Source organism: Streptomyces sp. NPDC002853, from assembly GCF_053591915.1.
In genome coordinates, this window is sequence record NZ_JBSFUS010000006.1 from 1 (window position 1) to 57,671 (window position 57,671).

The window sequence follows — 57,671 nt, forward strand, 5'->3', positions numbered from 1 at the left end:
GTTACATTCCGAACCCGGAAGCTAAGCCTCACAGCGCCGATGGTACTGCAGGGGGGACCCTGTGGGAGAGTAGGACGCCGCCGAACTATTATTAATAGAGCTGGTCCCTGAACTTCGGTTCAGGGACCAGCTCTTTTTTGTTTTGTGTCACTTGCCGTTCACGTTCCGCCGCCAGCATCGGAGTCATGCAGACAGTTGGCATGTTGCGAGCCGCAGGTGTCGGTGCCGGTGACGAGGTCATCGTGCCGGCATACGGGAATGCCGAGATTGCCGAGGCCGTGGTCATGGCGGGCGCCGTGCCCGTGTTCGCGGACATAGATCGGGCGTCGTACTGCCTCGATGCTGACGCGGTGGCCGCCGCGGTGACTGCCCATACGGCCGCCGTCGCCGTCGTGCACCGCTTCGGGCACCCGGCTGACGTAAGGCGGCTTCGGGACGTCGGGATGCGGCACGGCATTCTCGTACTGGAGCAGGGCGAGTCGGACGCACCGTACGACGAGCGTGCGCGGCGGCGGGCTCACGCGGCCTACCTCAGCGGGCGGCTCGGCGGTGTGATCACCCCGGACGGTGTCGAGGGGCACAGCTATCAGCAGTACGTCGTGCGGGTGCCCGGCAACGGGCGGCCGGACCGGGACGCGTTCGCGCGTGCCGTGCGGGCCAAGGGAATTGACTGCCGGGTGCCCGTGAAGACGCCCGTTCACCGCACGCCCAAGTTCTGGCGGGACGTCTATCTGCCGGAGACCGAGCGTGCCGCGGACGACACTCTGGCGCTGCCGGTCGACGCGTCGATGTCTCGGCGTGAGCTGCAGCGTGTGGTGTCCGCCTGCAACGCGCTCGGCGGGCTTCTCCAGCCGGCATTCTGAGAGCCGCGTGCGCTAAGGCGCTTCCCTGGGGTGAGACTTGAAGAACTCCCACATCAGGTCCGTCGCGTTGATTCCCGCGGTGGGGTCCGACATGCTGCCGCCCGCGCCGCCCGGCCAGGGGTGGCCCATGTCGGGCAAGCGGTAGACGACCACGGTAGAGCCGTCGCGGCACTCGGCTGTTGTCCTCTTGATTTTCTTCTTGAGTTTCTCGGGTTGGCTCGTCTTGCAGGACAGGCGTTTCTGCCAGGCCGTGATGCCCTCGTCCATCCCTGCGTAGTGCTCGTCGAGGCCGCCGATGAAGGTGATGACGGAGACAGGGGTTTTCGGCATGTACGAGTCGTCCGCCGAGTCGGGGCCGAGATAGCCGCCGCTGACCGGGGCGATGGCCGCGAAGGTGTCGGGGAGTTCGACCGCCAGCTTGAAGGACATGTCACCGCCGTTGGAGATGCCGGTCGCGTAGACGCGGTCCGGGTCGGCGTTCCAGGTGCTGGTCAGCCTCTTCGTGATCGTACGGATGAAGCCCACGTCGTCCTCTGTGCCGCAGCAGATCAGCGCGTTGAAGGCTTGGTTGAGGCCGTCGGGATAGGCGACGAGGAATTTCTCCTTGTCCGCTTTGGCGCTGAGGCCGCTGATCGTGGCCGCGGCCGCGCCGTCGGCCGGATATGGGTGCATGGCGATGACCAGCGGGAGCTTTTCCGAGCGGGAGTAGCCGGGTGGGGCGTGCACCGTGTAGACACGCTTCTTGCCTTTCCAGGTGAGCGTGACCTTCTGATCGCCAGGGCGCGGGGTCTCCGCTGCCGGCGGCTTCTTGGTGGGCTTCTGGTCCGCGGTCTTGTCGTCGTCGGACCCACAGGCGGCGAGCGGCAGGAGCAGGGCGGCCAGCGCCACGGGTAAGGAGTTCCGCATGGATGTACCACGTCGGGTCGACATGGGCGCAGAGTGGCTGCGGCGGTGCGGGCGGTCCAGAGGAACGGTCGGTTCGAGGCACCTTCGATTTCAGGTATGATCTATTCCGTTGCCGAGCGGGAAACCGCGAAGCGCAACAGGCCCCTATAGCTCAGTCGGTAGAGCGTCTCCATGGTAAGGAGAAGGTCTGCGGTTCGATTCCGCATGGGGGCTCAGCGAGCAAGACGGGAAAGTCCCCGCCCAGTTGGGCGGGGGCTTTTTTGTGCCCGGGGGCCCAGGCCCCCGGCGCGAGATCGTCAGTCTTTGTGGATGTCCGGGACGCGCATCGCAAGAATCGCCATGTCGTCCGACGGGGCGTCCGACGCGAAGCGCTCGACCGCGCGCATGATGCGGGCCGCGACCGCGCCCGCGGTGAGGCCCGTGCACGTGGTGAGGACGTCCGCGAGGCCGTCGTCGCCGAGCATGCGGGTGCCTTCGCGGCGCTCGGTGACCCCGTCCGTCACGCAGAGCAGGACGTCGCCCGGGTCGAGCGTCATCGTCTGTTCGTAGAGCTCGAGGTCCTCCATGACGCCGAGGAGCGGTTGCGGCTCCGCGTACGGCTCGACCGTTCCGTCCTGGCGCAGGCGGAGCGGGAGCGGGTGGCCGGCGCAGACGATCTTCAGTACGGCGGAGCCGTCCTCCTGCGGCCACAACTCCCCGTAGAGGAGAGTGAGGAAGCGGCTGCGGGCGCCTTCGTCGAGAATCGCGGCGTTCAGGCGTTCCAGGACGGCGGGGCCGCCGAAGCCCTCGCGGGCGAGGAGGCGCAGGGCGTGGCGGGCCAGGCCGGTGACCGCGGCGGCCTCCGGGCCCGTGCCGCAGACGTCGCCGATCGCGAAGCCGTACGCGCCGTCGCGGATGGGGAAGAGGTCGTAGAAGTCGCCGCCGACTTCGTTCCCCTCGCCGGCCGCGCGGTAGATGACGTCGACTTCGACGCCCGGGATCTGCGGGAGCCCCGGCGGCAGCAGGCTGCGCTGGAGGGACTGGCTGATGGCCATGCGCTCCGAGTACAGGCGGGCGTTGTCCAGGGCGAGGGCCGCTCGGCGGGAGAGGTCTTCGGCCAGCTCCAGGATCTCTTGGCGGAAGTGCTCGTCGGACGGCTTGCCCAGCGTGAGCATGCCGATGACGCGGTTGCGGGCGACCAGAGGCAACACGACCGTCTCGCCGCCCACCGCCGACGCAGTGGAGAGCGTCGTGCCGATGCCCGAGCCCAGACTCAGGGGCTCGCCGAGGCCCAGGCTGCGCATGGAGGTGCGCAGGGCGGCCTGGTGGGCGGCCTCCGAGGGGGCGGCCCAGACGCGGGCTCCTGGGGTCGGCACGGGGTCGGGAGGGGCGATCTTGGAGAGGAGAGCCTTCAGGCCGTCGATGCGCTCCTCGTCCTCATGGAGGACGTACGAGAGGTAGGGCTCGGACGACTGGTCGGCGATCGTGTAGACGGCGCACCAGGTGGCGAGCGTCGGGACCGTCATCTGGGCCATGAGCGCCAGGGTCTGGTCGCGGTCCAGGGTGCCCGCGAGGAGGTCCGATGCCTCGACGAGGAAGGAGAGCGAGCCGCGGCGCAGGCGTTCCAGCTCGCCGAGGCGCGCGGACTCGACGGCGAGGGCGATGCGGTCGGCGGCGAACTGGAGGCGCAGGGCTTCTTCGTTGGAGTACCGGTCGGGGGCCTCGGCGGCGACGCCCAGGGAGCCCGTGAGGCGCCCTTCGACCTTCAAGGGGACCGTGACCACGGAGCGCATGCCCGTGCCGCTGAGGAGCGGAACGGCGCCGGGGACGACCGTGAGGTCCTCGTGGACGGCCGGCATGCGGGCGGAGCCGTAGCGACCGGGGCCGGCCTCCACGGGGACGCGGGCGAAGCGCTGGCGGGCGGAGGGCAGGCCCGTGGAGGCGCGGACCTCCAGTTCCGTCTCGTCGTCCGTGGCGAGGAGCAGGAAGGCGGCGTCGCCGTCGAGCATGTCGCGGGCGCGTTCGACCGTGCGCTGGAGCAGGCCGTCGAGGTCGTCCGGCGCCGGGGAGCCGATGAAGACCTCGAAGGGGTCGGCGGTGTGCGACTCGGTGAGCGCGCCGGGCTCGGGGGCGGGGCCGCGCAGCGGGGTCTGCAGGACGGCGCGCTCGTCGTCGCGGACGAGCAGGCAGACCGTGGAGGGTTCGCCGTCGGCATCGCGCACGCGCAGATGTGAGGCGTAGACGGGGGTCACGCGGCCGTCGGAGCCGCGGATGCCGTAACTGCCCTCCCAGCGGGAGAGTTGGAGCGCTTCCACGATGCCGGTGCTGGTGCCCGGAGTGTGCGGCCAGGCGGCGAAGTCGGTGAGCGGTTTGCCGGTGACCTGTTCGGCGGCGTACCCGAAGAGTTCTTCGGCGTCTTCGTTCCAGGCGGAGATCGCGCCCACGCGGTCGATCTGGACGACGGCCACGCGGACCCTGCCGTCGGTGAGGGGGAGCAGCTCGGCGGGGAGGGCGGGGCCGGCGGCTCGGGTGCCCACGGAGCGGTCGGGGAGGTCGAGTTGGAACCAGACCTGCTTCTGGGTGGGGGTGTAGTCGACGCCCCAGCGGGTGGCGAGCGCCGCGCACAGCTGGAGGCCGCGACCGCCCTCGCGGTCCGGGTTGCCCATGTTCACGGCGGCCTGCTGGAGCGGGATCTCGCGTTCCGGGTAGTGGTCGGAGACCTCGATGCGTACGGCGTCCTCGCTGCGCAGGCAGAGGACGTCGGCGGCGGTTCCGGCGTGCACCACGGCATTGGTGACGAGCTCGCTGGTGAGGACGACGGCGTCGTCGACGATGTCCGTGAACCCCCAGCCCTGGAGGGTGTCGCGGACAAAGGAGCGGGCCGTCGCGACGGAACGCCCGACGGGGTCGAAAGTCGCAGCCGCGCGCGCGGTGATCACAGAACTCCTCGTACGAGTATCGACGCCCAAGTCTCCCACCATGGTGCGGCCGCCCCTCCGATGCCCGCTTGTACGTGTGCCACCGCCCAGGCCGGGCAGGACCGGGGTGGTTGGACAGCCGGATGCCAGGTTACTTACCTTCGCCGTCCATGCTGATGCCGGTCGTCAGTGTTTCCGCCCGGAGGGTGTGCGGACGGTGTGCGAAGCTGCCGAACTGTTATGGCCTGGTTCAGCCATGGTGAAACACTGGGCAAGCTTCTTGGAGAGAGCCCAGGTAACCCGAGCAGTACGGTCGACCCTTGCGGGAGGGACACAGTGGAGTCTGGCGCAGCGACGCGGGGCACTAAAACGCGTGCGAAAGACGGACAGTCCCAGAGCAAACAGCGCAAACCGCGCCACGGGGCGACCACGTCGGTGGACACGGCGGCCCTGAACAGGCTGCTCGCGGCGCTCGCGGCCATGCGGGACGGAAACTTCCGCAAGCGGCTCACGGTGTCCGGTGACGACGTCATGTCCGAGATCGCCGCCGTCTTCAATGAGGTGGCCGACCGCAATCTGCACCTGACCGGTGAGATTTCCCGGGTCCGGCGGATGGTCGGACGTGAGGGCAAACTCACGGAGCGCCTGGAGACCGGCGCGAGCGAGGGCTCGTGGGCGGCGGCGATCGACGCGTCGAACGCGCTGGTCGATGACCTCGTGCGCCCCGTCTCCGAGGTCGGGCGGGTGCTCTCCGCGGTCGCCGAGGGCGACCTGGAGCAGCGGATGGAGCTGCGGGCGCAGGTCGACGAGGGGAGCGGTCACCCGCTGCGCGGGGAGTTCCTGAAGGTCGGGCGCACGGTCAACAACCTCGTCGACCAGCTCTCGACGTTCACCGACGAGGTCACGCGGGTGGCCAGCGAGGTGGGCACGGAGGGCAAGCTGGGCGGCCAGGCCCGGGTTCGCGGAATGTCCGGTTCGTGGAAAGATCTCACGGATTCGGTGAACACGATGGCGTACCGGCTGACCGCGCAGGTGCGTGACATTGCTCTCGTCACGACGGCGGTCGCCAAGGGTGACTTGTCGCGGAAGGTGACGGTTCACGTCGCCGGCGAGATGCTGGAGCTGAAGAACACCGTCAACACGATGGTGGACCAGCTCTCGTCGTTCTCCTCCGAGGTGACCCGCGTCGCGCGCGAGGTCGGCACGGAAGGCGAGCTCGGCGGCCAGGCACAGGTGCCGGGTGTGGCGGGTGTGTGGAAGGACCTCACCGATTCGGTGAATCTTATGGCCGGCAATCTCACCGCCCAGGTGCGTGGGATCGCCCAGGTCACGACGGCCGTGGCGAACGGCGATCTGTCCCAGAAGGTGACGGTCAGCGCACGCGGCGAGGTCGCGCAACTCGCCGAGACCATCAATCAGATGACCGAGACGCTGCGTACGTTCGCGGACGAGGTCACCCGCGTGGCGAACGAGGTCGGCGCGGAGGGGCAGCTGGGCGGTCAGGCGAATGTGCCGGGCGCCGCGGGGACGTGGAAGGACCTCACCGACTCGGTGAACACGGTCTTCAGGAACCTCACCACGCAGGTGCGGGACATCGCGACGGTGACGACGGCGGTCGCCAACGGCGATCTGTCGCAGAAGGTCACCGTCGATGTCGCGGGCGAGATGCTCGAACTGAAGAACACCGTCAACACGATGGTGGACCAGCTCTCCGCCTTTGGTGCCGAAGTGACGCGCGTGGCGCGGGAGATCGGTGTCGAGGGTGAGCTCGGCGGTCAGGCGCAGGTGCAGGGCGCGGCCGGCACGTGGAAGGACCTGACGGACTCGGTCAACACCGCCTTCCGCAACCTCACGGGGCAGGTCCGCAACATCGCGCAGGTCACGACGGCGGTCGCCAACGGCGATCTGTCGCAGAAGGTCACCGTCGACGTCTCCGGCGAGATGCTTCAGTTGAAGAACACCGTGAACACGATGGTGGATCAGCTGTCGTCCTTCGCCGATCAGGTCACGCGGATGGCGCGCGACGTGGGTACGGAGGGCCGCCTCGGCGGCCAGGCGCGCGTGGACGGCGTCAGCGGCACCTGGAAGGAACTCACCGACTCCGTCAACTTCATGGCGGGGAACCTGACGTCGCAGGTACGTCAGATCGCCCAGGTCACCACGGCGGTGGCCCGCGGTGACCTCTCCCAGAAGATCGACGTGGACGCGCGCGGCGAGATCCTGGAGCTGAAGAACACCATCAACACGATGGTCGACCAGCTCTCGGCCTTCGCCGACCAGGTGACCCGGGTGGCCCGCGAGGTGGGCACGGAGGGCCGCCTCGGCGGTCAGGCGCAGGTGCCCGGAGTGGCCGGAGTTTGGCGCGATCTGACCGACTCCGTGAACGGCATGGCCGGCAACCTCACCGCCCAGGTGCGCAACATCGCGCAGGTCGCCACCGCGGTGGCGCGAGGTGACCTGTCGCAGAAGATCGACGTGGACGCGCGCGGCGAGATCCTGGAGCTGAAGAACACCCTCAACACGATGGTGGACCAGCTCTCCGCCTTCGCCGAGCAGGTGACGCGGGTGGCCCGCGAGGTGGGCACCGACGGCATCCTGGGCGGCCAGGCCGAGGTGCAGGGTGTCTCCGGCACCTGGAAGGACCTCACGCAGTCCGTGAACGGCATGGCGAACAACCTGACCCTTCAGGTCCGCAACATCGCCGAGGTCACCACCGCCGTCGCCATGGGCGACCTCTCCAAGAAGATCACCGTCGACGCGAAGGGCGAGATCCTCGAGCTCGTCACCACCGTGAACACGATGGTGGATCAGCTCTCCAACTTCGCGGAGCAGGTCAACCGCGTGGCCCGCGAAGTGGGCACCGAGGGCAACCTGGGTGGTCAGGCGCGGGTTCCGGGCGTCACGGGCACCTGGAAGGACCTCAGCGACAACGTCAACCTGATGGCCAACAACCTGACCGGTCAGGTGCGCAACATCTCCCAGGTCGCGGCGGCGGTCGCCAACGGAGACCTGACCAAGAAGGTCACCGTCGAGGCGCGCGGCGAGGTCGCGCAGCTCGCCGACACCGTCAACACGATGGTGAAGACGCTGAGTTCGTTCGCGGACGAGGTGACCCGGGTGGCCCGTGAGGTGGGCACGGACGGCATCCTCGGCGGTCAGGCCCGGGTGCCCGGAGTGTCGGGCACGTGGAAGGACCTGACGGAGTCCGTGAACGGCATGGCCTCCAACCTCACCGGCCAGGTCCGCAACATCGCGATGGTCACCACCGCGATCGCCAAGGGCGACCTGACCAAGAAGATCGACATCGACGCCCGGGGCGAGATCCTGGAGCTGAAGACCACGATCAACACGATGGTCGACCAGCTGTCGTCCTTCGCCGAGCAGGTCACGCGCGTGGCCCGCGAGGTGGGCACGGAAGGGCAGTTGGGCGGTCAGGCGCGGGTTCGGGACGTCGACGGCACGTGGCGTGACCTCACCGAGTCCGTGAACGAGATGGCCGGAAACCTGACGCGCCAGGTACGCGCCATCGCAGAGGTCGCCACCGCGGTGACGCGCGGCGACCTGAACCTGAAGATCGACGTGGATGCCGCGGGCGAGATCCAGGTCCTTCAGGACAACATCAACTCGATGATCGCCAACCTCCGCGACACCACCCTCGCCAACAAGGAACAGGACTGGCTCAAGGGCAACCTCGCCCGCATCTCCGGCCTGATGCAGGGCCGCCGGGACCTCGCGGACGTGGCTTCGCTGATCATGAGCGAGCTGACGCCGGTGGTCTCCGCACAGCACGGCGCGTTCTTCCTGGCGCTGCCCACGGAGGACGCCCCGGAGCCCGGCGCCGAGCAGGGTGACGCGTACGAGCTGCGCATGATGGGCAGTTACGGCTACTCCATGGGCTCCATGCCGACGTCCTTCCGGCCCGGCGAGACGCTGATCGGCACGGCGGCGCAGGAGCGGCGCACGATCCTCGTGGAGAACGCGCCTTCCGGCTATCTGCGGATCGCGTCCGGACTCGGTGAGGCGCCGCCCGCGCAGGTGATCGTCCTTCCGGTGCTCTTCGAGGGGACCGTCCTCGGCGTGATCGAGCTGGCCGCTTTCCAGCCGTTCACGCAGATCCAGAAGGACTTCCTCAGCCAGATCGCCGAGATGATCGCGACGAGCGTCAACACCATCAGCGTCAACACGAAGACCGAGGTGCTGCTCAAGCAGTCGCAGGAGCTCACCGAGCAACTGCGCGAGCGCTCGGCGGAGTTGGAGAACCGGCAGAAGGCACTGCAGGACTCCAACGCCGAACTGGAGGAGAAGGCCGAGCTGCTGGCCCAGCAGAACCGCGACATCGAGGTCAAGAACACCGAGATCGAAGAGGCCAGGCAGGTCCTGGAGGAGCGTGCCGAACAGCTCGCGGTCTCCATGCGCTACAAGTCCGAGTTCCTGGCGAACATGTCGCACGAGCTGCGTACGCCGCTCAACTCCCTGCTGATCCTGGCCAAGTTGCTCGCCGACAACGCCGACGCCAACCTCACGCCCAAGCAGGTGGAGTTCGCCGAGACGATCCACGGCGCGGGTTCGGACCTGCTGCAGCTCATCAACGACATCCTCGACCTGTCGAAGGTCGAGGCGGGCAAGATGGACGTCTCCCCGACGCGCATCGCCCTGGTGCAACTCGTGGACTACGTAGAGGCCACTTTCCGGCCGCTGACCGCAGAGAAGGGGCTCGACTTCTCCGTACGGGTGTCTCCGGAGCTGCCGGCCACGCTGCACACGGACGAGCAGCGGCTCCTCCAGGTGCTTCGCAACCTCCTGTCCAACGCGGTGAAGTTCACCGACTCCGGAGCGGTCGAGCTGGTGATCAGGCACGCGAACGCCGACGTGCCCAACGCCATCCGCGAACAGCTCCTGGAGGCGGGTTCGCTGCGTGACGCGGACGCGGATCTGATCGCGTTCTCGGTGAGCGACACCGGCATCGGTATCGCGGGCAGCAAGATGCGGGTCATCTTCGAGGCGTTCAAGCAGGCCGACGGAACGACGAGCAGGAAGTACGGCGGCACGGGCCTCGGGCTGTCCATCAGCCGGGAGATCGCGCGTCTCCTGGGCGGTGAGATCCACGCGGCGAGCGAACCGGGCCGCGGATCGACGTTCACGCTCTATTTGCCGCTGCACCCGAGCGAACTGCCGCCGCAGGGTTACTCGCAACTGTCACCCCTGCCGGGCACGGTCGCGAGGCCCGCCCTGGAGGAGGGCGCGTCCACGGCCGAGCAGCCCGCGCAGAGCGAGGGAGTCACGCCGCCGCAGCTGGACGCGATGCCGGACTCCGGGACGCTCTTCAGGCGCCGGCGCCGTGCCGCGCACGCCTCTTCGGAGCAGCCGCCGGTGCTGCCGGGGCAGGGTGTCGCCGAGCCTCAGGAGCAGCGCTCGCAGGAGCAGTGGCCGACCCCGGGGCAGCAGGAGGCGGCCGAGGCGCGGCCGGGCCACAACTTCGGCGGCGAGAAGGTGCTCATCGTCGACGACGACATCCGCAACGTGTTCGCGCTCACCAGCGTCCTGGAGCAGCACGGGCTCTCGGTGCTGTACGCGGAGAACGGCCGTGAGGGCATCGAAGTCCTGGAACAGCACGACGACGTGACGGTCGTCCTGATGGACATCATGATGCCGGAGATGGACGGGTACGCGACGACGACGGCGATCCGCAGGATGCCGCAGTTCGCCGGGCTGCCGATCATCGCGCTCACCGCGAAGGCCATGAAGGGCGACCGGGAGAAGGCCATCGACTCCGGGGCGTCCGATTACGTTACGAAGCCGGTCGACCCGGATCATCTGCTCTCGGTGATGGAGCAGTGGATGCGCGGGGAGTGACCGAGAAGAGGCTTCATCACGCGGAGTTGCTGACAGAGTGTGGTTGAGGCCGTGTAGAGGCGCGGTATTCGGGGAACCTTCTGGTCTCCCACTGCGTTTCTGCTACGTGCACAGTGACATCGCGGTGACAGGGTGTGGCGACAGGCGGGGTGCGGCTACCATGACCGGCACAAGGACGGACGGCGTAAGGGAGTCGTCCCCTGGGGCGGCGCCCGGTGTACCGCCGGGGCGAGGAGGGCGGGCCATGGTGCAGAAGGCCAAGATCCTCCTGGTCGATGACCGGCCGGAGAATCTGCTGGCGCTGGAGGCCATCCTCTCTGCGCTCGATCAGACCCTGGTACGGGCATCGTCCGGGGAGGAAGCGCTCAAAGCACTACTCACGGACGACTTCGCGGTCATTCTGCTGGACGTCCAGATGCCAGGCATGGACGGTTTCGAAACCGCCGCGCACATCAAGCGGCGAGAACGGACCCGGGACATCCCGATCATCTTCCTCACCGCCATCAACCACGGCCCGCATCACACGTTCCGCGGGTACGCGGCCGGTGCGGTGGACTACATCTCCAAGCCGTTCGATCCGTGGGTGCTGCGCGCGAAGGTCTCGGTGTTCGTCGAGCTGTACATGAAGAACTGCCAACTGCGGGAGCAGGCAGCGCTGCTGCGGCTCCAGCTGGAAGGCGGCGGCAAGTCCGCGGCGGGTGACGCGAAGGAGCCCGCCGGGCTGCTCGCCGAGCTTTCCGCGCGCCTGGCAGCCGTCGAGGAACAGGCCGAGGCGCTCTCGAAGCAGTTGGACGACGACTCGGCGGACGCCGCCGCAGTTGCCACCGCTGCCCATCTCGAACGCAAACTCACCGGCCTCCGGCGGGCTCTTGACGCCCTGGAGCCGGGCACCGGAAGCGGTGCGCCTTCGGTGTCCTCGCAGAGTTGATCCGACGCGGCGACGGTGAACATCCGTCAGTTCACCGCCGCCGCAAGGGCGACACAAACGGGTGAAGCAGTAGGCACACGTGTCCGCAGTGGCCTGCACCGGTAACCTCAGACCCATGGCCTCACGTCCGTCCGCAGCCAAGAAGACGCCCGCGAAGAAGGCGGCCGCGCCCACAAAGGCTCCGGCGCGGAAGGCCGTCGCCAAGAAGCCGCCCGCCAAGAAGGCTCCGGCGAAGAAGGCGCCCGCCAAGAAAGTCGTGGCGAAGAAGCCCGTGCCCAAGCCGGCGCCCAGTCCCACGGGCGGCGTGTACCGCCTGGCGCGCGCCCTGTGGCTCGGTCTCGCGCACAGTGTGGGCGCGCTGTTCCGCGGCATAGGGCGCGGCGCGAAGGGACTGGATCCCGCGCACCGCAAGGACGGCCTCGCGCTGCTGCTGCTCGGCATCGCGCTGATCGTCGCCGCGGGCACGTGGTCGAATCTGCGCGGTCCCGTCGGGGAACTCGTCGAGATGCTGGTGACCGGCGCGTTCGGCCGCCTCGACCTGCTCCTTCCGATACTGCTCGCGGTCATCGGCGTACGCCTCATCCGGCACCCCGAGAAGCCCGAGGCGAACGGCCGCATCGTGATCGGCCTGTCCGCCCTCGTGATCGGCGTGCTCGGCCAGGTGCACATCGCCTGCGGTTCGCCCGCCCGCGCGGACGGCATGGCGGCCATAAGGGACGCGGGCGGACTCATCGGCTGGGCCATGTCGACCCCGCTGATCTTCACCATGGGCGAGGTCCTCGCCGTACCGCTGCTCGTCCTGCTCACCGTCTTCGGGCTGCTCGTGGTGACGGCGACGCCCGTCAACGCCATTCCGCAGCGACTGCGGCTGCTCGGCGTCAAGCTCGGCATCGTCCAGCCCGAACCCGAAGCGATGCCGGGTGACTACGCGGACGACGAGCGCTACGAGGAGCAGTGGCGCGAGGCGCTGCCCGCCCGCTCACGCAGGCGCGCGGAGGCCCCTGAGGCGTACGCCCCGGGCCAGGCGGAGGAAGAGGCGCTCACCCGGCGCCGCAGGCCCCGCAGGGCCGCACAGCCCTCTCTGGACCGCCCGATGGACGCCGTGGACGTGGCCGCCGCGGCGGCCGCCGCGCTGGACGGCGCCGTTCTGCACGGCATGCCGCCCTCGCCGCTGGTCGCCGACCTGACACAGGGCGTCTCCGGGGAGCGCAAGGAGAAGCCCGAGCCGCCCGAGACGCCCGCGGAGAGCTCCGCCCCGGTGCCGACCGCGCGCGCCACGGACAGCCCGCCGCCCGGCGTGCGAAGGAAGAAGCCCGGCGAGTCCGACGACTCCGGAGTGCCGGACCTGACCAAGTCCGCCCCGGAGAAGGCGCGGGACCTGCCACCGCGGGCCGAGCAACTGCAGTTGGCCGGCGACATCACGTACTCGCTGCCCGCGCTCGACCTGCTGGAGCGCGGCGGCCCCGGCAAGACCCGCAGCGCCGCGAACGACGCGGTCGTCGCCTCGCTCAGCAACGTCTTCAGCGAGTTCAAGGTTGACGCGGACGTCACCGGATTCACGCGCGGCCCGACCGTCACGCGGTACGAGATCGAGCTCGGCCCGGCCGTGAAGGTCGAGAAGATCACGGCTCTGGCCAAGAACATCGCGTACGCGGTCGCCAGCCCCGACGTCCGCATCATCAGTCCCATCCCCGGCAAGTCCGCGGTCGGCATCGAGATCCCCAACACCGACCGCGAGATGGTCAACGTGGGCGACGTGCTCCGTCTGGCGGACGCGGCCGAGGACGATCACCCCATGCTGGTGGCGCTCGGCAAGGACGTCGAGGGTGGCTACGTCATGGCCAACATGGCGAAGATGCCGCACATCCTGGTCGCCGGAGCCACCGGCTCCGGTAAGTCCTCGTGCATCAACTGTCTGATCACGTCGATCATGATGCGGGCGACCCCCGAGGACGTACGGATGGTCCTCGTCGACCCCAAGCGCGTCGAGCTCACCGCGTACGAGGGCATCCCGCACCTGATCACGCCCATCATCACCAACCCCAAGCGGGCCGCCGAAGCCCTCCAGTGGGTCGTGCGCGAGATGGATCTGCGCTACGACGACCTGGCGGCGTTCGGCTACCGGCACATCGACGACTTCAACCAGGCCGTCCGCGAGGGCAAGCTCAAGACGCCCGAGGGCAGTGAGCGTGAGCTCAGCCCCTACCCGTACCTCCTGGTGATCGTCGACGAGCTCGCCGACCTGATGATGGTCGCCCCGCGCGACGTCGAGGACTCGATCGTGCGCATCACGCAGCTCGCCCGTGCGGCGGGCATCCATCTGGTCCTCGCCACACAGCGGCCTTCCGTGGACGTCGTGACCGGTCTGATCAAGGCGAATGTGCCCTCGCGGCTCGCCTTCGCGACCTCGTCGCTCGCCGACAGCCGCGTCATCCTCGACCAGCCGGGTGCCGAGAAGCTGATCGGCAAGGGTGACGGGCTCTTCCTGCCGATGGGCGCGAACAAACCCACCCGTATGCAGGGCGCTTTCGTCACCGAGGACGAGATCCACGCGGTCGTCCAGCACTGCAAGGACCAGATGGCGCCCGTCTTCCGGGAGGACGTCACCGTCTCCACCAAGCAGAAGAAGGAGATCGACGAGGACATCGGCGACGATCTCGATTTGCTCTGCCAGGCCGCTGAGCTGGTCGTTTCCACCCAATTCGGCTCCACGTCGATGCTCCAGCGCAAGCTGCGCGTCGGTTTCGCGAAGGCCGGAAGGCTCATGGACCTCATGGAGTCGCGCGGCATCGTGGGTCCCAGCGAAGGCTCAAAGGCTCGTGACGTTCTTGTGAAACCCGATGAGCTGGATGGCGTGCTGGCCGTGATCCGCGGGGAGGCTCACCCATAAGGGAGCGGCAGGCAACCGTTTCTCTTCCGCATACGTCAAGTTGAGGGGAGGGAAGGCACCGTGCCCCACCATCAGGATGTCCCGCCATTCCGATGGCGTACAAAGTCCGTCGCCCAGTTGCCCCACCCTTCGGGAACCCCCCTAGACTGAACATCCGGCAGGTGGCTACACGCTCGAAAGGCGCCCCCGTGTCCATCGGCAACTCCCCTGAAGACGACCGCCCTTCAGACCACCGACCCACTGACGACCTGCCCGCGGACGACCGTCCGGCAGCCGAGAGTCCGGCTGACGACCGGCCCTCCATCGGGCGCACGCTGCAGCAGGCACGCATCGACGCGGGCCTGACCGTCGACGAGATCAGTACGTCCACTCGGGTGCGCATCCCGATCGTGCACGCGATCGAACAGGACGACTTCTCCCGATGTGGCGGAGATGTGTACGCCCGCGGCCACATCCGTACCCTCGCGCGTGCCGTGGGGCTCGATCCCGCCCTCCTGCTGGCCCAGTACGACGAGGCGCACGGCGGTCGTCCGCCCGCGCCCACCCCCGCGGCGCCGCTCTTCGAGGCCGAGCGGATCAGGTCCGACCGGAGCCGTCCGAACTGGACCGCGGCCATGGTCGCCGCGATCGTCGCGGTCGTTGGCTTCGTCGGCTTCACCGCGTTCAGCGGCGGCGGCGAGGAGGACGGATCGAAGTCGCAGGTTGCCGAGGGTGCCACGCCGGCCACCAGCAAGCCCGCCAGCAAGCCCGCGCCGAACAAGCCCGCCGACCCCAAGCCGGACCCGTCGGACAGCGCGATCGCCGGCGCCCCCCAGGACAAGGTCACCGTCAAGGTCAACGCCGCGGACGGCCGAAGCTGGATCTCGGCCAAGGACCACAACGGCCGGACGCTCTTCGACGGCGTCCTGGAGCAGGGCAAGTCGAAGACCTTCCAGGACAAGCAGAAGATCGACCTGGTCCTCGGCGACGCGGGCGCGATCCATCTGTTCGTGAACGGCAAGACGGTCGACAACGAATTCGAGCCCGGCCAGGTCGAGCGGCTCACGTACACCAAGGGCGACCCCCAGGTCGGCTGAGGCCTGTGACGGCGGCCCGGACCCTCGCGGCGGGGGCCCGGGCAGGGACGAAGTAGTCTTGAGAACATGCCCGAACGCCGTACCGTCGCCCTTGTCACTCTTGGCTGCGCCCGTAACGAGGTGGACTCGGAGGAGCTCGCAGGCCGCTTGGAGGCGGACGGCTGGCAGCTCGTCGAGGCCGCCGAAGACGCGGATGTCGCCGTGGTCAACACCTGTGGATTCGTCGAAGCCGCCAAGAAGGACTCCGTCGACGCCCTGCTGGAAGCCAATGATCTCAAGGGCCATGGCAAGACCCAGGCCGTCGTCGCGGTCGGCTGCATGGCCGAGCGGTACGGCAAGGAGCTTGCCGACGCCCTTCCCGAAGCCGATGGTGTCCTCGGTTTCGACGACTACTCCGACATCTCCACCCGCCTGAACACCATCCTGAGCGGTGGCAGTGTCGAGGCCCACACCCCGCGCGACCGGCGCAAGCTCCTTCCGATCAGCCCCGCGGAGCGGCAGGAGGCGGGCTCGGACGTCGCGCTGCCCGGCCACGCGCCCATGGACCTGCCCGAAGGCCTCGCGCCCGCCTCGGGGCCGCGTGCCCCGCTGCGGCGTCGCCTGGGCACCAACCCCGTCGCCTCGGTGAAGCTGGCCTCCGGCTGTGACCGGCGCTGCTCGTTCTGCGCCATCCCCTCCTTCCGCGGGTCCTTCATCTCGCGGCGCCCCTCGGACGTGCTCGGCGAGACGCGCTGGCTGGCCGAGCAGGGCGTCAAGGAGGTCATGCTCGTCTCCGAGAACAACACCTCGTACGGCAAGGACCTCGGTGACATTCGTCTCCTGGAGACGCTGCTGCCCGAGCTGGCCGCCGTCGACGGGATCGAGCGGGTGCGCGTCAGCTACCTCCAGCCCGCCGAGATGCGCCCCGGGCTCATCGACGTCCTGACGTCCACGGAGAAGGTCGCCCCCTACTTCGACCTGTCCTTCCAGCACTCCGCCCCCGGTGTGCTGCGGGCGATGCGGCGCTTCGGGGACACCGACCGCTTCCTGGAGCTCTTGGACACCATCCGTACGAAGGCGCCGCAGGCCGGCGTGCGGTCCAACTTCATCGTGGGCTTCCCCGGCGAGACCGAGGCCGACGTGGACGAGCTCGAGCGGTTCCTCACGGGTGCGCGGCTGGACGCCATCGGCGTCTTCGGGTACTCCGACGAGGAGGGCACCGAAGCGGCGACGTACGAGCACAAGCTGGACCAGGACGTCGTCGACGAGCGGCTCGCGCGTATCTCGCGGCTCGCCGAGGAACTGACCTCACAGCGCGCCGACGACCGTCTCGGTGAGACCGTCGAGGTGCTCGTGGAGTCCGTGGACGAGGAGGACGGCGCGATCGGCCGGGCGGCTCACCAGGCGCCCGAGACGGACGGCCAGATCCGCTTCACGGGCGCCACGGGTGGGGAAGATCTGCAGGTCGGCCGTATGGTCGTGGCAAAGGTGGTCGGCACGGAAGGCGTGGACCTGGTGGCTGAGTACAGCGAAATCCTGGGCGACCCGCCCCGGATCCCGGCCGAGGAGGCACGCAGATGACCGGAGTCCCGGCATCCGCGGCGGGCGGCTCCGGCGCGCAGGGCGCCAAGCCGGTGCGCGGCGGAAAGTTGGGCGCTGCGGCCGTCAATCAGGCCAGCGTGTGGAACGTCGCCAACTTGTTGACGGTGATCCGGCTGCTGCTCGTGCCCGGCTTCGTGATGCTCCTGCTCGCCGACGGCGGGTACGACCCGGCCTGGCGTGCATGGGCCTGGGCGGCGTTCGCCGTCGCCATGATCACGGACCTGTTCGACGGGCACCTCGCACGTACGTACAACCTGGTCACGGACTTCGGGAAGATCGCCGACCCCATCGCCGACAAGGCGATCATGGGTGCCGCGCTGATCTGCCTCTCGTACCTCGGCGATCTGCCGTGGTGGGTGACGGGCGTCATTCTCGGACGTGAGCTCGCGATCACACTGCTGCGCTTCTGGGTGATCCGCTTCGGCGTCATTCCGGCCAGCCGCGGCGGCAAGATGAAGACGCTCTGGCAGGGCGTGGCCGCCGGGATGTACGTCCTGGCGCTGACCGGGCCGCTCGCCACGCTGAGGTTCTGGGTGATGACGGTCGCCGTCGTCCTGACCGTCCTGACCGGGCTCGACTACGTGCGCCAGGCGATCCTGCTGCGGCGCTCGGGCCTCGCCGAGGCGCAGGCGGCGTCGCTGGCCTCCGCCGCGGCCGCGGAGGCGGCAGCGGCAGCCGCCGAGGCATCGGCCTCCGCTTCCGGCGAAGGGACCCGGGAGTCGGCTCCGTGACGTCCCTCGGTCTGGCCGCGCAGGTGCTGCGGCTTCTTCAGGAGCGTGGCGAGACGCTGGCCGTCGCCGAATCGCTCACCGGGGGCCTGGTGGCCGCCGAGATGACGGCGGTACCGGGAGCCTCGCGAGTCCTCCGGGGGTCCGTGACGGCGTACGCGACCGACCTGAAGCACGAGGTGCTCGGGGTCGACGGCACTCTGCTGGCCGAGCGGGGTGCCGTGGACGCCGAGGTGGCGCTGCAGATGGCGGCGGGTGTGCGCAAGGTCATGGGCGCGGACTGGGGGATCGCCACCACGGGCGTCGCGGGGCCGGAGCCGCAGGACGGTCAGGCGGTCGGGACGGTCTTCGTGGCGGTCGCCGGGCCGAAACCCCCGGACGCGGCGCCTGGGGCCGCCGTCGGCGGCGCGGATTCCGTTCTTCGCTCTGAGGGGAAAGTCGCCGCTCTGCGGTTGAACGGTGAGCGTTCGGACATCCGTATGGAGAGTGTACGGAGCGTGCTCACGCTGCTGGTCGAGCGGCTGTCCGGCGAACGTGCCGGGAACGGGCGGGCACAGGATACGGAACAGAACGGGGGGACTTGATGTTTGCAGCCCTGAGTGAACACGACATCGCTCCCCGCACGGCCGCCGCGCGAGGCGGTACGGTGGGGCGTGAAGGATGCGGCTACGCGGTCCGAGGAGGGAGCCACCGATGATTCTGCTCCGTCGCCTGCTGGGTGACGTGCTGCGTCGGCAGCGCCAGCGCCAGGGCCGTACTCTGCGCGAAGTCTCCTCGTCCGCCCGAGTCTCGCTCGGCTATCTTTCCGAGGTGGAGCGGGGGCAGAAGGAGGCATCCTCCGAGCTGCTTTCCGCGATCTGCGACGCGCTTGACGTACGGATGTCCGAGCTCATGCGCGAGGTGAGCGACGAGCTCTCCCTCGCCGAACTGGCTGCGTCGGCAGCGGCTACGGAACCGGTGCGCGCACCGGTTCGCCCGATGCTCAATTCCGTCTCGGTGAGCGGTGTGCCGCCGGAACGGGTGACGATCAAGGCGCCTGCGGAGGCGGTGGATGTCGTCGCCGCGTGATGACGCGTTGACTGCGACTGCGCCCGCTGTTTGAGCGCTCATTTTGTGTACGAAGCCCTGGCCGGGTTACCGGTTGGGGCTTTTGTGCGTTTGGGGCTGGGGCTGGGGCTGGGGCTGGGGCTGGGGCTGGGCCGGGGCTCGGTTGGGATGGGGTGGGAGTTCGGGGTGACGGTGCGTGCACCCTGTGCGATGTCCATATTGGTGCATTTGTGCCATGGTTGGTGGGGGTTTTCGCTTACGCGTTCCCATGATCTTTGGAGGCTGGATGTACGTCGTGAAGAGCCCTCTGTCCGAGGCGGACCTGAAGACGGTTTCGGAGGCCCTGCAAGGGGCGCTCGTGGACCTCGTCGATCTCTCCCTGGTGGCCAAGCAGATCCACTGGAACGTGGTGGGCACGCGCTTCCGCTCCGTCCATCTACAGCTCGACGAGGTCGTGGACACGGCGCGGACGCACTCCGACACGGTGGCGGAGCGGGCTTCCACGCTCGGTGTCTCGCCCGACGGTCGCGCGTCGACCGTGGCGCGGAGCAGCGGCATCGGTGACGTGGCCGCCGGCTGGGTCAAGGACGCGGACGCGGTGGGAACGCTGGTGGACGCGCTCGGTGCGGTGATCACGCGGATGCGGGAGCGCGTGGAGTCGACCGGCGAGGCGGACCCGGTGAGTCAGGACATCTTCATCGGGATCACGGCCGACCTGGAGAAGCATCACTGGATGTTCCAGGCGGAGAACGGTTGATCGCGTGTGTAGAGCGACGGGATGAGGCGATGTGCCGGGCTGCGGGCGGGGCGGCTGGGCGGAGGGAGCGCGGGGTGGAGAGGCGCTGCGCGGAGGGATGCGGGGGATGGCTTTGCGGCTGATTGCTGAGACCGGCATCCGGTAGGGCTGGGCGGTGGCTCGCTCGTGCCCCGTGTGCCCTGTGGCTCGTGCCCCGTGTGCCCTGTGGTGCGCCCTCCCGTCGGGTGGGGTGGGCGTCTAGCGTCGGGCGCCAGGTTCGGGTGCCGGGTGCCGGACAGCGGGTCTTGAGTGGCGGACGTCGGGTGCTGGGTGCCGGACGTCGGGTCTTGGGTGGGGCGTCGGGTGTTGGGTGGCGGGCCGGGATCGGCGCGCCGGGCCTCGTGTGGAGGTGGTGGCCTTGGCATGGAGAGTCGTGCGGTGGGCGCCGGCTCTTGTGCTCGGTGCGCTCTGGTGGTGGGGCGTGCTGCGGCTGGCCCTCGTCCCTGAGGCGGGCGTCCTGGAGGGGGCCGTCGCCGCCGGTGGGTGGGGGCTGAGTCTGCTGCCGGTGCACTGTGTGCCGCAGTCCCGGGCTGTGGGGGCCTCGCGGGCCGCTGCTCGGGAGGCCGCCAGGGCTGCTCGGGCCGCCTCGCAAGCCTCCCCGGCCAGGGAGCCCGGCAGGGGGGCGGGTGGTGGTGTGGCGGGGTGGTTCGGGAAGCGTACGGCCGGGGGCGTCGCCCGGACCGCCGGTGACGCCGTCACCAAGGCATGGCGACGCCACCATTCGGGCGGAGGATCTGGCCCGTAGTGAAGGTGGACGCGTCGGACGCCAGGTGCAGGACGGCATGTGCGATGTCCTCCGGCTCGCCTACGCGGCCCAAGGGGGACATGCGGATCATGAGCCCCTCGGTGTGCGCCTGGGCGTCGGCGTCGTGGCGGTCGGTCATGGGGGTGCGGATCCAGCCGGGGGCCACCGCGTTGACACGGATGCCGTGCTTGCCCACCTCGGTGGCGAGGGTCTTCGTGAGCTGGACGACGGCGGCTTTCGCCGCGCCGTAGCAGAGGAGGCCCGGGCCGCCGGTGTCGACGGCACCCGAGGCCATGGTGATGATGCTGCCGGGGTTGTGGGGGCTGCCGGGGCTGTTGGAGCTGTGGGGACGGTCGGGGCTGCCGGGGTTGTGGGGGTGGTCGGGGCTGTCCGTCGTATTCGCCATACGTGCCGTGTTCGCGGCGATCATCGTGCGGGCCGCGGCCTGGCAGGCGTACAGAACGCCCTTGAAGTTGATGTTCAGGACTCGGTCGAGGTCCTCGTCCCGGGTCTCCAGGACCGGGCTGCTGTGCATGATCCCGGCGATGGCGGCCATCACGTCCAGGCGTCCGGTGGACGAGGCGGCGGCCGCGACGGCCTGGTCGACCTGGGCCCTGTCCGAGACGTCCAGGGAGTGGATGTGCGCGGTGCCGCCCGCGGCCTTGATGAGCGTGGCCGTCTCGTGAAGCCCCTGGGTGTCGCGGTCGGCGCAGTGGACGAGGGCGCCTGCTTCCGCGAGGAGTACGGCCGAGGCGCGGCCGATGCCGCTTGCCGCGCCGGTGACGAATGCGGTGCGCCCGCTGAGGTCGTACGCCGTGAGGGGCATGACGGGACGGTACGGCGGAATCTGACGGGGCGTCAACTGGTGGGTGGGGTTGGGTTGGTGGGGGCTGGTGGTGGCAGCGAGGGGCGAGGGGCGAGGGGCGAGGGGTGAGGGGCGGTGGGGGTGGTTGGGCGAAGGTTAGGGCGTTGGGCCTTGTTGGCAGGACGGGCACCAGTACGTGGGGCGGCTGCGGGAGCCGTCGCCCTGCTCTCCCTGGCGGATGGGGGTGCCGCAGCGCAGGCAGGGGCGGGGGGCGCGGCCGTAGACGTAAAGGCGCTGGCCCGCGCGGTCATGGCCCGTGGTGGTGCGCGACGGGCGGTTGCGGTTGGCTTCCAGGAGCTTTTTGGCGAGGGCGGGGACGCGGGAGATCGTCTCGGCGGGGAGCTCACCTACCGGGAGCCAGGGCGTGACGCCAAGGAGGAAACCCATCTCGCTCTTGTAGACGTTGCCGATGCCCGCGAGATTGCGCTGGTCGAGCAGGGCTTCGCCGAGGGCGCGCTCGGGCGTCGCGAGGAGGTTGGCGAGGGCCTTCTCGGGGTCCCAGTCGGGGCCCAGGAGGTCGGGACCGAGGTGGCCCACGGCTTTGTCCTCTTCGGCGGTGCGGAGGAGTTCGAGCACGGGGAGGCGGTATCCGACGGCCGTGCGCTCGGCGTTGCCCAGGATCGCCCTGATCTGGTGGCCGGGGCCGCCTCTCCAGCGCTCACCGGGGGCGTACACCTTCCAGGAGCCGTCCATGCGGAGGTGGGAGTGCAGGGTGAGCCCGCCCTCGAAGCGGGTGAGGAGGTGCTTGCCGCGCGGGGTGACGTCCAGGACGGTGCGCCCGGTCAGGTCGACGGTCGCGAGCTTCGGGACGCGGAGGTCGGAGCGCGTGACGGTGTGCCCGGCGAGGGCGGTATGCAGTCGCCGGGCTGCCTGGTAAACGGTGTCGCCTTCGGGCATGAGGTCCAGGGTTGCATGTCGGGGGTGAGGCGGGGCTGTGGTGAGGGCCGGGCGGGGGGTGGCTGTTGATGCGGTGGGTCTCGCCCGCAGTACATGGCTGTGTTGCTGCGGTGGCGCTACGCGCGCAGGCGTAGGCCCCGTGGGGTGGCGTGGAAGCCTGCTCCTTCCAGGAGGGGGGCGAAGGGGGAGGTCAGGGAGGAAGCGCCGTTGATGCGCTCGACCGTGACGGTGCCCAGTGAGCCCGCGCGGGCCGCGGTGGCGAGAGCCTCGGCCGCCGCGTGCAGCCGGACGTCCTCGGTGGCCGGGGTGTCGTCCTGCGGGGTCGCGGGCCACGCCAGCAGGGTCTTGCCGCCGCGCTCCATGTAGAGGGTCAGTTCGCCGTCGACGAGCACGACCAGGGAGCCCGCCTTGCGGCCCGGCTTGTGCCCCGCGTCGGTGGGCGGATCGGGCCAGGGCAGCGCGGCTCCATAGGCGTTGGCGGGGTCGGCGGCCGCCAGGACGAGGGCCTGGGAGTCCGAGGGGCGCGGGGAGTAGTTCATGGCGCCGGGTGAACTGTCCGTGCGGTCACGGGCGTTCGCCGCCGCGCGCAGCCGGTCCACCGCGCCGTCCATGGCGAACTGGGCGGCGCCGAGCCCCTCGACCACATAGCCGCGCCGCGCCTGGCCGCTGTCCTCGAAGGCGGACAGGACGCGGTACGTCGCCGAGAAGCCGCCCTCCACCCCCTCGGCCGCGACTGCCCCACGGGTGACCACGCCGTGCCGGTCCAGGAGGGTGCGGGCCAGGGCGTGGGCTCGCAGGGTGGGGTCGGGTTCGTGGGCGGGGAGCAGTGACCAGCGGCCCGCCACGGTCGGCGGGCCCGTACGCGACGAGGTGGGGCGGGCGGCGCCCGTCAGCGAGCCGTAGCGTCCGCGCGGCATGGTGCGCTTGGCGCGGTGCGCGGTGGAGCCCGCGGTGCGGCCCGAGCCGAGGAGCGAGCGCATCGGGGTGAGCGTGTCGTTCGTGAGCCGTCCGGACCAGGCCAGGTCCCAGATCACGTCGGCCAGTTGGAGCTCGGATGCCTCGGGGTGGGTCGTGGCCCGGATCTGGTCGGCGATCTGCCGGAAGAAGAGGCCGTACCCCCCGGAGAGTGTGTCGAGGACCGACTGGTGCAGCGCGGTGAGCTCCAGCGGATGGGCCGGTGGCAGGAGCAGGGGCGCGGCGTCGGCCAGGTACAGGGAGACCCAGCCGTCCTTGCCGGGAAGGGAGCCGGCCCCGGCCCACACCACCTCTCCGGCGGCGGTGAGTTCGTCGAGCATCGCCGGTGCGTACCCGGAGACGCGGGAGGGCAGGACGAGCTTCTCGAGCGCCGACGCGGGCACGGTCGCACCCTGCAACTGCTCGATGGCGCGCACCAGCCCGTCCACGCCCCGCAGCCCGTGACCGCTCAAGTGCTGCCACTGGGGCAGGAACTGGGCGAGCGCGGCGGGCGGCACCGGCTCCAGCTCGTGCCGGAGGGCCGCGAGGGAGCGGCGTCGCAGGCGGCGCAGGACAGCCGCGTCGCACCACTCCTGTCCGATGCCCGCCGGGTGGAACTCTCCTTGTACGACACGTTGGTTGGCGGCAAGGCGCTGCAGCGCGCCCTCGGTCACGGCGACGCCGAGACCGAAGCGGGCCGCCGCCGTCGCCGAGGTGAACGGGCCGTGCGTGCGCGCATACCGCGCGACGAGATCACCGAGGGGGTCCTTGACCGGTTCGGTGAACGCCTCCGGGACACCGACCGGCAGCGCGGTGCCCAGCGCGTCGCGCAACCGGCCAGCATCCTCGATCGCCGCCCAGTGGTCGGCTCCGGCGATGCGGACGCTGATCGCGCGGCGGGCGGAGGCCAGTTCCTGAGCCCACTCCGGCTCGGCGCCGCGCTCCGCGAGCTCGGCGCCGGTGAGCGGCCCGAGGAGTCGCAGCAGGTCGGCGACGCCCTCGGCATCCTTGACGCGGCGGTCCTCCGTGCGCCACTGGAGCTCCTGCTCCAGCTCCGCGAGGACGTCCGCGTCGAGCAGCTCGCGCAGCTCGGCCTGGCCGAGAAGCTCCGAGAGGAGCCGGGAGTCCAGGGAGAGGGCCGCCGCGCGCCGCTCGGCGAGCGGCGAGTCGCCCTCGTACAGGAACTGCGCCACGTAGCCGAAGAGGAGTGAGCGGGCGAAGGGGGACGGTTCGGGAGTGGTGACCTCGACGAGCCGGACCTTGCGGGACTCGATGTCGCCCATCAGTTCCGTGAGACCGGGGACGTCGAAGACGTCCTGGAGGCACTCCCTGACCGCTTCGAGGACGATGGGGAACGAGCCGAACTCGCTGGCCACCTGGAGCAGTTGCGCCGCGCGCTGGCGCTGCTGCCACAGAGGCGTGCGCTTTCCGGGGCTGCGGCGCGGCAGCAGCAGCGCGCGGGCGGCGCACTCGCGGAAGCGCGAGGCGAACAGGGCCGAGCCGCCCACCTGGTCGGTGACGATCTGATTGACCTCGCCCTTGTCGAAGGCGACGTCCCCGGCTCCTACGGGGGGTTGCTCGCTGTCATACCCCAGGGGCTGGTCGGTGGGCTCTTGGTCGAGCAGGTCCAGGCTCATCAGGTCGGCGTCCGGCAGGCGGAGCACGATGCCGTCGTCGGCGTGCATGACCTGGGCGTCCATCCCGTACCGCTCGCTGAGCCGGGAGGCGAGGGCCAGGGCCCAGGGCGCGTGCACCTGAGCGCCGAACGGGGAGTGCACCACCACCCGCCAGTCGCCCAGCTCGTCGCGGAACCGCTCCACCACGATCGTGCGGTCGTCCGGGATGTGGCCGCAGGCCTCGCGCTGCTCGGCGAGGTACGTCAGGACGTTCTCGGCCGCCCAGTCGTCGAGGCCCGCTGCCTGCAGGCGCACGCGCGCGTCGTCGCGTGTCAGGGAGCCGACCTCCCGGAGGAAGGCGCCCAGCGCACGGCCCAGTTCGAGCGGGCGGCCCAGCTGGTCGCCCTTCCAGAAGGGGAGACGGCCCGGGACGCCGGGAGCGGGGGAGACGAGTACGCGGTCACGGGTGATGTCCTCGATGCGCCAGGAACTCGTGCCGAGCGTGAAGACGTCGCCGACCCGGGACTCGTAGACCATCTCCTCGTCGAGCTCTCCGACGCGGCCGCCGCCCTTCTTGGGGTCGGCGCCGGCCAGGAAGACCCCGAAGAGGCCGCGGTCGGGGATCGTGCCCCCGGAGGTGACCGCGAGGCGCTGCGCCCCGGGGCGGCCGGTGACGGTCCCGGCGACGCGGTCCCAGACGACGCGGGGACGCAACTCCGCGAAGGCGTCCGACGGATAGCGGCCCGCGAGCATGTCCAGGACGGCCGTGAACGCCGACTCCGGGAGCGAGGAGAAGGAGGCGGCGCGGCGAATCAGGGCCAGGAGGTCGTCGACCTGCCAGGTGTCGAGGGAGACCGTCGCGACGAGCTGCTGGGCGAGGACGTCCAAGGGGTTGGCCGGGATGCGCAGCGACTCGATGGAGCCGGTCCGCATCCGCTCGGTGACCACGGCGGCCTGCACCAGGTCCCCTCGGTACTTGGGGAAGACGACGCCGGTGGAGACCGCTCCCACCTGATGTCCCGCCCGGCCGACGCGCTGGAGTCCTGAGGCCACGGAGGGCGGTGACTCGACCTGGACCACCAGGTCGACCGCTCCCATGTCGATGCCGAGCTCCAGGCTGGACGTGGCGACGACGGCCGGCAGCCGGCCGGCCTTCAGGTCCTCCTCGACGAGTGCGCGCTGCTCCTTGGAGACCGAGCCGTGGTGGGCGCGGGCGAGGACCGGAGGGGCGCCCTTGGCCGCGCCCGATTCGGCCATCAGCTCGGCGGGGGAGTGGTCTTCGGGGAGGGGCTCTCCCGTCGCGCGTTCGTACGCGATTTCGTTCAGCCGATTGCACAGGCGCTCCGCGAGGCGGCGGGAGTTGGCGAAGACGATGGTCGAGCGGTGCGCCTGGACGAGGTCGGTGATGCGCTCCTCGACGTGCGGCCAGATGGAGGGCCGCTCCGCGCCCTGGTCGGAGTCGGCGACCGGAGAACCGCCCAGCTCCGCGAGGTCCTCGACCGGCACGACCACGGACAGGTCGAACTCCTTGCCGGACGGCGGCTGGACGATCTCCACCCTGCGCTGTGGCGACAGATAGCGCGCCACCTCGTCCACCGGACGGACGGTCGCCGACAGGCCGATGCGCCGGGCGGGCCGGGGCAGCAGTTCGTCCAGCCGCTCCAGGGAGAGGGCGAGATGGGCGCCGCGCTTGGTGCCCGCGACGGCGTGCACCTCGTCCAGGATCACCGTCTCGATGCCCGCCAGCGCGTCCCGCGCGGCGGAGGTGAGCATCAAAAAGAGCGACTCGGGGGTGGTGATCAGGATGTCCGGCGGGCGCGTGGCCAGGGAGCGGCGCTCGGCGGGCGGGGTGTCGCCCGAACGGATGCCGACCCGGACCTCGGGCTCGGGGAGCCCGAGGCGCACGGCCTCCTGGCGGATGCCGGTCAGGGGGCTGCGCAGGTTGCGCTCCACGTCGACCGCGAGGGCCTTCAGCGGAGACACGTACAACACACGGCAGCGCTTCTTCGGGTCGGCGGGCGGCGGTGTCGAGGCCAGCTGGTCCAGGGCGGCGAGGAACGCGGCCAGGGTCTTGCCCGAGCCGGTGGGCGCGACGACCAGCACGTCCGATCCCTCGCCGATGGCTTTCCACGCCCCGGCCTGGGCGGACGTGGGCGCGGAGAAGGCCCCCGTGAACCAGCTGCGGGTCGCGGGGGAGAACCCATCAAGGGCGCCGGGGGCACTGGATGCGGACCTGACCATGACCCCATCGTGCACCCAGCCACTGACAACGGCGCCGACCTGCGGAAAAGGGTTTGCGTGGCTGTCGCAGAATGGGGGCATGGCAGGTTCGGCGGAGCAGGCGCGGCACTGGCGATACGCGGAGCTGCCGGGGGTCGACCTGCTGCGTGCCCACTACATCGACAAGACGTTCGTGCGACACACCCACGAGCACTACGTGATCGCCGCGATCGCCGAGGGCGTCGACGTCTTCCACCACGGCGGCGCCGATCAGCACGCGGGCCCGGGGACCCTGGCCCTCATCAACCCCGACACGCCGCACACGGGCCGGGCCGGTGCGCCCGAGGGATGGCGGTACGCGGCGGTGTACCCGTCGCCGGACCTGGTCGCCGCCATCGCCGCGGAGACCACCGCCATTCGAGGGACACCCGGCTTCATCCGTCCGGTGCTCGAGGACCCGTACGCCGTGACCCTCGTCCACCGGGTGCTGCGAGCCGCCGAGGAGGGCAACGCGCTCGCCGCCGACACGCTGCTGAGGGTGGCCGTGACCCGGTTGCTGCGGCACAACGGCGGGGCCGTCCCCCAGCGTGCCGCGCGCACGGCGGGAGCCAGGATCGCGGCACGCGCGCGTGCCGTCCTGGAGGAGCGGCTGGCCGACCCGCCGAGCCTGGAGCGGCTCGCCACCGATCTCGGAGTCGGCCCGTTCGCTCTGCTGCGGGCCTTCCGCGACGTGTACGGGATGCCTCCGCACGCGTGGCTCACCGACGCGCGTGTGCGGGCCGCACGGCGCCTCCTGGACGCGGGAACGTCCCCGGCCGAAGCGGCCGTCGCCGTGGGCTTCACCGACCAGCCGCATCTGAACCGGCACTTCACACGCGCGGTCGGGGTACCGCCCGGGGCGTACCAGCGCGAGCGCAAGAAGGCAGGCGTACGCAAGAAGGCAGGCGAGCGCAAGAACGTAAGCGAGCGCAAGAACGTACAAGACGGGGAATCGTCCCTGCTCGTACCGTCCGGCGTGTGGCAGAACAGACGACACCCGCAGACATAGGCGCAGGCCTCTCAGCAGACGTGACAGCCGACCGACCACCGGAGAAACCCGATTCCGCCGTAGTCCGCGACGCCCTCGGAGTCGGGGTCGCCGTCGGGCTCTCCGGCTTCGCCTTCGGGGTGACCTCGGCGGGCAGCGGTCTCACCGTGCTGCAGACCTGCGTGCTCAGCCTGCTGGTCTTCACCGGAGCCTCGCAGTTCGCGCTGGTCGGGGCGCTCGCGGGCGGCGGAAACCCCTTCACCGCCGCGGCGGGCGCCTTCTTCCTCGGCGTACGCAACGCGTTCTACGGGCTGCGGCTCTCGCAATTGCTCGCCCTCCCGCGCGCGGTGCGCCCGTTCGCCGCCCACTGGGTCATCGACGAGACCACCGCCGTCTCGCTCGCGCAGCCGACCAGGCGCGCCGCCCGCATCGGTTTCACCGTCACCGGACTGAGCCTCTACGTGCTCTGGAACCTCACCACGCTCCTCGGGGCGCTCGGTGCCGAGGCCATCGGTGACACCGACGCGTGGGGGCTCGACGCCGCGGGACCGGCGGTCTTCCTGGCACTGCTCGCACCGATGCTGACCACGACCACGGAGCGGGCGGTGGCGGCGGTCGCGGTCGTCCTCGGGCTCGGCCTGCTGCCCGTGCTGCCCGCGGGGGTGCCGGTCCTGGTGGCCGCGCTCGCCGTGCCGGCGGTGCTCTACGTAGAGGGCCGAAGGGCTAATTCCGCGCCTGCCTCCGAGCCGGCCAGGAAAGACGATCGCCCCGACGACACCCAGAAGGAAGACCGTTGAACATCTGGATCGCGATCGGCGTGACCTTCGTCGGCTGCTACCTCGTGAAGCTCGCGGGTCTGCTGGTGCCCGCGGGCGCCCTGGAGCGCCCGCTCGTCAAGCGCATGGCCGCCCTGCTGCCCGTGGCGCTCCTGGCCGCGCTCACGGCCCAGCAGGCCTTCGCCGACGGGCGGGTCATCGAGCTCGACGCCAAGGCCCTGGGGCTCGCGGCAGCGGCCGTGGCGCTGCTGATGCGGGCGCCGTTCCTGGTCGTCATCGGGGCTGCCGTGGTCGTCACCGCGGGGGCTCGGGCGCTCATGGGCTGACCGCGTAATGTGACGCGTCACAATCGCGGCCCCACCCCCGGAGAGGAGACCCCGTGGCGTTGTCTCCCGAGGCGAAATCACTCGCGGCGCGCTGCGAGCCCCGGGTCAATGAACTGGCCCGCAGGATGGCGCGTGAGTCGTTCGAGGAGCTCCCCGGGTATGCGGAGCTACCCGACGACGTGAAGGACCTGGAGATAGCCGCGACGGCGCGCCACGGAGTGCGCCTCTTCCTGCGGCGCGTCACCGACCGGCCCGGCAGCCACCGGCTCTTCCGCGAGCGCGCCGCCCAGCGTGCGGAAGAGGGCATGCCCCTGCATCTCCTGCTGCGTACGCACGCTCTGGGGGTGTACGTCCTGTGGCAGGCGCTGCGCGACGAGGCCCGCCCCGGCGAGGAGGCGGCCTTGGTCGAGCTCGTGGACGTCCTCCTGCAGTCACATCCCTCCATCGTCGGGGCTGTGGCAGAGACCTACCTGGACGAGCGTTCCGCGCTGGAGGCCGAGCAGCGCGCCCAGCGCAGGTCCCTGGTCCGCGGTCTGCTCGACGGCATGGTGCCGCCCGGCCACGTGCTGCTCGACCAACTGAACCTTGCGGGGCCCGTGCTCGTCCTGGCGGTCGGTTTCGACGGGACGCCGGCCGACGGCCCCGTAGCGGTACGGCGGCGCCTGCGACGTGTGCAGACCGCCCTGGACCACGCCTTCGGGGTGGAGGTACTCGCCCTCCTGGAGGCCGACGGCGGCCGGGTCGTCGTGCCGCAGGAATGCCGGCCTCCCGAAGACCTGCCGCGCCGGCTCAGCAAGGCCTGCGACCTCCCCGTCCGCGTGGCCGCCGTGGACGCGGCCGGGCCTGAGGCGGTGACCGACGCGGCGCGCACCGCGACCGAGATACTGCGCGTCACGCGCGCGTGCGGCCTGCCTCCCGGACTGCACCGCATGGAGGACGTGCTCCTCGAGTACCACCTCTCCCGGCGCAACGAGAGCAGCCACCTCATCTCCGCACTGCTCGACCCGGTGGCCGACCGGCCCGAGCTCCTGGAGACGCTGCGCACCCACCTGGGCCATCAGCAGGAGCGCAGGGCGACCGCCGCCGCCCTCGGCCTGCACCCCAACACCGTCGACAACCGCCTCGCGAAGATCGGCGAGCGCACCGGCCTCGACCTGTCGGCACCGCGCGGCACGGCGCTCGCCATCGCGGCGCTGCTGCTGAGGGAGGCCGAGGAGGCCCCGTCAGCCGATGGCCCGACCGTACGCCCGTAGGGTGCGCAGCGCCTCGACGGTGACGATCGGGCGGGCTTCGAGAGCGCTGCCCGGCGCCCACTGCCGCGTGGGGGTCCCCCCATGCGTCGAGCCATGGGGGAGGACCGGCCAGCCGCCGTCCTCCTGCTGCTCCCGCTCGAGGTGGTCCAGGGAGCGCGCCATCTCCTCGTCGGTGAACCACGCGCGCGCGAGCGACCCGGGGGTCTTGGCGTAGTCGTGCGCGAAGTGGTGCTCACCCGGTGCGTAGCCGGGCGCCACGGGGTACGCGTCCAACCGCTCGGGGTCGAGCGCCACGAGCCGCTGCTCGCGCGCGACCCTGCCGAGCCGGTCGGCTGCCGCCTGTGCGCGCGGGCGGTCGGGCGCCCCGTCGAGGAAGGCGACGGCCGCCTGGATCTCGTACGGATGGGACTTCTCCAGGGACTCCACCGCGGCCCAGCAGAAGTCGGTGGCCCTGAACAGCCAGGCGTGCCACACCTCGTTGCGGTGCAACAGGCCCACTACGGGGCCGGTGGTGAGGAGTTCGCTCGGCGGATCGTCCACCACGGGCATGAACGACGCCGAGGGGTAGGCGCGTTGGCTGGGATGGATCGCCGGCAGGGCACCGTCCGACGTCGACACCGACGTCAAGTAGCGGCACACGCGCTCCACCCGCTGCCCGCCGCAGCGCCCGATCGAGTCCAGGACGCGCAGCGCGTGCCCGGTGTGCAGGGGCTGGCTGACGGGGCCCCGCAGGTCCGGTTCGAGCGCGTACCCGTAGCCGCCGTCCTGAGTGCCGTACGCGGCGAGCGCGGTCTCGACCGCGTCGGCCGACGGACCGGCTCCGGCGCTGCCCGTGCCGCTCAGGAAGTGGTACGCGAACCGCCGCTGCTCGAGTACGCGCGCGGTGAGCCAGACGAAGTGCTCGGCGCGTGCGACCGGCGAGGACGCGGCGTGCGGGGATGCTCCGGTTTCGGCCATGCACAGACCGTAGGCCGGAAAGCGCCTTCGGTGATCCCCCTGCGTCCGGCTGCACTCCCAAGGGAGCGATACTGAGGGCATGCGGTTGACGATTTTCTGGGAGCGGATGGCGGACCACTTCGGACAGGGGTACGCCGACTCGTTCGCCCGCGATCACGTGATGGCCGAGCTCGGCGGACGCACGGTGCATCAGGCACTGGACGCGGGCTGGGACGCCAAGGACGTATGGCGCGCCGTGTGCTCGGCCATGGACGTACCGGCCGAAAAGCGCTGACGCCGGGGTAGTTCCCCGTTCTTCCGCGTCCCGTCGCGGGTGCCGGGGAGCGCGAAGATGCGGGGGCGGCGGCCGAATGTCGTCGGCGTGGGCGAGACTGGCCCCGTGGCATCGACAGACGAGACCGCGCAGGTCACTCAGGACGTAGCTCCGCTCGGCACGACGCCGCCCGCACAGCCCCCGAACGGGGCCGAGAGCGGGCGGGCCACCGGCATGCCGCGCTGGCTGCCGCGCGCCATGGTGCTCGCCCTCGCGCTCATCGCCTGTTTCCAGCTGGGCAGTTGGGCCTTCCACCAGCTGACCGGGCTGCTGATCAACATCCTGATCGCGTTCTTCCTCGCGCTCGCGGTGGAGCCCGCGGTGAGCTGGATGGCCGCGCGCGGGCTGCGCAGGGGCTTCGCCACCTTCCTGGTCTTCCTCGGCGTCCTGATCGCGAGCGCGGGCTTCATCACGCTCATGGGGTCGATGCTCGCGGGCCAGATCGTGGACATGGTCGAAGACTTCCCCGAGTACCTCGACGATGTCATCAGCTGGATCAACCAGACGTTCCACACGGAGCTCTCCCGGGTCGAGATCCAGGACAGCCTGGTCCACTCGGACTGGCTGCAGAAGTACGTGCAGAACAGCGCCAGCGGCGTCCTGGACGTGTCGGCGCAGGTCCTCGGGGGCCTCTTCCAGCTCCTTACGGTCCTGCTGTTCTCGTTCTACTTCGCGGCAGACGGCCCGCGGCTGCGGCGCGCCCTCTGTTCGGTGCTGCCGCCCGCCCGCCAGGCCGAGGTGCTCCGCGCCTGGGAGATCGCGGTCGACAAGACCGGCGGTTATCTCTATTCGCGCGGTCTGATGGCGCTGATCTCCGGAGTCGCGCACTACGTACTGCTGCAGGCCCTGGGCGTGCCGTACGCACCCGTGCTCGCGGTGTGGGTCGGCCTGGTCTCGCAGTTCATCCCGACCATCGGCACGTATCTGGCGGGCGCGCTGCCGATGCTGATCGCCTTCACGGTCGATCCCTGGTACGCGCTGTGGGTGCTCATCTTCGTCGTGGTCTACCAGCAGTTCGAGAACTACGTCCTGCAGCCCAAGCTCACCGCCAAGAGCGTGGACATCCACCCGGCGGTCGCCTTCGGGTCGGTCATCGCGGGCACGGCACTCCTGGGTGCGGTCGGCGCCCTGATCTCCATCCCGGCGATCGCGACCCTGCAGGCCTTCCTGGGCGCGTACGTGAAGCGGTACGACGTCACGGACGACCCGCGCGTCCATGGACACCGGCGCAAGGGTGGAGCGTCCCTCCTCACGCGCATGAGGCGCGCGCTGCGTGGGCCGAACCATCCGGGGGCGAGCTCGGAGGCCGAGGTCGCCGCCGAGGAGGCTTCGGGAGCGAGCCCTGATTCCGCTTCAGGGTCCGGCCCGGAGCCGGGCCCGGGCGAGCGTCGGTAGCGCCGGGAATCGCCCGAGTGCCGGGGTCCGCCCGGCGGACGGAGCCCTTCCGTACTCTCGGTGGGGCCCGCGTGGTGCGCTTGACACCAAAATCGAACATCCATTCTTATGGGTTGCCTGGCGGCGTTTTCCCGGGGTTTTCGCGGGGGGATCCCTGGGCTCCGGCGGATTCCGGCGGGGCGATCGCCTCGAGTTATCCACAGGCCGGACGGGCGTCGGGGCGGATTGTCAGTGGCAGGCGCTAGCGTCATTGACGTGAAGCGATCGACACAAGCAAATCGGGTGGAACCCATGGCAGGAACCGACCGCGAGAAGGCGCTCGAAGCCGCGCTCGCACAGATTGAACGGCAATTCGGCAAGGGCGCAGTGATGCGCATGGGCGAGCGGCCGAACGACCCCATCGAGGTCATCCCCACCGGATCGACCGCCCTCGACGTCGCGCTCGGCGTCGGCGGCATCCCGCGCGGCCGTGTGGTGGAGGTGTACGGACCGGAATCCTCCGGTAAGACGACGCTGACGCTGCACGCCGTGGCGAACGCACAGCGCGCGGGCGGCGCCGTCGCCTTCGTGGACGCCGAGCACGCACTCGACCCCGAGTACGCGAAGAAGCTGGGCGTCGACATCGACAACCTCATCCTGTCCCAGCCGGACAACGGAGAGCAGGCGCTGGAGATCGTCGACATGCTGGTCCGCTCCGGCGCGCTCGACCTGATCGTCATCGACTCCGTCGCGGCCCTGGTGCCGCGTGCCGAGATCGAGGGCGAGATGGGCGACTCGCACGTGGGTCTGCAGGCCCGCCTGATGAGCCAGGCGCTCCGGAAGATCACCAGCGCGCTCAACCAGTCCAAGACCACCGCGATCTTCATCAACCAGCTCCGCGAGAAGATCGGCGTGATGTTCGGCTCGCCGGAGACCACGACCGGTGGCCGCGCGCTGAAGTTCTACGCCTCCGTGCGTCTGGACATCCGGCGGATCGAGACCCTGAAGGACGGCACGGACGCGGTCGGCAACCGCACCCGCGTCAAGGTCGTCAAGAACAAGGTCGCGCCGCCCTTCAAGCAGGCCGAGTTCGACATCCTCTACGGCCAGGGCATCAGCCGCGAGGGCGGTCTGATCGACATGGGCGTGGAGAACGGCTTCGTCCGCAAGGCCGGCGCCTGGTACACGTACGAGGGCGACCAGCTCGGCCAGGGCAAGGAGAACGCCCGTAACTTCCTGAAGGACAACCCCGATCTCGCCAACGAGATCGAGAGGAAGATCAAGGAGAAGCTGGGCGTCGGCGTGAAGCCGAAGGACGAGGAGCCGGCCGCCGAGCCCGCCAAGGACGCGACGGGTGCGGTGACCGAGGACGCCGCCAAGACGGTGCCCGCGCCGGCGACCAAGACCACCAAGCCCAAGGCCGCCGCGGCCAAGAGCTGATCCATGACGCGGCGCACGGACTGGGCGGACCAGATCACTCCCGAGCACCACACCGACCCCGCGGGCCAAGGCCTCGCGGACGGTGTGGATCAGGGTGGCGCCGACCAGGAGGGTGACGGCACCGGCTTCCGCGGGGGCGGCGGCCGGCGAGGTCGCCGACGGCGTGGCGGCTTCGGCGAAAGCCGAGGCGGCGGTTCACAGGACAGCGGCCCCCCTTCCTCGTCGAGGGCCGAGAAGGGGGAGCCGCCGGCAGCGGATCCGGGTGAGAAGGCGCGGGCGATCTGTCTGCGGCTGCTCACCGGCACTCCGCGCACGCGCAAACAGCTGGCGGACGCGCTGCGCAAGCGGGACATCCCGGACGACGTGGCGGAGGAAGTGCTGACCCGCTTCGAAGAGGTCGGCCTGATCAACGACGGCGCCTTCGCGGGCGCGTGGGTGGAGTCCCGGCACCACGGCCGGGGCCTGGCCCGACGGGCGCTCGCGCAGGAGCTGCGCACGAAGGGCGTGGACGCCACGCTGATCGAGGAAGCCGTCGGACAGCTCGACTCGGAGCAGGAGGAGGCGACCGCACGCGAGTTGGTCGCCCGCAAGCTCCGTGCCACACGGGGCCTCGACCGCGACAAGCGACTGCGCCGCCTCGCGGGCATGCTCGCCCGCAAGGGCTATTCGGAAGGCTTGGCGCTCCGGATCGTCCGGCAGGCCATCGAGGAAGAGGGCGAGGACGCGGAGGACTTGGGGTACGACGGGGATTGAGACGACCAGGGCCCTCGCGGGGGTGGGGCTCAGGTCAGGGCCGGGCAGCGCGGTGTGAACCGTGGCCCGGCCCTTTCGCGTTCCGCGGAGGGGCGTCACGAGGGGCCGTCTGACGCCCTGCCGCCTCCAGGACGCCCACTTCAATTCCCCTCCTGCATCTGCAAGGTGGGGTTAACCCCCCGCCGAAGACGCCGGTCCACCGCACTGCAAAGGAACCTGTGCACAGGCGACTGTGTACGCATGGCAAAGGAACCCGGCACGACCGACGACGCCCCGGAGGAGCTGAGCGACCTCCGCGTCCTCAAGGCGCTCGCGCAGCCTCGGCGCGTGCGGATGCTGCAGCACCTCACCGTGCACGGCCCGGCCACTTCGGCGACGCTCGCCAGGGCGCTCGGCCTCAACACCGGCGCCACCAGCTACCACCTGCGCGAACTCGCCCGCTACGGCTTCGTCGAGGAGACCGCCGGTACGGGCCACGGCCGCGAACGCTGGTGGCGCGCTATCCCCGGCGACCGGCGCTTCCCGCCCCGCAGCAAGCAGAACGCCGAGACTCGACTCGTCATGGACGAGCTGAACCACCTCTCCTACGCCGCCGACCTGGAGCTCTTCGAGCAGTTGCAGCGAGACGCCTGTGACACCGAGGACGCCGGACTCGGTGAGTGGGCCGACGCGTTTCCGTACTCGCGCGGCACGATCCGGCTGACGCTTCCCGAACTCCGTGAGTTCTTCGAGCAGTACATCGCCCTGCTCAACCGCTACAAGCGCACCGACGCCGAGACCCCGGCCGACGCCCGCACCGTACTCACACGGCTCCTGGCCTTCCCGGCGCCCGCATCCACCGACGCGCCGTCGGCGCCCGCGCCGCCCCGTTCCGCCCACTCCTCCGCCCCCTCTTCCTCCTCCTCAGAGCCCGAGGCGACATCATGATGCTGCGCTACGCACTGCAGACGGTCCGAGACCGCAAGGGCGGATTCCTCGGCGCCTTCCTGGCACTGATGTGCGCCGCCGCGCTCATCACGGCCTGCGGCACCCTCCTCGAGACAGGCCTGCGCGGCACCATCCACACCGAGCGCTACGCCGCCGCACCCGTGATCGTCTCCGCGGACCAGAGCGTTCACCAGACCACCGTCAAGCACAAGAAGGGCAAGACCAAGGTCAAGCACAAGGCCAAGCCGATCGCCGAGCGGGCCTGGCTGTCGGACGACATCGCGAACACGCTCAAGGACGTGCGGGGAGTCGGCAAAGTCATCCCCGAACTCACCTTCCTCGCCACGCCGTTGACCCCTGCGGCCGGTGACCTCACCGACAAGCCGGCGTACGGCCATGCCTGGGAGTCGGCAGCACTGACCCCCTTCCGTCTCGTCGAGGGCAAGGCCCCGCGCGCCGAAGGGGACCTCGTCATCGACAGCGGCCTTGCCGAACGCGCCCGGCTCACGACCGGCGACCGCCTCACCGTCCAGTCGACACAAGCCCCGCGCTCCTACCGCGTCACCGGTGTAGCCGCCCCCTCCGAAGGCGCCCTCGCCCACCAGACGTCCCTCTTCTTCTCCTCCCCAGAGGCCGAGCGGCTCGCCGCGCACCCCGGAAAGATCACCACTCTCGGCGTCATGCCGGCCGACGGCACCGGAACGGGAGAGCTCAAGGCGAGGGTCGCAGCCGCCCTCGCCGGTACGAAGTCGCAGGTCAGCACCGGCGACGACCGTGGCCCCGTGGAGTTCCTCGACGCGGCGGGCGCCCGCATCAAGCTGGTCAGCATGGGCGGTGCGATGGGCGGGACCTCCCTCCTCGTCGCTGTCCTCGTGGTCGTCGGCACCTTTGCCCTCTCCGTGCAGCAACGCCACCGCGAACTCGCCCTGCTCCGCGCCATCGCCGCCACCCCGAAGCAGATCCGGGGGCTTCTCGGCCGCGAGGCCCTGATCGTCGGGGCGGCCGCGGGTGTCACCGGCTCGCTCGCCGGAATCCCGCTCGGCGGCATGCTGCACGCCAAGTTCGTGGACCTGGGCGCCGTCCCCGCCACCCTGGAGCGGACCGTCAGTGTCTTCCCGCTCCTCGCCGCCGTGGCCGCGACGCTGCTCGGGGCCTGGGCCGCCGTCCGCCTTTCAGCCCGCCGCATCGCCCGTATCCGCCCTGCCGAGGCTCTCGCCGAAGCGCGTGTCGAGCGTGCCCGGCCGCCGTGGAGCCGCATCATCGCGGGCGTCCTCGTCCTCGCCGCGGGAGCCGTGCTGGTCGCCGTGCTCAGCGTGCTGCGCACCGAGCCCGCGTCGACCCCCGTGACGTTCCTGGCCGTGGTGGTCCTCTCCGCCGCTGTCGCCCTGCTCGGCCCGCTCCTGGTCAGGGCGGCGGCTGCCCTGCTCCGCGGACCGCTGCGGCTCTCCGGCCCCGGCGGCCGCCTCGCACACGCCAACCTTCGCGGCAACGCGGCCCGGATGGCGGCGGCCGTCACCCCGCTCGCCCTCCTCACCGGCATGACCTGCACCGTCCTGTTCGTCCAGCCCACCCTCGGCGACGCGGCCCGAGCACAGGCCCGCGAGGGTATCCGCGCCGACTGGGTCCTGGCGGCGCAAGGGCCGGGTGTCCCCGCCGAGGCCGCACGGAAGCTGCGTACGACCGAGGGCGTCGAGGCCGCCACCGAGGTCGTACGCACCACCGTGCGCGTGGGGCTCGACAAGTACCCGGCGCAGGGCGTCAGCACGGCCGGCCTCACTCGTACCTGGGACCCGGACGTGACCGCCGGATCCCTGCGGGGTTTCGGCAAGGGCAGCGTCGCCGTCAGCGAACTGGCCGCCGACCAACTCGGCCTGCGGCCCGGCAGCAGCCTGAAGCTCACGCTCGGCGACGGCACGAAGACCAGGCTCGAGGTCAGCGCCGTGTACGCGCGCGGGCTCGGGTTCGGGGATCTGACCATGGCCCACGAACTGGTCGCCCGCCACGTCGACAACCCGCTCGCCGCCACCGTCCTGATCAAGAGCGACCGTACACAGGAACAACTCGCGGCAGGCGTCGCGAAGTTCCCGGGCGTGCGCGTTCTCGCCCCGGCCGCCGTCGACAACCTCCAGGCCGAGCGGCAGCAGGCGAACGCCGAGGTGAACTACCTGGCCATGGGCCTCATCCTGGCGTTCACCGCGATCGCCGTCGTCAACACCCTCGCCATGTCGGTCTCCGAGCGCATCCGTGAGTTCGCGATGCTGCGACTGGCGGGTGCGAGCCGCCGCCAGGTGCTGCGCATGCTGCGTACCGAGGCGCTGTCCGTCCTGCTCATCGGCACGGCCATCGGCAGCGGTATCGCGCTCGCCGTCCTGACCGCCTTCAGCGTCGGCATGACCGGCAGCGCCGCGCCCTCGATCGCCCCCTTGGCGTACGTATCCGTGGTGGCTGTCGCGGCTCTGCTCGCCCTCACCGCGACCGCGCTCCCGGGCCGCGCCGCCCTCAGGCCCCGCCCCGTCACGGTGGCGACGGCCAAGGAGTAGGCGGGGGAGCGGCAAGGAGCGTCGAGTAAGCGGCGAGACGCAATGGAGGGCGCCCCTTACCGGACCTGGTGAGGGGCGCCCACGCGCGCGTGCTCAGCCGGCGACCGGAAGCCCGGCGGCCTTCCACGCCTGGAACCCGCCGATCAGGTCGGTCGCGTGGCGCAGACCCAGCTGCCGCAAGGAGACGGCCGCGAGGCTCGACGCATAACCCTCGTTGCAGATCACGACGACCCGCAGGTCGTGGCCCGTGGCCTCCGCGGCACGGTGGCTGCCCCGCGGGTCCAGGCGCCACTCCAGCTCGTTGCGCTCGACGACGAGGGCACCGGGGATCAGGCCGTCCCGCTCCCGCAGGGCGGCGTACCGGATGTCGACCAGAAGTCCTCCCGCGGCCGCGGTGTCACGCGCCTCTTCCGGAGTGACCCGCTCGAGGTCGAGACGCACGCGATCCAGCAACTCATCGATACCTACGGGGCGTTCGCCGGTGGGACGTTCGCCGGTGGGGTGCTCGGTCACTGCCAGTCCTCCGGGCGTTCCACGGACTCCAGGCGCAGGACCGCGCCCGTGCGGCTGTAGCGACGGATGCGCGGCAGCGGCGGGTAGTAGGCGTGCACGGAGATGGCGTGCTCGCCGTTGGACTCGTTCAGCACCTCGTGCACGTGGTTCTGACCGAAGGCCCTGCCCTTGCCGGCCGTCAACTCCCGCTCACGGTCGACCCCTTCGGACAGCTCCAGGGTCTTCCAGCCGTCGGTGGGCAACCGGGCGGCGAGCGCGTTCTCCTTGAGGGTGCCGGCAGCGGTGTAGAAGGCGCCCACCGACTCCGCGTGGTCATGCCACCCGGTGCCGGTGCCGGGCGGCCAGCCGATCAGCCAGGCCTCGCTGCCTCCGGGCCCTTCGAGACGCACCCAGGTACGCCCCTCAGGGTCCAGCGGGAGTGAGGCGATGAGCTCGGCGTCGCCGGCGCTCCTGCGTACGAACTCGAGGAGCTCGGCGGCTGTGGGCGCGGACCCCGCCGTGGAGCCATGGGTGGCGGAAGCGCGGGGGATGGAAACAGGAGCAGAGGCAGAAGCAGACACGGGGACCGTCCTGGAGGTTCGCGGAAGCGCGCGCCAAGAAGGAGAGGGCGCGCAGAGGAGAAGGCGGCGAATTCAGCAGGACGGACGACACACGCAGCCCGCATAGCGGACGAGGTCCATATGGACCCTCCGCCACAGGCGCACATCGGTGTCGGTCACGTTTCGGAGTAGACCATGACGCTGCGTGCCGGTCAACTCCTTCTCACTGTGTGGTCGGGCGGCCCGCAGGGGCCCCGCTCCCCGCCTTCTCCGTGGCGTCCGCGCTGTCCGCGCGCCGCTTCGGGGACGCCCCGCCAAGGGCTGTCTCGGCCGCCGTGTACAGCTCGGCGGGGCGCACCCCGCCGAGCGCCGTGACCAGATGGCCGTCGGGGCGGATGAGCAGCACCGAGTGCGCGGGGGCTCCGGGATAACTCTCCGCGACCAGCAGTTCCGCCGGGTGCGGCAGCGCCGAGACGGCGGCCGCGAGCCGGGGCATGATCCCGGCCGTCACCCAGTGCCGTCGCTCCCACACCACCGTGCCGGGCGCGACAAGGACGACGAGCAGTTGATTCGCGCCGAGCCGGTCGCGCAACCGCACGAAGGAGCCGTCGGGAGCCGTCACCGGCACATCGGCCACGGGTGACCCCGGTTCCGTCCCCACGGGCACCTCGGACTCGGAGGGCGGAGGTGCCAGCGGCGAGTCCGCGTACGACGCGGGTGCGCCGAGGGGCCCACGTCCCACGTGACCGTCGGTGAGCAGCGTGTCGTGCCCGCGCGCGGAACCGGGAACGTAGGAGCGCAGGCCCTTGCCGCCCCGCAGTATCGGCAGCGACTGATCGGCGGCGCGCAGGCGCGCGGCGACACCGGCCCGCCGCTCGGCCTGGTAGCTGTCGAGCAGGGCGTCGTGCGCGCCGTGGTGCCAGGCCAGGGCCAGCTTCCAGGCGAGGTTGTCCGCGTCCCGCAGCCCTTCGTCGAGCCCTTGCGTACCGAGCGCGCCGAGCAGATGCGCGGCGTCGCCCGCGAGGAAGGCACGGCCGACCCGCCACCGGCGGGCCAGCCGGTGATGGACGGTGTGCACCCCGGTGTCGAGCAGTTCGTACGGCGGGGTGGAGCCGCCGCACCAGCCCGCGAGGGTCTCGCGGATACGCACCACGAGCGCGTCCGGCGTCACGAGCTCGCCGCGCGGCGGCAGCAGCCAGTCGAGCCGCCACACCCCGCCGGCGAGCGGACGGCCCGTCACCTCGGCGCCCCCGTGGCGCCACGGAGGCATCCGATGCAACAACGCCTGGCCGGGCCCGGGAAGTTCCGTGCGCAGCGCGGCCACGGCGTGTCGCTCCACGGCCGTACGCCCCGGGAAGCGGACGTCGAGGAGCTTGCGCACGGTGGACCGTGGCCCGTCGCAGCCGACCAGGTAACTGCCGCGCCACCAGGTGTCCTTGGGGCCACGGGTGTGGGCGGTCAGCCCGTCCGCGTCCTGTTCCAGGGAGTCGAGCTTGCTCTCCACCGCGATCTTGACGAGGTGTTCCTCGGCGATGGCCGCGCGCAGGGCGCCGGTCAGTGCGTGCTGGGGCACATGGAGGGGGGCCGGTACCTCATCACTGAACGTGAGCTCCCGCATCAGCTGCTTGCGCCGCAGGGAACGCCAGCCGTCCCACCGCGCGCCCGACTCCTGGTCACCGAACGAGTGACCGGTGAGTCGCTCCATGAGGGCCGCGGTGTCATCCCGCAGGATGACGGTCCGCGCGGGCCGCTGCTCGTCCTTGCCGGGCCCTTCGTCGAGTACGACGGTGGGTACGGAGTGACGCGCGAGAGCCAGGGCAAGCGTGAGCCCCACGGGGCCCGCGCCGACGACGATCACCGGGTCCACGGTGCGTACCCTCCCGCCGCAAGGGCCCGGGAGCGCTGGACGTACGTACAGGAACTGGCAGTTGGAGCCCGGTGCACGATCACAGAACGTATGCAACCCACCGCTGGTGCCCGCGTCAAGTTGCCGCCCGACTGCTGTGGCGCTTGGGCGAACGCGTGACAAGGCTGTCGGCAGATCACACCGATGGTGTGGGCGGCGGCAAAGGCCCGTATGTGACACCGAAACGACGGAGGCAGTGGCCGTATGCCACTGCCTCCGTCGTTTGGCCGACCGTTCAGGAGATGCCGCTAGCCTCCGCCGCCAGCCGCGCCGAATCCGCCCCCGCCGCCCGCATCGTGGTCCCTACGGACCGTCTTGGGGCCGATCGTCTCCAGGTTTTCGAGCGCTTCGGGGCCCACCACGGCGCCCGTGCTCTTCTTGGACTGCCGCATTCGGCGCTCCAGCCAGGAGGCGAGGCTGGTGAGCAGCAGGTTCAGCACGATGAAGATCAGCGCGACGATGATGAAGCTGGGGATGACGCTCGCGTAGTACGACGCCGCCGTCTTCCGGGCGTTGAGCAGTTCGGTGAAGCTGAGCATCGCGCCGCCGAGCGCGGTGTCCTTGACGATGACGACGAGCTGGCTGACGAGCGCCGGGAGCATCGCGGTCACGGACTGCGGAAGCAGCACGCTCCTCATCGTCTGGCCCTTGCGCAGGCCGATCGCCTTGGCGGCTTCCGTCTGGCCCTTGGGCAGCGACAGGATGCCCGCCCGCACGATCTCGGCCAGCACCGAGGCGTTGTAGAGCACCAGGCCCGTCACCACGGCGTACATGGGGCGTGCGTCGACGCTGATGTCGCCGGACGTCGAGTAGAACTGGTTGGCGAAGACCATCAGGATCAGTACCGGGATCGCCCGGAAGAACTCGACGACGGCCCCGGCGGGAACCCTGATCCACCGGTGGTCGGAGAGCCGTGCGATACCGAAGAGCGCGCCCAGTGGAAGTGCGATCAGCATGGCGAGGCCTGCTGCCTTCAGCGTGTTCGCGAGTCCTGGCAGGAGATACGTCGTCCATGCCTCGGAGTCGGCGAGCCAGGGCTCCCACTTGGCCCACTCCAGCTGCCCCTTGTCGGACATCATGGTCCAGGCCCACCAGAGACCCAGAAGAATGAGCACAAGGAAGAGCAGGGAGAGAAGGACGTTGCGCCGCTTGGCGCGCGGCCCGGGTGCGTCATACAGGACGGAAGTCATCGCTTCACCGCCAGACGCTTGCCGAGCCAGCCGAGTATCAGGCCCGTCGGCAGGGTCAGCACCACGAATCCGAGCGCGAATATCGCGGTGATGAGGAACAACTGCGCCTCATTTTCGATCATTTCCTTCATCAGCAGAGCCGCCTCCGCCACACCGATGGCCGCTGCGACCGTGGTGTTCTTGGTCAGGGCGATCAGTACGTTGGTGAGGGGGCCGATCACGGAGCGGAAAGCCTGCGGCAGCACGATGAGACCGAGGACCTGACTGAAGCCCAGCCCGAGGGCGCGTGCAGCTTCCGCCTGGCCCAGCGGCACCGTGTTGATGCCGGACCGCACCGCCTCGCACACGAACGCCGCCGTATAGGCGCCGAGGCCGAGCACCGAGAGACGGAAGCCCAGCGTGTCGAAGTCGTTGCCCGCACCCAGAGTGATGCCGAAGACATCGGCGAGCCCGAGCGAGCTGAACACGATGATGACGGTCAGTGGGATGTTCCGCACGATGTTGACGTATGCGGTACCGAACCAACGCATGACCGGAACCGGGCTGACCCGCATGGCGGCCAGCAGAGTGCCCCAGACCAAGGAACCGATGCCTGCGAAGACGGTGAGCTTCACCGTCATCCAGAAGGCCTCGAGCAAGTCGTAGTCTTCAAGAAAGTCGAACACGATCTCCCGCGCTCTCGCATGTGGTGATGGCGAGGTACGCCGCCGCGTTTGAGCGGCGGCGTACCGGCGTGTGCCCTGTCAGTGGACCGGCTTCAGGAGCCGCTCCCACGAGGTCACTTGACGATGTCGCCGATCTTCGGGGCGGGCTCGTTCTTGTAGTTGGCCGGACCGAAGTTCTTCTTGACGGCCTTGTCCCAGGACTTGTCCGAGACCATCTTCTCGAGGGCCTTGTTGATCTGGTCCTTGAGCTTGGTGTCGCCCTTCTTGATGCCGATGCCGTAGTTCTCGTTGGTCAGCTTCAGGCCGGCGAGCTTGTACTTGCCCTTGTACTGCTCCTGCGCCGCGTAACCCGCGAGGATCGAGTCGTCCGTGGTCAGCGCGTCGACGGCGCTGCTGCCCAGGCCGTCGATGCACTCGGAGTAGGTGCTGTACTCGCGCAGCTGGGCCTTCGGCGCGATCTCCTTCTTGACGTTCTGCGCCGAGGTGGAGCCGGTCACCGAGCAGAGCTTCTTGCCGTTGAGGTCCGTGCCCTTGGAGATCTTGTCGTCGGACCGCACGAGCAGGTCCTGGTGGGCGAGGAGGTACGGCCCGGCGAAGTCGACCTTCTTCTCGCGCTCCTCGTTGATGGAGTACGACGCCGCGATGAACTTGACGTCACCGCGCTGCAGGGCGGTCTCGCGGTCCGCGCTGGGCGTTTCCTTCCACTCGATGTCCCCGGCCTCGTAGCCGAGCTCCTTGGCGACGTAGGTCGCGACATCGACGTCGAAGCCGGTGTAGCCGTCCGGCGTCTTCAGGCCGACACCCGGCTGGTCGAACTTGATGCCGATGGTGATCTTCTTGCCACCACCGGAGCCCTTGTCGTCCTTGTCGTCCGAGCCACAGGCCGTGGCGGTGACGGAGAGCGCGAGTACGGCGGCGGCTGCCGCGGTGACCTTGCGAGCCTTCATGGTGAACATCCTTTGTTTCGGCAGAAGAGGGTTGAGACGCAGGGGAGAACCACGCGTCAGTGGTGAAGGATCTTCGACAGGAAGTCCTTGGCCCGGTCGCTGCGCGGGTTGCTGAAGAACTGGTCCGGCACGGCCTCTTCGACGATCCGGCCGTCCGCCATGAAGACGACGCGGTTGGCCGCGGAGCGTGCGAAGCCCATCTCGTGGGTGACCACGACCATGGTCATGCCGTCACGCGCGAGCTGCTGCATGACCTCGAGGACCTCGTTGATCATCTCCGGGTCGAGCGCCGACGTGGGCTCGTCGAAGAGCATCACCTTGGGGTCCATGGCCAACGCGCGGGCGATCGCGACACGTTGCTGCTGGCCACCGGAGAGCTGTGCGGGGTACTTGTCGGCCTGCGTGGCGACACCCACACGGTCCAGGAGGCCGCGTGCCTTTGTCTCTGCTTCCGCCTTGGACGTCTTGCGCACCTTGATCTGGCCCAGCATCACGTTCTCGAGCACGGTCTTGTGCGCGAAAAGGTTGAAGGACTGGAAGACCATGCCCACGTCCGCACGGAGACGGGCGAGCTCCTTGCCCTCCTGGGGCAGTGGCTTGCCGTCGATCGAGATCTCTCCCGACTCGACCGTCTCCAGGCGGTTGATGGCGCGGCACAGCGTCGACTTGCCCGACCCGGAGGGGCCGATCACGACGACGACCTCACCGCGGGTGATGGTCAGGTCGATGTCCTGGAGGACGTGCAGAGCGCCGAAGTGCTTGTTGACGTTCTTCAGCACGACCAGGTCGTCCGCCCCGGGCGGTATGGCGTCCTTGGTCACCGATACTTCGGTCACGGCTTGTTGCTCCATCCTCCTCGGTTGGGAGGACAGTAATAACCCGGTGCGACCAGCGTCATTACATCTGAGGGGAAATTGAGCATAACGATCCGGCCGCAACCGGACACACCGTGTGAACGGGGACGCCGGGGCGCGTACCGGCTCCATAACGGAACGTGCCCGTGACCCGAACCCTCTTGACGCGGTCCTTACTCATCGGCGTGGATGCCATGGTGCGTGTGCACGCGCGCGTACCGGCCATCGGCGAGCGCGAACCGAACGACCGATGAACCGGAGGGGGCCCGTATGAGACTGCTCCTCGTCGAGGACGACGATCATGTGGCCGCCGCCCTGTCCGCGGTCCTGGCCAGGCACGGCTTCGACGTCGTGCACGCCCGCAGCGGCGAGGAAGCGCTGCAGGCCCTGCTGCCCGGCGCGACGGCACCCTTCGGAGTCGTGCTCCTCGACCTGGGGCTGCCCGACCAGGACGGCTACGAAGTGTGCGGAAAGATCCGCAAGCGCGGATCGATCCCCGTGATCATGGTGACGGCGCGTGCCGACGTGCGCTCGCGGATCCATGGCCTGAATCTCGGGGCCGACGACTACGTGGTGAAGCCGTACGACACCGGGGAGCTCATCGCCCGCATCCACGCAGTCATCCGCCGGCCCCCGTCCGGCGCCGCCGCGGGCCCCGCCGACAGCGAACTGCGCCTCGGTTCCGTACGCATTGAACTGCCCACCCGGCAGGTCAGCGTGGACGGTTCGACGGTCCAGCTGACCCGCAAGGAGTTCGACCTGCTCGCGCTCCTCGCGCAGCGGCCCGGTGTGGTGTTCCGCCGGGAGCAGATCATCAGCGAGGTGTGGCGCACCAGCTGGGAGGGAACGGGGCGCACCCTTGAGGTGCATGTCGCCTCCCTGCGCTCCAAGTTGCACATGCCGGCCCTGATCGAGACCGTCCGGGGCGTGGGCTATCGGCTCGTGGCCCCGGCCGCGTAGCGAGTAGCGAGGTCAGGTGCGCTCTCGCCTCCTCCCGCTGCTCATCGTCCTCATGGCGGGTGTGCTGCTCGCGCTCGGTTTCCCGCTCGCGGTGAGCGTGGCGGCGGCGCAGCAGCAGAAGGTGGTCATTGACCGGATCGACGACACGGCGCGGTTCGCGGCACTCGCGCAGTTCGTCACGAAACGTCCCACGGGTTCGCGCACGCGGGACAAGGACGAACGGCGCGAAACCCTCGAGACCGAACTCGCCTACTACCACGAGGTCTACGGGATCAAGGCGGGCGTCTTCTTCCGGGACGGTGAGCCCATGGCTCACGCCCCCAAGGACTGGTTCCTGCCTCCCAGGGGCGCCGAGGTGCGCGAGGCCTTCGAAGAGGCCCTCAGGTCCCGTGGAAGCCACAATCCGCGCCAGGTCTGGCCCTGGCAGCGCGGCCGGCTCGTCGTCGCGTCCCCGGTGATCAGGGACGGGGACGTCATCGCCGTCGTCGTCACCGACTCACCCACGGGACGCATGCGTTCGCAGACGCTGCAGGGCTGGCTGCTCATCGGTGCCGGCGAGTTGGCGGCGATGCTGCTCGCGGTCGGTGCCGCGCTGCGTCTCACCGGTTGGGTGCTGCGTCCGGTGCGGGTCCTGGACGCGACCACGCACGACATAGCGACCGGGCGCCTGAAGTCGCGGGTGGCGGCCGCGGGCGGGCCGCCGGAACTGAGGCGCCTGGCCCGGTCGTTCAACGAGATGGCCGACAACGTCGAGGACGTGCTCGAGCAGCAGCGGGCCTTCGTCGCCGACGCCTCGCATCAACTGCGCAACCCGCTCTCCGCGCTGCTGCTCCGCATCGAGCTGCTCGCCCTGGAACTGCCCGAGGGCAACGAGGAGATCGCCTCCGTGCGCACCGAGGGCAAACGCCTCGCCCAAGTGCTCGACGACCTCTTGGGCCTCGCCCTGGCCGAGCACGCCGCGGCTGATCTGCGGCTCACCGACATCGGGGAGCTCGCGGCCGAACGGGTCGGTGCCTGGCGGCCGCTCGCCGAGGAGCGCGGGGTGCGGCTGACGGGCCACTGCCCGGCGACCACCGGCTGGGCCGACCCGGTCGCGCTGTCCAGCGCCCTGGACGCGGTGATCGACAACGCCCTCAAGTTCACGCCCGAGGGCGAGGAGGTGCGGGTGAAGGTCTCCTGGAGCGGTGAGCGGACGACCGTAGTGATCACGGACGGCGGCCCCGGCCTCACGGAGGACGAACTGGCCCGCATCGGTGACCGCTTCTGGCGCAGCAATCGCCATCAGAACGTCAAGGGATCGGGCCTCGGCCTGTCCATCTCGCGCGCCCTGCTCACCGCGGGCGGCGGCTTCATCACGTACGAGCAGAACGAGCCGCACGGACTGCGGGTGACCGTCGGGGTGCCACGTGGCGAACCCGGGCACCAGGCCTGACGGCAAGGGCAACGGCTACGGCTACGGCTTGACCGACCGGTAGTAGCGGCGCGCACCCTCGTGCAGGTCCAACGGGTCCGTGTAGAGCGCCGTCCGCAGGTCCACCAGCTGGGCCGCGTGCACCTTGCCGCCGATGTGGTCGCGGCTGTCGATCACCGTGCGGGTCAGCCCCTCGGTCAGCTTCGGGTCCGCCCGGTCCGTCGTCACCAGGAGGTTCGCCACGGCCAGGGTGGGTACGGCGTCGTTCTGCTGGGCGGCCGGGTAGGCGTCGGCGGGCATCACCGCCGCCCGGTAGTAGCGGGAGGCTCCGCCCTGCTCGTGCAGCGCGTCCACGAGGGTGCCCAGCTCGACGAGGCGGATGTCGAACTCCTCGGAGAGCAGCCGCACCGTCGTGGTCGGCAGCCCGCCCGACCAGAAGAAGGCGTCGATGTCGCCCTTCTTGAGGAGGTCGGGCGCCTTGTCGATCCCGGCGTGCAGCGCCGTGAGGTCCTTCTCCGGATCGAGGTCGGCGGCCTTGAGCACCCGGTCCGCTATCAGCCGCACGCCCGAGCGCGGCTGCCCCACGGCCACCTTCTTGCCCCGCAGGTCCTGCGCCTTGTCGATGTCGGACGAGCGCCGGACGACGAGCTGCACGTAGTCGTCGTACAGCCGCGCACAACCCCGGAGCCCGTCCGCACCCGCACGCCCCTCCAGCCGGTACTTCTCCACGGCGTCGGCGGCCGCGATGGTGAAGTCGGCCTTCCCCGTGGCCACCCGCTCGACGTTCTGCTGCGACCCCTCGCTGTTGAGGAGCTCCACGTCCACCTTGGGCATGTCCTGGGAGACCGCGGTCCGCAGGAGCTTGCCGTACCGCTCGTACACGGCGTTCTTGACGCCTGTGCTGAACGTCATCCGGCCCTTCGGGGAGTCGTCGCCCACCGGGACGAGCCACCACATCAGGAGCCCGAAGACCACGAGGGCGGCCGCCGCACCCTGGAGTGCGCGCCGCCTGCTGATGTGGGGGAGTGCCGTGAGCATGCGCGCGATCCTGCCAGGCCACTCGCCACCATGGCCAGGGCAGAGCTCCCGGCGGGGACACTCCCGCGACCGCCTACCCTTGTCACATGAGCAGCGGCGACCGGGAACAGGCAGTGGGCGTTAAAGGAACGTACGAGGTACGCACTTACGGGTGCCAGATGAACGTCCACGATTCGGAGCGTCTCTCCGGTCTCCTCGAGGGCGCCGGATACGAACGTGCGCCCGAGGGCTCGGACGGCGACGCCGACGTGGTCGTCTTCAACACGTGCGCCGTCCGGGAGAACGCCGACAACCGTCTCTACGGGAACCTCGGCCGCCTGGCGCCGATGAAGACCAAGCGGCCCGGCATGCAGATCGCCGTCGGCGGCTGCCTGGCCCAGAAGGACCGCGACACCATCGTCAAGAAGGCCCCCTGGGTCGACGTCGTCTTCGGTACGCACAACATCGGCAAGCTGCCGGTCCTCCTGGAGCGGGCCCGCGTCCAGGAGGAGGCGCAGGTCGAGATCGCCGAATCCCTGGAGGCGTTCCCCTCGACGCTGCCCACGCGCCGCGAGAGCGCGTACGCGGCATGGGTCTCCATCTCCGTCGGCTGCAACAACACCTGCACCTTCTGCATCGTGCCCGCCCTGCGCGGCAAGGAGAAGGACCGCAGGACCGGCGACATCCTCGCCGAGATCGAGGCGCTCGTCTCCGAGGGCGTCTCCGAGATCACCCTGCTCGGCCAGAACGTGAACGCGTACGGCTCGGACATCGGTGACCGCGAGGCCTTCAGCAAGCTCCTGCGGGCCTGCGGGAAGATCGAGGGCCTGGAGCGCGTGCGCTTCACGTCCCCGCACCCGCGCGACTTCACGGACGACGTGATCGCGGCCATGGCCGAGACCCCGAACGTGATGCCGCAGCTGCACATGCCGCTCCAGTCCGGCTCGGACCCCATCCTCAAGGCGATGCGCCGCTCGTACCGCCAGGACCGCTTCCTCGGCATCATCGAGAAGGTCCGCGCCGCCATGCCCGAGGCCGCGATCACCACCGACATCATCGTCGGCTTCCCCGGGGAGACCGAGGAGGACTTCGAGCAGACGATGCACGTGGTCCGCGAGGCCCGCTTCGCCAACGCCTTCACCTTCCAGTACTCCAAGCGCCCCGGTACGCCCGCGGCGACCATGGAGGGGCAGATCCCCAAGGAGGTCGTGCAGGCGCGCTACATGCGTCTGTCCGCCCTCCAGGAGGAGATCGCCTGGGACGAGAACAAGAAGCAGGTCGGCAGGACCCTGGAGCTGATGGTGGCCGAGGGCGAGGGCCGCAAGGACGGCTCCACCCACCGCCTCTCCGGACGCGCCCCGGACAACCGCCTGGTCCACTTCACCAAGCCCGACACCGAGGTCCGCCCCGGTGACGTCGTGACGGTCGAGATCACCTACGCGGCGCCGCACCACCTGCTCGCCGAGGGCCCCGTCCTGAACGTGCGCCCCACGCGCGCGGGGGACGCCTGGGAGAAGCGCAACGCCGAGGCGGCCGCCAAGCCCGCGGGCGTGATGCTCGGGCTGCCGAAGATCGGCGCCCCCGAGCCGCTTCCGGTGGCCGCCGGCAGTGGCTGCGGCTGCGACTGACCTGGACGAGCACGTTCGACGATCGGGTGGCGGACAACGGGGGGCGGGCCGATGGCGCGCTGGGCGCTGATGATGGAGAACCCGCCGGGGCCGGGGGCTTGGCATCTGTTCGAGCTGATGGCCACGGTGGACGGCACGCATGAGGAGGCGGTGGAGCGGTTCGCGGAGTTCGTCCGCCTGTACCGCCCAAGCACCCGCGTTATCCCGTACGGATGCGGCCCTACCGCACGGCCGACGGCTGGATGGTGATCGGCGACGGCTCGTCGGGGGGATCTTTCCCGTACCGCTTCTCGATCTCCGAGCCGGAATGGGACTCGGGACCGATCTCCTACTAGTGCGCCGACGAGCGTTACGCTGCGGATCATGCTTGTCGCCGCAGCCGTCTGCCCCTGCCCACCCTTGCTCGTCCCCGAGGTGGCCGCGGGTGCCGCCCCCGAACTGGACGCCGCGCGCGCCGCGTGCACGGACGCCATCGGGGTGCTCGCGGCCTCACGCGCCGACCGGCTTGTCGTGGTCGGCCCCGCCGGGGAGAGCGGGCGTGGCCCGCATCCTCAGGGCGCGCGTGGGTCCTTCCGTGGCTTCGGCGTGGACCTCTACGTCCGCCTCGGGCCTTCCGGCGACGATGTGGCGGAGGGCCTCCTTCCGCCTTCGCTCGCCGTGGCTGCCTGGCTGCTCGACCGCACGAAATGGTCGGCGGCCCCGCTCGAAGGTCTCGGGGTGGGGGAACCTCTGGAGGCCGAGCGGTGTATCCAAGTCGGAAGGGAAATCGCGGCGGGGGCCGACCGCGTGGCACTGCTGGTGATGGGCGACGCCAGCGCGTGCCGCACGCTGAAGGCACCGGGGTATCTCGACGAGCGGGCGGCCGGCTTCGACGCGGAGGTCGCTCGTGCGCTGGGCGCCGCGGACATCGAGGCGCTCAAGGCGCTGGACGAGGAGCTGGCGTATGAACTGAAGGTGGCGGGGCGGGCACCGTGGCAGGTGCTCGCGGGCGCGGCCGAGGGCGCGGGCCTGAGTGGCGAGCTGCTCTACGAGGACGCTCCGTACGGCGTCGGGTATCTGGTGTCCACCTGGTCGTAGCGGCCGGCGCGGCGCGAGCCGCACGCGCGGCCTGAGGCGCCGACGCGGAGCCCCGCCATCCGCACGGCCGACGCACGGCGACGGCCGCGGAGCTGGTGGCGCTCCACGGCCGTCCGCCGGAGTCGTTCAGCGGGTGACCTGGCGACGTACTCAGCCGGCGCTCCGGCGCCGTCATGCGGCCGGTGAGCCGACGAGTGATTCAGCCGGTGGTTCAGGAAGCCGGAGGAGGCGTCGGAGGGGTGGGCCCGCCACCCGTGCCCTTGCCCTTGTCGGGCGTTCCGGCGAGGCGGTCCACGGCGTCCTTCGCCTTGCCCGTCCCCGTCTGGATCTTGTCGCTGTACTTGCCCTTGGTCTTGGCGTCGACCACTTGCGCGGCCTTGTCGAGACCCTGGTCGATCCTGTCCCCGTGCTGCTGCGCGAGGCCCGCGACCTTGCCCTTGGCCGGGGCGAGCTTGTTCTTCAGGTTCTGCAGGAAGCCCATCGGTCACCTTCCCTCGCCGGGGGAGTCACTTGCGGGCGCCTTCGTCGGCTTCGTCGTTGTCGGCTGCCTTCTCGGCGGACTGCTGCTTCGGGATGTCCACGTTCTCCCCGGAGGCCGCCTCGGTGTCGTCCGGCTCGTCACCGGACTTGCCCTTGGACTCGGACTCGGACTCGGTTTTGGCTTCGGCCGCCGCCTCTGCCTTCGCCTCGGCCTTTTCGTCGGCCTTCTTGGCGGACGCCGTCCCGGCTTCGGCCGCGCCCTTGGGCTCGTCCCCGACGGCGGCTTCGGCCTTGGCCTCGCCCTTGTCGGCCTCCGGTTCGGTGGACTTCCCGGCCGCTTCCGCCTCGGCCGTGCGGGCGCCCGCTGCCGCCTCGGCCGTGGACGCCTCTTCCGTGTCCTTGGACTTCCTACGGAACCGTGCAAAAACGCCCATATCTACTCCATACGGTACTCGTGTGGGCGAAATCCCGCGCCGCCCGGTGCGCCCTGTTGCGCCTCCCGGGTCGCCGATCCTCAAAACCGGCGGCCGGAACCTCGCAACAGGCAACGACCCCGGACGTGTGGCGTCACGTAGCTCGTTCGGGAAGTCGCCGCGGGGTTTGCGAGACTGGGGCGGTGAGTAGAGCAGCTCCCGCACCGCGGGTCATCGCCGTCGTCGGGCCGACCGCGGCAGGAAAGTCCGATCTGGGCGTTTTTCTGGCCCAGCGCCTCGGCGGCGAAGTCGTCAACGCCGACTCCATGCAGCTCTACAGAGGGATGGACATCGGCACCGCCAAGCTGACGCTCGAAGAGCGCGACGGAGTGCCGCACCACCTCCTCGACATCTGGGACGTCACGGAGGTCGCGAGCGTCGCCGAGTACCAGAAGCTGGCGCGCGCCGAGATCGACCGCCTCCTCGCCGACGGACGCTGGCCGATCCTGGTCGGCGGCTCCGGGCTCTATGTCAGGGGCGCCGTCGACCACCTGGAATTCCCCGGCACCGACCCCGAGGTCCGGGCCCGCCTGGAGGGCGAGCTCGCCCTGCACGGCTCCGGCGCGCTCCACGCCCGCCTCGCTGCCGCCGACCCGGGAGCGGGCCGGGCCATCCTCCCCAGCAACGGCCGCCGGATCGTCCGTGCCCTCGAGGTCATCGAGATCACCGGCAAGCCCTTCACCGCCAACCTCCCCGGCCACGACTCCGTCTACGACACCGTCCAGATCGGCGTCGACGTGGGCCGCCCCGAACTCGACGAACGCATCGCCACGCGTGTGGACCGCATGTGGGACGCGGGTCTCGTCGACGAGGTGCGCTCCCTGGAGGCCGTGGGCCTGCGCGACGGGCGTACGGCGTCGCGTGCGCTCGGGTACCAGCAGGTGCTCGCGGCGCTCGCGGGGGAGTGCACCGACGACGAGGCGCGCGCGGAGACCGTGCGCGCGACCAAGCGTTTCGCGCGTCGTCAGGACTCGTGGTTCCGCCGCGATCCCCGGGTGCACTGGCTCAGTGGTGCCATGGCCGATCGAGGGGAACTCCCAGGACGGGCAATGGCGTTGGTCGAACGAGCGGTCACAGCCTGATCACGTGATGGCATCGGGACGCTCCGGCGGTCATCCCGGCCCCTGGCGCCGTGCCATCATCGACCATCGATCGACCAGTGGAGTCCGGAGTGGGAGGGCGGATGGCGATGGAGGCCGGCCCTCGTGACACCGCGCATGACGGCGGCGAGCTGACCCCGGACGGTCCTGATGAGATGCCGGGCGACATGACCGACGACGGTCCCGTCGCGGACGCGATGGCCGCGGCGGAAGTCGAGGTCGAACTGCGACCGCAGCGCCGACTGCGCATCTGGCAGCTCGCGCCGATCGTCGTACTCGCCGCCGCCGGATCGCTGATGTTCGCCTTCCCGCTCGCCTTCGAGTTCGGGGACGGCGGTGCCGTCGTCGCCATGCTCGGGCTCCTGATCAGCAGCTGCGCCGCGGGCTGGGGCATGATGGCCGCCCGCCGCGTGGGGCACACCTGGCCGGGGCTGCCGGAACGCGGTTCCGGACGCCGCCCGGACTGGCGGATCGTCTCCGCGTACGCCCTGGTCTTCCTCGCCGTCGCCGTCCTCGCCGTGTGGCGGGTCGCGCGCCTTCGCTGACGGCATCACGCCAGGTCAGAGCCTCGCCGGTCACCTTGACGACGGACTGTCCGTGCTACCCCGTACGATCGAGGAATGAGCACGCGGATCGCCTTCCTCAAGGGGCACGGGACCGAGAACGACTTCGTGATCATCCCGGACCCCGACAACGCCATCGCGTTGCCCCCGACCGCTGTCGCCGCCCTGTGCGACCGCCGTGCGGGCATCGGGGGCGACGGTCTGCTGCACGTCGTGCGTACCGCGGCGCACCCCGAGGTGCGCCACCTGGCCGCCGACGCCGAGTGGTTCATGGACTACCGCAACGGCGATGGGTCGATCGCCGAGATGTGCGGCAACGGCGTGCGCGTCTTCGCCCGCTATCTGCAGCGCGCCGGCCTGGTGGGCGAGGGTGACCTGGCCGTCGCGACCCGGGGCGGCGTGAAGACCGTGCACATCGCCAAGGCCGAGGCCGGCGGGGACGTCACCGTGGGCATGGGCAAGGCGTCCTTCCCCGAGGGGGACGTCACCGTCTCCGTGGCCGACCGGCACTGGCCCGCACGCAACGTGAACATGGGCAACCCGCACGCGGTCGCCTTCGTCGACGACCTGGCCCACGCGGGCAAGCTGTACGACGCGCCACCATTCAGCCCCGCTTCGGCGTACCCGCAAGGTGTGAACGTCGAGTTCGTCGTCGACCGTGGCCCGCGTCACGTCGCCATGCGGGTGCACGAGCGCGGCGCGGGCGAGACCCGCTCGTGCGGCACGGGCGCGTGCGCCGTGGCCGTCGCGGCGGCGCGCAGGGACGGGGCCGACCCCGTGACGACCGGTTCGCCGGTCACGTACACCGTCGATCTGCCCGGTGGGAGCCTGGTGATCACCGAGCGGCCCGACGGCGAGATCGAGATGACGGGCCCCGCGGTGATCGTTGCCGAAGGCATGATCGACGCGGAATGGCTCGAAACTGTAAACCCGTGAACTGTCGCTCGAATGGGTGATCCGTTTCACGCTCGGCGAGAGGCGGTCAGCGGCGCGTGATGGGCTCGGTAGCATCAAGCACCGGCCCGGACGGAGCACGCCGTCGTCCGCTCACCGCCGGTCGGAGCAGCCGGAGGTGCCCATGAGTGCGGAGGCTACAAACCCTGCGATGTCTGGCCCCGTGACGCCCGGAGCCCAGCGCAGGCGCGGTCGTCCGCGGCTTGACCTGCGAAGGCTTGGCCGGGCAGCCCTCCTTGGGTCGGCCACGCGGGGCCGGTTGCCGGACGCGATCGGCCATGTGGCGGAAGCCCACCGCGCCCACTACCCGGACGCGGATCTGGAGCCCCTGCGGCGCGCGTGGGTCCTCGCGGAGTCCTCCCACCGCGGCCAGATGCGCAAGAGTGGTGAGCCGTACATCACACATCCGCTCGCGGTGACCCTGATCCTCGCCCAACTGGGCGCCGAGACCACCACCTTGACCGCGTCCCTGCTCCACGACACCGTCGAGGACACCGATGTGACGCTCGATCAGGTGCGCACGGAATTCGGCGACGACGTCTGCTATCTGGTCGACGGCGTCACGAAGCTGGAAAAGGTCGACTACGGAGCGGCCGCCGAGCCCGAGACCTTCCGCAAGATGCTCGTGGCCACCGGCAACGACGTACGTGTCATGTCGATCAAGCTGGCCGACCGCCTGCACAACATGCGCACGCTCGGTGTCATGCGCCCCGAGAAACAGGCACGTATCGCCAAGGTGACGCGGGACGTGCTCATCCCGCTCGCGGAACGCCTCGGTGTGCAGGCGCTCAAGACCGAGCTGGAGGACCTCGTGTTCGCGATCCTCCACCCGGAGGAGTACGCCGAGGTCGAGGAGCTGATCGCGGCCAACGCGGCCGGCGGCGGCGACCCGCTGGAAGGAACGGCGGACGACGTCCGGGCGGTGCTTCGCGAGGCGGGCATCGCGGCCGAAGTCCTCATCAGGCCACGGCACTACGTCTCGGTCCACCGGGTGCACCGCAAACGCGGTGAGATGCGCGCGGCCGACTTCGGGCGGCTCCTGGTCCTGGTGAACGAGGACGCGGACTGTTATGGCGTGCTCGGCGAGCTGCACACCTGCTTCACGCCGGTGGTCTCGGAGTTCAAGGACTTCATCGCCGTACCGAAGTTCAACCTCTACCAATCGCTGCACACGGCCGTGGCCCGCCCGGACGGAGAGGTCGCCGAAGTCCTCATCCGTACGCACCAGATGCACAAGGTCGCCGAAGCAGGCGTCGTCGCGCTGCACAATCCGTACGCTCCTCCTTCGGAGGAGCAGTCCGACACCGCTTCGGACGCCCCTTCCGACGACGCCGTGGAGGGCGAGCGCGCCGACCCGACCCGGCCCGGCTGGCTCTCCCGCCTGCTCGACTGGCAGGAAGCGGCCCCCGACCCCGACACGTTCTGGTCCACCCTCCGCGAAGACCTCGCCCAGGACCGAGAGATCGCCGTCTTCCGCCCCGACGGCGGCACTCTCGGACTGCCCGCGGGCGCGAGCTGCGTGGACGCCGCCTACGCCCAGTACGGCGAGGACGCCCACGCCTGCATCGGTGCACGCGTCAACGGACGCCTCGCGACGCTGAGCACGGTCCTGCACGACGGCGACACGGTCCAGCTGCTCATGGGGCAGGACGTGGCGTCCGGACCCTCTCGCGAGTGGCTCGACCACGCCCGCACGCCCGGCGCGCGGATCGCCATCCGGCGCTGGCTCACGACCCACCCCACGCCCGCTGCACCCGCCGCATCGGCCCCGGCCCCGGCCCCGGAGAAGGCGACTCCGCCGCCGCAGGCCGCCGACTTCCCGCGCCCCGCGGCGGCGAACGCCGTGGTGGACAGGGAAGGCGCGACCGTACGCCTCGCGGGCTGTTGTACGCCGGTGCCGCCCGACGAGGTGACCGCCTTCGCCGTGCGCGGCGGGGTCGTCACCGTGCACCGCGTCGAGTGTCCGGCCGTCGCGCGCATGAAGGAAGTGGGGCGTGCGGAGATCGGTGTGCGCTGGGGGGACAGCGCGGAGTGCCGGGTCACCTTGATCGCCGAATCGTTCGGGCGAGCGCATCTGCTGGCCGACCTCACCGAAGCCATCGCCCTGGAGGGCGTCGAGGTCATGTCGGCGACCGTCGAGCCGCCGAGCCAGCAGCGCGTGCGCCACACGTACACGCTGCAACTGCCGGACGCGGCGCACCTTCCGGGTCTGATGCGTGCGATGCGTGCGGTGCCCGGGGTGTACGACGTCAGTCGTGCCCAGCACCCGGCGGCAGCGACTTCGTAGGCGTCACCCCGGGTGCAGACGTCGCCCCGACCGCCTACTGGCGACCCGTTCGAGTGGCATGGCGCGCGCCGCCACCGGTGTGGAAGGTTCGCGCTGATAGCGGTAGTTCATGCTGCTCACCTCCCGGGTCAAGGCCTCGCGGCCGAGGACTCTTCGCATCGCGACCGCGCTCCTGGCCGCGACCACCTCCGCCACCCTCCTCGCCGCGAGCGCGCCGTCACCGGCCGAACCGCTCGGCATCGGCGACCGCCTCTTCCCGCACCTGGGCAACCCCGGGTACGACGTCATGGCGTACGACATCGCCTTCACCTACCGCGGCGACAACAAGAAGCCGCTCGACGCCGTCACGGTGATCGACGCCCGCGTGAGCGAACCGCTGGAGCGGGTCAACCTCGACTTCGCCCACGGCAAGGTCCGCTCCGCCGAGATCAACGGCGCACCCGCCCGTTTCGAGACCACCGGTGAGGACCTGGTCGTCACACCGTCACGCCCGCTGGACCAGGGCGAGCGGATGCGGGTCACGGTCCGGCACACCAGCGACCCCGCGCCCACGAAGAAC

General features: G+C 70.3%; 47 protein-coding genes, 1 tRNA gene and 1 rRNA gene (1 of these 49 running past the window's edge). 32 read left to right on the forward strand and 17 right to left on the reverse strand.

Going from position 1 to position 57,671, the window contains the following annotated elements; all coding sequences use genetic code 11:
- Positions 1-86: ribosomal RNA gene (gene rrf / locus ACWD02_RS17275) — 5S ribosomal RNA — on the forward strand; the annotation flags it as partial.
- A 114-nt stretch (positions 87-200) separates the two neighbouring features.
- Entirely contained in the window at positions 201-863 is a 663-nt protein-coding gene (locus ACWD02_RS17280; RefSeq protein WP_451210851.1) for a DegT/DnrJ/EryC1/StrS family aminotransferase, read from the forward strand.
- Positions 864-875: 12 nt separating this feature from the next.
- On the opposite strand, the gene ACWD02_RS17285 is transcribed toward ACWD02_RS17280, so the two are convergent.
- The gene (locus tag ACWD02_RS17285; protein ID WP_451210854.1) at positions 876-1,793 is read right to left on the reverse strand and encodes an alpha/beta hydrolase family esterase; all 918 of its coding nucleotides are present in this window, start codon (positions 1,791-1,793) and stop codon (positions 876-878) included.
- Positions 1,794-1,909: 116 nt separating this feature from the next.
- Between ACWD02_RS17285 and ACWD02_RS17290 the strand changes: the two genes are divergently transcribed.
- Positions 1,910-1,982, forward strand: a tRNA-Thr gene (locus tag ACWD02_RS17290).
- An 83-nt stretch (positions 1,983-2,065) separates the two neighbouring features.
- Here the strand turns inward: ACWD02_RS17290 and ACWD02_RS17295 are convergent.
- Positions 2,066-4,729, reverse strand: a complete 2,664-nt coding sequence (locus ACWD02_RS17295) for a SpoIIE family protein phosphatase (RefSeq protein ID WP_451210857.1) — start codon at positions 4,727-4,729, stop codon at positions 2,066-2,068.
- Between the two features lie 273 nt (positions 4,730-5,002).
- Here ACWD02_RS17295 and ACWD02_RS17300 point away from each other — a divergent pair, with 273 nt between their 5' ends.
- From ACWD02_RS17300 to ACWD02_RS17340, 9 genes are all read left to right on the forward strand, one after another.
- Positions 5,003-10,519 carry a HAMP domain-containing protein gene (locus tag ACWD02_RS17300; RefSeq protein ID WP_451210860.1) on the forward strand — a complete coding sequence of 1,839 codons (5,517 nt, stop codon included), beginning with the start codon at positions 5,003-5,005 and terminating at the stop codon, positions 10,517-10,519.
- 244 nt (positions 10,520-10,763) lie between these two features.
- A complete protein-coding gene (locus ACWD02_RS17305) occupies positions 10,764-11,447 on the forward strand; it encodes a response regulator (RefSeq protein WP_160507566.1) in 684 nt (227 codons plus the stop codon).
- A 115-nt stretch (positions 11,448-11,562) separates the two neighbouring features.
- Positions 11,563-14,337, forward strand: a complete 2,775-nt coding sequence (locus tag ACWD02_RS17310) for a DNA translocase FtsK (protein WP_451210863.1) — start codon at positions 11,563-11,565, stop codon at positions 14,335-14,337.
- 188 nt (positions 14,338-14,525) lie between these two features.
- Entirely contained in the window at positions 14,526-15,413 is an 888-nt protein-coding gene (locus tag ACWD02_RS17315; RefSeq protein WP_451210866.1) for a helix-turn-helix domain-containing protein, read from the forward strand.
- A gap of 66 nt (positions 15,414-15,479) precedes the next feature.
- Positions 15,480-16,973: a 30S ribosomal protein S12 methylthiotransferase RimO gene (gene rimO, locus ACWD02_RS17320; RefSeq protein WP_451210869.1), complete on the forward strand. Its 1,494-nt coding sequence runs from the start codon at positions 15,480-15,482 to the stop codon at positions 16,971-16,973.
- A complete protein-coding gene (pgsA, locus tag ACWD02_RS17325) occupies positions 16,970-17,725 on the forward strand; it encodes a CDP-diacylglycerol--glycerol-3-phosphate 3-phosphatidyltransferase (protein ID WP_451210872.1) in 756 nt (251 codons plus the stop codon). Before rimO ends, pgsA begins: the two co-directional genes overlap by 4 nt.
- Positions 17,722-18,306, forward strand: a complete 585-nt coding sequence (locus ACWD02_RS17330) for a CinA family protein (protein ID WP_451210875.1) — start codon at positions 17,722-17,724, stop codon at positions 18,304-18,306. Before pgsA ends, ACWD02_RS17330 begins: the two co-directional genes overlap by 4 nt.
- Positions 18,307-18,415: 109 nt before the next feature.
- Positions 18,416-18,790 (forward strand): helix-turn-helix domain-containing protein, encoded by a 375-nt coding sequence (locus ACWD02_RS17335; RefSeq protein ID WP_160507571.1) that lies wholly within the window; start codon positions 18,416-18,418, stop codon positions 18,788-18,790.
- A gap of 265 nt (positions 18,791-19,055) precedes the next feature.
- Positions 19,056-19,526 carry a Dps family protein gene (locus ACWD02_RS17340; RefSeq protein ID WP_451210879.1) on the forward strand — a complete coding sequence of 157 codons (471 nt, stop codon included), beginning with the start codon at positions 19,056-19,058 and terminating at the stop codon, positions 19,524-19,526.
- A gap of 734 nt (positions 19,527-20,260) precedes the next feature.
- On the opposite strand, the gene ACWD02_RS17345 is transcribed toward ACWD02_RS17340, so the two are convergent.
- The 3 genes from ACWD02_RS17345 to ACWD02_RS17355 form a co-directional block, all read right to left on the reverse strand.
- The gene (locus ACWD02_RS17345) at positions 20,261-21,136 is read right to left on the reverse strand and encodes an SDR family NAD(P)-dependent oxidoreductase (RefSeq protein ID WP_451210882.1); all 876 of its coding nucleotides are present in this window, start codon (positions 21,134-21,136) and stop codon (positions 20,261-20,263) included.
- Positions 21,137-21,271: 135 nt separating this feature from the next.
- A complete protein-coding gene (locus tag ACWD02_RS17350) occupies positions 21,272-22,072 on the reverse strand; it encodes an Fpg/Nei family DNA glycosylase (protein ID WP_451210885.1) in 801 nt (266 codons plus the stop codon).
- 116 nt (positions 22,073-22,188) lie between these two features.
- Positions 22,189-26,883 (reverse strand): ATP-dependent helicase, encoded by a 4,695-nt coding sequence (locus ACWD02_RS17355; RefSeq protein WP_451210888.1) that lies wholly within the window; start codon positions 26,881-26,883, stop codon positions 22,189-22,191.
- Positions 26,884-26,962: 79 nt separating this feature from the next.
- Between ACWD02_RS17355 and ACWD02_RS17360 the strand changes: the two genes are divergently transcribed.
- From ACWD02_RS17360 to ACWD02_RS17375, 4 genes are read left to right on the forward strand one after another with little or no spacing between them, the layout of a single operon-like run.
- Positions 26,963-27,910: an AraC family transcriptional regulator gene (locus tag ACWD02_RS17360; protein ID WP_451210891.1), complete on the forward strand. Its 948-nt coding sequence runs from the start codon at positions 26,963-26,965 to the stop codon at positions 27,908-27,910.
- A 20-nt stretch (positions 27,911-27,930) separates the two neighbouring features.
- The gene (locus tag ACWD02_RS17365) at positions 27,931-28,686 is read left to right on the forward strand and encodes an AzlC family ABC transporter permease (RefSeq protein WP_451210894.1); all 756 of its coding nucleotides are present in this window, start codon (positions 27,931-27,933) and stop codon (positions 28,684-28,686) included.
- Positions 28,683-28,991, forward strand: a complete 309-nt coding sequence (locus ACWD02_RS17370; RefSeq protein ID WP_451210897.1) for an AzlD domain-containing protein — start codon at positions 28,683-28,685, stop codon at positions 28,989-28,991. Before ACWD02_RS17365 ends, ACWD02_RS17370 begins: the two co-directional genes overlap by 4 nt.
- 53 nt (positions 28,992-29,044) lie before the next feature.
- The gene (locus ACWD02_RS17375) at positions 29,045-30,244 is read left to right on the forward strand and encodes a PucR family transcriptional regulator (protein ID WP_451210900.1); all 1,200 of its coding nucleotides are present in this window, start codon (positions 29,045-29,047) and stop codon (positions 30,242-30,244) included.
- Here the strand turns inward: ACWD02_RS17375 and ACWD02_RS17380 are convergent.
- Positions 30,215-31,201 (reverse strand): hypothetical protein, encoded by a 987-nt coding sequence (locus tag ACWD02_RS17380; RefSeq protein ID WP_451210902.1) that lies wholly within the window; start codon positions 31,199-31,201, stop codon positions 30,215-30,217. The genes ACWD02_RS17375 and ACWD02_RS17380 overlap by 30 nt on opposite strands.
- 79 nt (positions 31,202-31,280) lie before the next feature.
- Between ACWD02_RS17380 and ACWD02_RS17385 the strand changes: the two genes are divergently transcribed.
- The 6 genes from ACWD02_RS17385 to ACWD02_RS17410 all read left to right on the forward strand — a co-directional run bounded on the left by ACWD02_RS17385 (position 31,281) and on the right by ACWD02_RS17410 (position 38,548).
- Positions 31,281-31,475, forward strand: a complete 195-nt coding sequence (locus tag ACWD02_RS17385) for a DUF3046 domain-containing protein (protein WP_451210905.1) — start codon at positions 31,281-31,283, stop codon at positions 31,473-31,475.
- Positions 31,476-31,580: 105 nt separating this feature from the next.
- Positions 31,581-32,909, forward strand: a complete 1,329-nt coding sequence (locus ACWD02_RS17390) for an AI-2E family transporter (RefSeq protein ID WP_451210908.1) — start codon at positions 31,581-31,583, stop codon at positions 32,907-32,909.
- Positions 32,910-33,200: 291 nt separating this feature from the next.
- Entirely contained in the window at positions 33,201-34,328 is a 1,128-nt protein-coding gene (gene recA / locus ACWD02_RS17395; protein WP_451210911.1) for a recombinase RecA, read from the forward strand.
- A gap of 3 nt (positions 34,329-34,331) precedes the next feature.
- Positions 34,332-35,081 (forward strand): recombination regulator RecX, encoded by a 750-nt coding sequence (recX, locus tag ACWD02_RS17400; protein ID WP_451210914.1) that lies wholly within the window; start codon positions 34,332-34,334, stop codon positions 35,079-35,081.
- A 240-nt stretch (positions 35,082-35,321) separates the two neighbouring features.
- Positions 35,322-36,008 carry an ArsR/SmtB family transcription factor gene (locus ACWD02_RS17405; RefSeq protein WP_451210916.1) on the forward strand — a complete coding sequence of 229 codons (687 nt, stop codon included), beginning with the start codon at positions 35,322-35,324 and terminating at the stop codon, positions 36,006-36,008.
- Complete coding sequence (locus ACWD02_RS17410; protein WP_451210918.1) at positions 36,005-38,548, forward strand: FtsX-like permease family protein; 2,544 nt, start codon at positions 36,005-36,007, stop codon at positions 38,546-38,548. Before ACWD02_RS17405 ends, ACWD02_RS17410 begins: the two co-directional genes overlap by 4 nt.
- A gap of 93 nt (positions 38,549-38,641) precedes the next feature.
- Here ACWD02_RS17410 and ACWD02_RS17415 read toward each other — a convergent pair whose 3' ends face one another.
- From ACWD02_RS17415 to ACWD02_RS17450, 8 genes are all read right to left on the reverse strand, one after another.
- Positions 38,642-39,061 carry a rhodanese-like domain-containing protein gene (locus tag ACWD02_RS17415; RefSeq protein WP_451210920.1) on the reverse strand — a complete coding sequence of 140 codons (420 nt, stop codon included), beginning with the start codon at positions 39,059-39,061 and terminating at the stop codon, positions 38,642-38,644.
- Positions 39,058-39,621 carry a cysteine dioxygenase gene (locus ACWD02_RS17420; protein WP_451210922.1) on the reverse strand — a complete coding sequence of 188 codons (564 nt, stop codon included), beginning with the start codon at positions 39,619-39,621 and terminating at the stop codon, positions 39,058-39,060. Before ACWD02_RS17420 ends, ACWD02_RS17415 begins: the two co-directional genes overlap by 4 nt.
- Before the next feature lie 72 nt (positions 39,622-39,693).
- A complete protein-coding gene (locus tag ACWD02_RS17425) occupies positions 39,694-39,741 on the reverse strand; it encodes a hypothetical protein (RefSeq protein ID WP_309506048.1) in 48 nt (15 codons plus the stop codon).
- An 82-nt stretch (positions 39,742-39,823) separates the two neighbouring features.
- A complete protein-coding gene (locus ACWD02_RS17430) occupies positions 39,824-41,467 on the reverse strand; it encodes an FAD-dependent monooxygenase (protein ID WP_451210925.1) in 1,644 nt (547 codons plus the stop codon).
- Positions 41,468-41,754: 287 nt separating this feature from the next.
- Positions 41,755-42,696, reverse strand: a complete 942-nt coding sequence (locus tag ACWD02_RS17435; protein WP_451210927.1) for an amino acid ABC transporter permease — start codon at positions 42,694-42,696, stop codon at positions 41,755-41,757.
- Positions 42,693-43,361, reverse strand: a complete 669-nt coding sequence (locus ACWD02_RS17440) for an amino acid ABC transporter permease (protein ID WP_451210929.1) — start codon at positions 43,359-43,361, stop codon at positions 42,693-42,695. The genes ACWD02_RS17435 and ACWD02_RS17440 overlap by 4 nt, the downstream gene beginning before the upstream one ends.
- A 113-nt stretch (positions 43,362-43,474) precedes the next feature.
- Positions 43,475-44,308 carry a glutamate ABC transporter substrate-binding protein gene (locus ACWD02_RS17445; RefSeq protein WP_451210932.1) on the reverse strand — a complete coding sequence of 278 codons (834 nt, stop codon included), beginning with the start codon at positions 44,306-44,308 and terminating at the stop codon, positions 43,475-43,477.
- A 56-nt stretch (positions 44,309-44,364) separates the two neighbouring features.
- Positions 44,365-45,144, reverse strand: coding sequence for an amino acid ABC transporter ATP-binding protein (locus ACWD02_RS17450; RefSeq protein ID WP_451210935.1), 780 nt, complete (start codon positions 45,142-45,144; stop codon positions 44,365-44,367).
- 288 nt (positions 45,145-45,432) lie between these two features.
- Between ACWD02_RS17450 and ACWD02_RS17455 the strand changes: the two genes are divergently transcribed.
- A complete protein-coding gene (locus ACWD02_RS17455) occupies positions 45,433-46,122 on the forward strand; it encodes a response regulator transcription factor (protein WP_363210001.1) in 690 nt (229 codons plus the stop codon).
- 16 nt (positions 46,123-46,138) lie between these two features.
- Entirely contained in the window at positions 46,139-47,554 is a 1,416-nt protein-coding gene (locus ACWD02_RS17460) for an ATP-binding protein (protein WP_451210939.1), read from the forward strand.
- A 21-nt stretch (positions 47,555-47,575) separates the two neighbouring features.
- Here ACWD02_RS17460 and ACWD02_RS17465 read toward each other — a convergent pair whose 3' ends face one another.
- Positions 47,576-48,571 carry a TAXI family TRAP transporter solute-binding subunit gene (locus ACWD02_RS17465; protein WP_451210941.1) on the reverse strand — a complete coding sequence of 332 codons (996 nt, stop codon included), beginning with the start codon at positions 48,569-48,571 and terminating at the stop codon, positions 47,576-47,578.
- Between the two features lie 86 nt (positions 48,572-48,657).
- Here ACWD02_RS17465 and miaB point away from each other — a divergent pair, with 86 nt between their 5' ends.
- The 3 genes from miaB (at position 48,658) to ACWD02_RS17480 (ending at position 51,255) form a co-directional block, all read left to right on the forward strand.
- A complete protein-coding gene (gene miaB, locus ACWD02_RS17470) occupies positions 48,658-50,178 on the forward strand; it encodes a tRNA (N6-isopentenyl adenosine(37)-C2)-methylthiotransferase MiaB (RefSeq protein ID WP_451210944.1) in 1,521 nt (506 codons plus the stop codon).
- Positions 50,179-50,390: 212 nt separating this feature from the next.
- The gene (locus ACWD02_RS17475; protein ID WP_451210947.1) at positions 50,391-50,513 is read left to right on the forward strand and encodes a hypothetical protein; all 123 of its coding nucleotides are present in this window, start codon (positions 50,391-50,393) and stop codon (positions 50,511-50,513) included.
- Between the two features lie 28 nt (positions 50,514-50,541).
- Positions 50,542-51,255 carry a class III extradiol dioxygenase subunit B-like domain-containing protein gene (locus ACWD02_RS17480; protein WP_451210950.1) on the forward strand — a complete coding sequence of 238 codons (714 nt, stop codon included), beginning with the start codon at positions 50,542-50,544 and terminating at the stop codon, positions 51,253-51,255.
- Between the two features lie 211 nt (positions 51,256-51,466).
- Here ACWD02_RS17480 and ACWD02_RS17485 read toward each other — a convergent pair whose 3' ends face one another.
- Both ACWD02_RS17485 and ACWD02_RS17490 read right to left on the reverse strand, forming a co-directional pair.
- Positions 51,467-51,736 carry an antitoxin gene (locus ACWD02_RS17485; RefSeq protein WP_451210952.1) on the reverse strand — a complete coding sequence of 90 codons (270 nt, stop codon included), beginning with the start codon at positions 51,734-51,736 and terminating at the stop codon, positions 51,467-51,469.
- A 25-nt stretch (positions 51,737-51,761) separates the two neighbouring features.
- Positions 51,762-52,169, reverse strand: a complete 408-nt coding sequence (locus ACWD02_RS17490) for a hypothetical protein (protein WP_451210955.1) — start codon at positions 52,167-52,169, stop codon at positions 51,762-51,764.
- Between the two features lie 182 nt (positions 52,170-52,351).
- Between ACWD02_RS17490 and miaA the strand changes: the two genes are divergently transcribed.
- The 5 genes from miaA to ACWD02_RS17515 all read left to right on the forward strand — a co-directional run.
- Positions 52,352-53,290 carry a tRNA (adenosine(37)-N6)-dimethylallyltransferase MiaA gene (gene miaA, locus ACWD02_RS17495; RefSeq protein WP_451210958.1) on the forward strand — a complete coding sequence of 313 codons (939 nt, stop codon included), beginning with the start codon at positions 52,352-52,354 and terminating at the stop codon, positions 53,288-53,290.
- Between the two features lie 101 nt (positions 53,291-53,391).
- A complete protein-coding gene (locus ACWD02_RS17500; protein WP_451210961.1) occupies positions 53,392-53,853 on the forward strand; it encodes a hypothetical protein in 462 nt (153 codons plus the stop codon).
- A 75-nt stretch (positions 53,854-53,928) separates the two neighbouring features.
- Positions 53,929-54,807: a diaminopimelate epimerase gene (dapF, locus tag ACWD02_RS17505; RefSeq protein WP_451210964.1), complete on the forward strand. Its 879-nt coding sequence runs from the start codon at positions 53,929-53,931 to the stop codon at positions 54,805-54,807.
- 142 nt (positions 54,808-54,949) lie between these two features.
- Entirely contained in the window at positions 54,950-57,112 is a 2,163-nt protein-coding gene (locus ACWD02_RS17510; protein ID WP_451210967.1) for a RelA/SpoT family protein, read from the forward strand.
- Between the two features lie 109 nt (positions 57,113-57,221).
- Positions 57,222-57,671, forward strand: partial view of a M1 family metallopeptidase gene (locus ACWD02_RS17515; RefSeq protein WP_451210969.1) — the start only. It continues 1,038 nt past the right edge of the window; only the first 450 of its 1,488 coding nucleotides appear in the window; the start codon lies at positions 57,222-57,224; its stop codon lies off the right edge, out of view.

Bases quoted from the DNA above. Each gene is read 5' to 3' on its own strand.
- ACWD02_RS17465 (WP_451210941.1), bottom strand. From the start codon at position 48,571: ATGCTCACGGCACTCCCCCACATCAGCAGGCGGCGCGCACTCCAGGGT.
- ACWD02_RS17355 (WP_451210888.1), bottom strand. From the start codon at position 26,883: ATGGTCAGGTCCGCATCCAGTGCCCCCGGCGCCCTTGATGGGTTCTCC.
- ACWD02_RS17455 (WP_363210001.1), top strand. From the start codon at position 45,433: ATGAGACTGCTCCTCGTCGAGGACGACGATCATGTGGCCGCCGCCCTG.
- ACWD02_RS17385 (WP_451210905.1), top strand. From the start codon at position 31,281: ATGCGGTTGACGATTTTCTGGGAGCGGATGGCGGACCACTTCGGACAG.
- recX (WP_451210914.1), top strand. From the start codon at position 34,332: ATGACGCGGCGCACGGACTGGGCGGACCAGATCACTCCCGAGCACCAC.
- ACWD02_RS17340 (WP_451210879.1), top strand. From the start codon at position 19,056: ATGTACGTCGTGAAGAGCCCTCTGTCCGAGGCGGACCTGAAGACGGTT.
- ACWD02_RS17350 (WP_451210885.1), bottom strand. From the start codon at position 22,072: ATGCCCGAAGGCGACACCGTTTACCAGGCAGCCCGGCGACTGCATACC.
- rimO (WP_451210869.1), top strand. From the start codon at position 15,480: ATGCCCGAACGCCGTACCGTCGCCCTTGTCACTCTTGGCTGCGCCCGT.
- ACWD02_RS17500 (WP_451210961.1), top strand. From the start codon at position 53,392: ATGGCGATGGAGGCCGGCCCTCGTGACACCGCGCATGACGGCGGCGAG.
- ACWD02_RS17380 (WP_451210902.1), bottom strand. From the start codon at position 31,201: ATGGCCGAAACCGGAGCATCCCCGCACGCCGCGTCCTCGCCGGTCGCA.
- ACWD02_RS17510 (WP_451210967.1), top strand. From the start codon at position 54,950: ATGAGTGCGGAGGCTACAAACCCTGCGATGTCTGGCCCCGTGACGCCC.
- ACWD02_RS17475 (WP_451210947.1), top strand. From the start codon at position 50,391: ATGCGGCCCTACCGCACGGCCGACGGCTGGATGGTGATCGGCGACGGC.
- ACWD02_RS17345 (WP_451210882.1), bottom strand. From the start codon at position 21,136: ATGCCCCTCACGGCGTACGACCTCAGCGGGCGCACCGCATTCGTCACC.
- ACWD02_RS17335 (WP_160507571.1), top strand. From the start codon at position 18,416: ATGATTCTGCTCCGTCGCCTGCTGGGTGACGTGCTGCGTCGGCAGCGC.
- ACWD02_RS17410 (WP_451210918.1), top strand. From the start codon at position 36,005: ATGATGCTGCGCTACGCACTGCAGACGGTCCGAGACCGCAAGGGCGGA.
- ACWD02_RS17405 (WP_451210916.1), top strand. From the start codon at position 35,322: ATGGCAAAGGAACCCGGCACGACCGACGACGCCCCGGAGGAGCTGAGC.
- ACWD02_RS17305 (WP_160507566.1), top strand. From the start codon at position 10,764: ATGGTGCAGAAGGCCAAGATCCTCCTGGTCGATGACCGGCCGGAGAAT.
- pgsA (WP_451210872.1), top strand. From the start codon at position 16,970: ATGACCGGAGTCCCGGCATCCGCGGCGGGCGGCTCCGGCGCGCAGGGC.
- ACWD02_RS17310 (WP_451210863.1), top strand. From the start codon at position 11,563: ATGGCCTCACGTCCGTCCGCAGCCAAGAAGACGCCCGCGAAGAAGGCG.
- ACWD02_RS17490 (WP_451210955.1), bottom strand. From the start codon at position 52,169: ATGGGCGTTTTTGCACGGTTCCGTAGGAAGTCCAAGGACACGGAAGAG.
- ACWD02_RS17280 (WP_451210851.1), top strand. From the start codon at position 201: ATGTTGCGAGCCGCAGGTGTCGGTGCCGGTGACGAGGTCATCGTGCCG.
- ACWD02_RS17435 (WP_451210927.1), bottom strand. From the start codon at position 42,696: ATGACTTCCGTCCTGTATGACGCACCCGGGCCGCGCGCCAAGCGGCGC.
- ACWD02_RS17480 (WP_451210950.1), top strand. From the start codon at position 50,542: ATGCTTGTCGCCGCAGCCGTCTGCCCCTGCCCACCCTTGCTCGTCCCC.
- ACWD02_RS17285 (WP_451210854.1), bottom strand. From the start codon at position 1,793: ATGTCGACCCGACGTGGTACATCCATGCGGAACTCCTTACCCGTGGCG.
- dapF (WP_451210964.1), top strand. From the start codon at position 53,929: ATGAGCACGCGGATCGCCTTCCTCAAGGGGCACGGGACCGAGAACGAC.
- ACWD02_RS17485 (WP_451210952.1), bottom strand. From the start codon at position 51,736: ATGGGCTTCCTGCAGAACCTGAAGAACAAGCTCGCCCCGGCCAAGGGC.
- miaB (WP_451210944.1), top strand. From the start codon at position 48,658: ATGAGCAGCGGCGACCGGGAACAGGCAGTGGGCGTTAAAGGAACGTAC.
- ACWD02_RS17295 (WP_451210857.1), bottom strand. From the start codon at position 4,729: ATGGTGGGAGACTTGGGCGTCGATACTCGTACGAGGAGTTCTGTGATC.
- ACWD02_RS17360 (WP_451210891.1), top strand. From the start codon at position 26,963: ATGGCAGGTTCGGCGGAGCAGGCGCGGCACTGGCGATACGCGGAGCTG.
- ACWD02_RS17445 (WP_451210932.1), bottom strand. From the start codon at position 44,308: ATGAAGGCTCGCAAGGTCACCGCGGCAGCCGCCGCCGTACTCGCGCTC.
- recA (WP_451210911.1), top strand. From the start codon at position 33,201: ATGGCAGGAACCGACCGCGAGAAGGCGCTCGAAGCCGCGCTCGCACAG.